Source organism: Mycobacterium sp. PSTR-4-N (genome assembly GCF_022348085.1).
In the GTDB taxonomy this organism is placed as follows: Bacteria; Actinomycetota; Actinomycetes; order Mycobacteriales; family Mycobacteriaceae; genus Mycobacterium.
Genome location: NZ_JAKRFN010000036.1, coordinates 1 through 40446, shown reverse-complemented (window position 1 = coordinate 40446; position 40446 = coordinate 1). Strand labels below are relative to the sequence as shown.

Sequence of the window (40446 nt, the reverse complement as noted above, 5' to 3'; positions counted from 1 at the left end):
CCCCCGCCGCGGAGCCCCCCTCGATGCGGCGGGCCGCCGCGACGGTGCGCGGCGCGACGTCACCGAGCAGGGCCGGCAGTCGTGGCGCGGGCACCGCCAGCACCACCGCATCGGCCGGCCAGCGCGTCCCCTCGTCGTCGAGCACCTCCCAGCCCGGGGTCGCCGGCCGGACACCGCGGACCGCCACCTGCGCCCAGGTGATGCGCGACCGGCGCACCAGTTCGTCGATCAACACGCCGTAGCCGCCGTCGATCGCACCGAACACCGATCCCGGCTGCGGTGGCGGCAGCGCGGCAGTGACGGCCTCGGTCAGGCTGCGTGCACCGCGGTCCAGGGCCGTCGCCACCGTCGGGGCGGCCGTGCGCAACCCGATCGTCGCGGCCGAGCCGGAATAGACCCCGCCGAGCAGCGGGTCGACCGACCGCACCACCACCTGCTCCCCGAAACGGTCGCCGACCAGGTCAGCGACGGTCGGGTCGGCGCCGGGGGTCCAGGACAGCGGACGGCGGGGCTCGTCGAGCATCCACCGGATCGTGGCATCGTCGACCAGCCCGGTCAGCGAGGCCGGTCGTGTCGGGATGCCGTTGACGGTGTGCTGCGGCAGGGGGTGCAGTCGGCCTTCGCTGTAGATCAGCGGACGGACCCCGGTGGTGGTCAGCTGCCTGCCCGACAGGCCCAGCTCCCCCAGCAGTGCGGGGACCTCGGGGCGGCGGGTCACGAAAGCTTCCGCCCCGACGTCGATCAGCTGACCGCCGATGCGTTCGGTGCGCAGCACGCCGCCGAGCCGGTCCGCCGGGTCCAGCACCGTGATCGACGCATCCGGGCCGGCCGCCACACGCAGCCGATAGGCCGCGACCAAGCCCGAAATGCCGCCCCCGACAACGCAATACGCTGTCACAGCTGGTGCACCAGCGCCACGGCCTCGGTGATGACGTCGGGGTCGGTGGCAGGCAACACCCCGTGTCCGAGGTTGAAGACGTGCCCGGCGGCGCCGGCGTCGACCGCGCGACGTCCGTCGTCGATCACCGCACGCACCGCACGCTCCACCACCGGCCTGCCGGCCAGCAGCACCACCGGATCGAGGTTGCCCTGCAGTGCGACACCCCGCTGCACCCGAGCAGCGGCATCGGCGAGCGATGTTCGCCAGTCCACCCCCATGACTGCGGGCACGCCGTGACCGACCACGGCTTCGGACATGGCGCCGAGCAGTTCGGCCGTGCCGACGCCGAAGTGCGTCATCGGCACCCCGTAGCCGGCCAGCGCCGCGAAGACCCGGGCGCTGTGGGGCAGCACGTAACTGCGGTAGTCGACCAGCGACAGGGTGCCCGCCCAGGAGTCGAAGACCTGGATCGCATCCACTCCGGCCTCGATCTGGGTGCGCAGGAACGCGATGGTGACCTCGGTCAGGGACTCCATCAACGCATGCCAGGTATCGGTCTCGCCGAGCATCATCGCCTTGGTGTGCTCGTGATTGCGGCTCGGACCGCCTTCGACCAGATAGGACGCCAGGGTGAACGGGGCTCCGGCGAACCCGATCAGCGGCACCTCGCCCAGTTCGCCGGTCAGCCGACTCACCGCGGACGCCACCGGCGCCACCTGATCGGCGTCGAGAGCGGTGATGGTCCCGACGTCGGCCCGGGTGCGGATCGGGCGCTCGATCACCGGGCCCACGTCGGGCACGATGTCGAGTCCGATACCTGCCGCGCGCAGCGGGACGACGATGTCGGAGAACAGGATTGCCGCGTCGACGTCGTGACGGCGCACCGGCTGCAGGGTGATCTCGGTGATCAGGTCGGCGTCGAAGCAGGCATCCATCATGGTGTTCTTGGCCCGCAGAGCCCGGTATTCGGGCAGCGATCGACCGGCCTGCCGCATCATCCACACCGGCGTGCGGTGAGGTTTGCGGCCGGCGACGGCAGCCAGGTAGGGCGATTCGGGCAGCTCGCGGCGCGTGTTCATCGATGCCCATGCTGCCATGCCCGGTGCGCCCCGAATCGGCGCGCCATGACCACAGACCTGTGAAAATGGACTAGCGTCGATCGGCGTGACCTCCGCCGAACCGGCTCAATTCCGTGAAGCGGTGGCGGCGATGAACGCCACCACCGTGCGGCAGGAGATCGAGCTGGGCCCGATCCGGCCTCCGCAGCGCCTCGCCCCCTTCAGCTACGCCCTGGGCGCCGAGGTCAAGCACGCCGACGCGGCGGTCATCCCGGAGCGCTCCGACGGCGACGCCTTCGGCCGGCTCATCCTGCTGCACGATCCCGAGGGCGCCGACGCATGGGACGGCACGATGCGGCTGGTCGCCTACATCCAGGCCGACCTGGATTCCACCGAGGCCGTCGACCCGCTGCTGCCCGAGGTGGCGTGGAGCTGGCTGGTGGAGGCACTCGCCGAGCGAGCTGATGAGTACACCGCTCTCGGCGGCACCGTCACCGCGACGACATCGGTGCGGTACGGCGACATCTCCGGGCCACCGCGGGCCCACCAATTGGAGCTGCGCGCCTCGTGGACCGCCACCAACCTGGAGCTGGGGCCGCACGTCGAGGCGTTCTGCGAGGTGCTCGAACACGCCGCAGGCCTGCCGCCGGCCGGGGTGACCGACCTGGGTTCGCGCACTCGCGCCTGATTCGATGGCCGAACCCGACACCGGCGACCTCCCGCCGGACACCGAAGCGTCTGCCACACCGCTGCTGAGCCCCCGCGAAGGAGTCCCGGACGTCTCCGCCAGCCGCAGCGAAATCGCCCGCGCCGCAGACCTTCTCGCGTCCGGCTCCGGCGCGTTCGCCGTCGACGCCGAGCGTGCGTCGGGCTTCCGGTACTCCAACCGCGCGTATCTGGTGCAGATCCGACGCGCGGGGGCGGGCACGGTGCTGATCGATCCCGTCAGCCACGGCGGGGACTCGGTCGACGTGCTCGCCCCAGTGGCAGAGGTGCTCTCCGAGGACCAGTGGATCCTGCATGCCGCCGATCAGGATCTGCCCTGCCTGGCCGAGATCGGATTGCAGCCCCCGTCGCTGTACGACACAGAACTCGCCGGGCGGCTGGCCAACCTCGAGCGGGTGAACCTCGCCTCCATGGTGCAGCAACTGCTCGGCCTGGCCCTGACCAAGGGGCACGGCGCCGCGGACTGGTCGAAGCGGCCACTGCCCGACGACTGGTTGAACTACGCCGCCCTCGACGTCGAGGTGTTGATCGAGTTGCGCGATGCGATCGACGAGCAGCTCACCGCGCAGGGCAAAGACGACTGGGCCAGGCAGGAGTTCGAGTATCTGCGGACAGCCGAGAGCGCACCGACCCGACGCGACCGCTGGCGGCGCACGTCCGGAATCCACAAGGTCCGCGATCCGCGGGCGCTGGCCGCGGTGCGCGAACTGTGGCTGACCCGCGACCAGATCGCCCGCCGCCGTGACATCGCCCCGGGCCGCATCTTGCCCGACAGCGCGATCGTCAATGCGGCCACCGCCGACCCCGACACGGTCGAGAAGCTCACTGCGCTCCCGATCTTCGGCGGGGCCCGGCAGCGGCGCAACGCCGGCGTGTGGCTCGATGCGTTGGCACGGGCCCGCAGCGCCGATCCGCCATCGTCGCAGGAGCCCTCCAACGGCCCGCCACCCGCGTCACGATGGGCCCGCCGCAAACCCGAGGCCGCGGCCCGTCTCGAGGCGGCGCGCGCCGCCATGACCGAACTGGCTCAACGGGTTTCCGTGCCACCGGAGAACCTGCTCTCCCCTGACATCGTGCGACGGCTCTGCTGGGACTGGGTCGCCATGGGAGACGCGGACGAGACGGCGGCCGCGGTGGAAACGTTCCTCGAGTCGACGGCCGCCCGACCCTGGCAGCGCGAGCTGACGGTGCCGGTGCTGACCGCGGCGTTGACGAACGCGCCTACCGACTCGCCATGACGCCCTCGACGTGGTCGAGGAAATGCCGCAGCACCGCCTCGGGTGCCTCGATCTGCGGCCAGTGTCCGATGTCGTCGGCGAGCATCACCACGTCGGCGTCGGGGACGACCTCGGCGTAGCGACGGGCCATGTGCGCGCCGGAGTTCGGATCGACGGGTCCGTCGATCAATCGCATCGGCACCGAGGTCTCTCGCATCGCGCGCACCCAGCGGTTGCGGTGTGTGCGGCGGTCGTCGAGGAACCCGCCGACCTTGTGCAGCACCCGCTTGCCGTCGTTGTACTCCAGGATCTGATGGAAGGTCTGCATCATCTCGCGCGTCGGTGTGGTGTTCGGTCCGAACATCTCGTTGATGGTCGGCTCCAGGATGCGGCGCGAGAGCGCACTGCCCTGGAGCGGACTCATCAAGTCGCCGAGCGGCGTTCCCGACATCAGCTTCTGCATCACGCGGGGTGTGTAGGCCTCGGCGAACAGTCCGCCGTTCAGCCAGGTGATCGACTCGATGGTCCAGGCGCCGTCGGCCTGCTCGTCGAACACGTTGCGCGCCAACAACTCCTGGGCCACCGAGTCGCCCAGGTCATGGGCCAAGACGTGAGCCGACCGCACGCCGAGATCGGCCAGCAGCGCCTCGTGCATGTCGGCGTGGTCGTGCACCGAGTAGCGATAGGCCGACGGCTTGGCGGAGAAACCCATGCCCATCATGTCCGGCGCGACGACGCGGAACCGCGCCGTCAGCGCGGGCCAGAGTGCCGCCCAGTCATAGCTGTTGAACGGGTAGCCGTGTACCAGCAGCAGCGTGGGTCCCTGTCCCTCGCAGCGGTAGAACACATCGAAGCCGAGGTAGTCGAAGAACTTTCCTCGTGCTCGCCACTGCGCAAGGTCTGCGTTCACCCGTCCAGCGTAACGAGGCCGCTAGCGGGGACTTTCGGCGACACGAAGCGCCGCTGCCTCGATCGTGTCCTCGTCGAGGAGCACATGCAGCGCGGCATCACCGAGTGGAATGAAGCTGTCGTGACTGGCGACCCGGGCCAGCGCCCCGGTGTAGCCGTGGTCGACGAGCGCGGTGACGACGCCCTCGCTCACGCCGCCACTGCGGCGTGTCTCGTCCACCACGAGCACCCGGCCGGTCGCCTCCGCCGCCGCGAGCATGTCGGCCAACGGAAGTGGCGCCAACCACCGCAGATCGACCACGCGCACCGCGATGTCGCGCGCAGCCAACCGGCGGGCCACCCGCAGGCTCATCGGGACCCCGTTGCCGAACGTCAGGATGGTCAGGTCGTCCCCGTCACCGTAGGTGCGGGCCTCGCCGATCGGTGCGACGGCACCGTGGTCGGGCGCCAGCCAGAGGTCGTCGCCGTCCTCGTGCAGATCACGGGTGTGATAGAGGGCGATCGGCTCGAGGAACAGACACACCACGCCTGCGGCCCGCGCGGCGGTGACGCAGGACCGCAGCATCGCTGCCGCGTCGTCGGGCCGCGCCGGAGAGGCGATCACCACGCCGGGCAGGTCCCGGATCGCGGTGATCGAGTCGTCGTTGTGGAAGTGCCCGCCGAAGCCCTTCTGATAGCCGTAGCCGGCGATCCGCACCACCATCGGGTTGCGGTACTGCCGGTCGGAGAAGAACTGCAGCGTCGCGCCCTCGCCCCGGATCTGGTCCGCGGCGTTGTGCAGATACGCCAGGTATTGGATCTCGGGAATGGGCAGCAGGCCCGAAACCCCGGCGCCCAGCGCCAATCCGAGGATCGACTGCTCGTCGAGCAGTGTGTCGAACACCCGCGCCCGACCGGCGGCGGCCTGCAGGCCTCGGGTCACGCCGTAGACACCGCCCTTGCGCCCGACGTCCTCACCGAAAACCACCGCCTCCGGATGATCGACGAGCACGCCCTTGAGCGCGCGGTTGATCGCCTGCGCCACCGTCAGCGGCGTCCCGCCCGGCTCGTGACTCTTCTCCCCGTCGGCCCGCGTCGCCGTCACCGCGTCGTCGAGAGCGGTGCGCAACGGTGCCATCACCGCGGCGGCGCTGTCCAGCTGAGGAAGCTCGGCGACCTCGGCGGCCAGGGAGAGCACCTTCGTGCGCTTGGCCTCATAGGTGTCCAGAACCTGCTGCGGGGTGAGGATTCCCGCATCGATCAACGCGCGGGCCGCACACAGCACGGGGTCGCGCGCATAGTCCGCGGAGATCTCGTCGGGTCGGCGGTAGCCGGGCTCGTAGTCCGACCCCGCATGCCCCATCAAGCGCACCGTGCGCAGATGGAGAAACGCCGGACGCCGTTGTGTCCGCACGTAGTCCGCCGCCTGCGCGGCGACGGTCAGCACCTCCGCCAGATCGGCCCCGTCAGCGCTGAAGTAGCGCAGGTCGGGGCGGTCACGGTAGGTCCGGGCGATCCAACCCTGTGGCGTCTTGACGCTGATACCGATCCCGTTGTCCTCGCACACCAACAGCAGCGGCAGCGGGACGCCCTGATAGGCGGTGTGCATCGCGGCATTGATCGCGCCGACCGCCGTGGAGTGGTTGGCCGAGGCATCCCCGAAGCTGCACACCGCCACGGCGTCGGCGGGCCATCGACTCTCGACCCCCAGCTTCCGGGCGCGGGCCACCGAGAACGCCACACCCAGTGCGCGCGGCAGATGGGAGGCGATGGTGGAGGTCTGCGGGATGACATGGAGGTCGTAGCGGCCGAACACCTTGTGCCGCCCGCCGGAGATCGGCTCCTCGGTCGCGGCGACCAGGCCGAGCAGCACGTCGCGCAGTGGATCGCTGCCGTCGACCTGGCCGGCGCGGGACAGGAAGAAGCCGCCCGACCGGTAGTGCAGCAGCGCAGGATCGCTCGGACGCAACGCCGCGGCGACGCCGGCATTGCTCTCGTGCCCCGCCGACCCGATCGTGTAGAAGCCTCTGCCCTGGGATCGCAACCAGCGGGCAGCGAGGTCGAGGTGCCTGCTGCCGAGCTGCGCGTCGAACACGGCCAGGCATTGTTGCGGTGCAACACCCTGCAGCACACCGGGGTTCGCCGTCTCCGGCGCCGTCAGGGCCGAGACGGCGGTGGTGAAGTGTTCGTCGATGGGTTCAGCCACTGCGACTCCCGGCCCCTCAGCGGAACGCGGCGGTACCCGTGAGGGCCTGCCCGATCATCAGAGTATGCATCTCGCTGGTGCCTTCGTAGGTCAGCACGGACTCCAGATTGTTGGCGTGGCGCATCACCGGGTACTCGCCGGTGATGCCGCTGGCGCCCAGCACGGTACGTGCGGTGCGGGCGATCGCGATGGCTTCCCGCACGTTGTTCAGCTTGCCCAGGCTGACTTCCTCGGGACGCAGCCCGGTGGCGTCCTTGGCGCGTCCGAGATGCAGCGCGAGGAGGAACCCCTTGCCGTATTCGAGTGTCATGTCGGCGAGTTTCTGCTGAGTCAACTGGAATCCGCCGATGGGGCGGTCGAACTGCATCCTGGACTGGGCGTAGGTCAGCGCCGCCTCGAGACAATCCCTGGCCGCGCCGATCGCCCCGAACACGATCCCGAAGCGAGCCTCGTTCAGGCAACTCAGCGGGGCCCGCAGGCTGGTGGCCTCCGGCAGCCGCGCACTGTCGGGCAGTCGCACCCCGTCGAGCACCAGCTCGCTGGTCACCGACGCCCGCAATGACATCTTGGACTTGATGGTGTGCGCGGTGAAACCAGGCGTGTCGGTGGGCACGGCGAATCCCCGCACTCCGTCCTCGGTGCGCGCCCACACGATCGCGACATCGGCCACCGAGCCGTTGGTGATCCACATCTTGGTGCCGTCGAGCACCCAGTCCCCACCCGATCGGACCGCGCGGGTGCGCATTCCGGCGGGGTTGGAGCCGAAGTCGGGTTCGGTCAACCCGAAACAGCCGATGGCACGTCCGGCCGCCATGTCGGGCAACCACTGCTGCTTCTGCTCCTCGCTACCGAACGCGTGCAGCGCGAACATCGCCAGCGAGCCCTGGACGCTGACCAGGGAGCGAATGCCTGAGTCGCCGGCTTCGAGTTCGAGGCACGCGAGTCCGTAGGCCACCGCGGAGGTGCCCGCGCAGCCGTAGCCCTGCAGGTGCATGCCGAGCAGGCCGAGGTCTCCGAGCTCCGCGGCGAGTTCGCGGACCGGAAGCTCTCCCTCCTCGTACCAGGTCGCGATGTCGGGGGCTATCCGGCTCTTCACCAGGGCGCGCACGCTATCGCGGATCTGGCGTTCCTCGTCGCCGAGCAGGCCGTCGATGCGGAGCAGGACGTCGGGTGTCGTGGGACCGGCGTCGGCGGTGGGCGGTCGGGTCATGATGTCTCCTCGGGGTTCGTCTGGGGTGATGTCAGCAGCAGCCGGACGCGTGCGCCCCGACGGGGGCCGGCCTGAGAGGCGCGCGCGGCGCCGCCGCACCGTGCCATGTCACCGAGCGACTTGGCGGCGGTGTCTGCTCACTGCGGGTCGAGATCAGCGGGATGCCGTCGACGAGGACGGTGGCGATGCCGGGCAGGTCGCCGAGCGCGAACGACTCGAGCGCATCGGTGGCCGTCGAACCGGTGATCGGTCCCAGCACGACGAGGTCGGCAGGCATTCCCTCGGCGATGACGCCGGTGTCCAATCCGTGTGCGCGCGCGGTCTGGCCGGTGGCGGCTGCGACGGCCGAGAGCGGGTCGACACCACACACCGAGGCGAGATAGCCGATGTTGCGCAGCATGCCGCGCGGGATCACACCCGTCCCACCCGGCGTGTCGGTGCCGAGTGTGAGACGGTCCAGCCGGCCGAGCCGGGTGAGCTCACCGGTGACCACCGTGGTGGCGCGATAGTTGTTGGAACTGCACACTTCCACGTGCGTGTCGGGAAGGCCGCCGATGATCGCGGTGATGTCGGCGTCCGGAGGTGGGATCGGCCCGCCCGAGATGTGGCCGACCACGTCGGGTCCGACCGCCATCACCACGTCGGCCCCTGCCACCCGGCTCGAACCCGACCGGGAGACGCCGCCCGAGTGCAGTTTGACGGTCATCCCCCGCTCGTGCGCCCATTGCACGTACCGCTGAGCTTCGCCGTCGCCCAGACGATTCCAGTCGTAGAAGATGAACTTCAGTTGGTCGATGCCTTCGCGGGCAGCTCGGTCGAAATGTTCCTCCGTCATGCCGGGCACGAGCAGCACCGTGCCTGCGTTGACCTTGACGCCCGATGGACGCATGCGGCCCGTGGTGTGCTTGGAGGTGATCGCGATGCTCAGCACGAGTTCCGGGGTCAGCGCGTCGAACGCGAGCCCTGGGATGTGGAGCTCACCCGCGGACACCATCGATGTCGTGCCGCCGTGCAGATAGTTGTGGATCCAGCCGACGGCGTCCTGCGCGGGGGTCCACTCCCCGAACGTCGGGTGAACGTGTCCGTCGACCAGGCCGGGCATCACCGTCAGACCGCCGGCACTGAGCACCTGATCGGGCGCAACCGCACTGACCCCGATACCCGCGATGATGCCGTCCTCGATGAGCAGGGTGGTGTCACGTATCGGCGTGACGGTGCGCTCACCATGAACCAAGAGGCCGATGTCCTCCACGAGCAATGTCGTCACCGCATCCTCCTCGATCGCCTTTCGTATACAGTATCCGACTTCGGAGGTCCGGGAAAATCCGGAGCTGTCATCCGAGAACCGTTGCGTCGCAACGCAGGAAGACCGAAGACCACGATGATCACGATCAATGCCCCGACGACGTTCATCGCCAGCCGGACGCCACCCTCGTACCACGGGAACAGCCGCGGATATTCGCTGACCATCAGCAGCACCGGCGGACCGGTCACCGCCCACCACGTGTAGTTGACCGGCCGCAACGCCATGGCCAGAGTGAAGAGCACCACCGCGACCACTGCGATCACCGACAGCGACGGGTGCGACCCCAGCACGACAGCCGCGATGAGAGCGCCCGCGGTGTTCCCCGAGAGCCGTTGCGCCAACCGCATTCCGGTGTCGGCAGCAGCCGGCTGAACCGTGAGAAGGACACTGGTGACCAGCCAGTGTCCACCCACCAGCTCGTCAGGTAGCAGGCCGGCGAGCGACACGGCGATCAGCACGGCGACGGCGACCCGGACCGCATGGGGCAACCGCTCCCGCCACGTCACCCGCGCCGCACCTGTTGGAAGCATCCGATCGCGCCCGCGAACGATCCTCACGAGTTCGGTGCACACGAACCATGCCGCCCAGGCCGCGGCCACGACCGCCGCCCCCGTCAGATACGGCAGCACAGCGTCGACGGTGACGCCCCCGGCGTGGGGTCTGTCCGCGGCGATGAGCACGACCGCCAGCCCTGCGGTCGGGCCGACCCGCGCCAGGAGCGCACCGCCGGTCGCGCACATCACGACGGCGAGTCCGTAAGCGGCCGAGTGGCCCACGGTGGCGACCGCGAACACCGCCCCGACGGTCATCGCGGAAGCGCGGATCACCAATATTTGCAATGCTTCTCGCCAGCTCACCGGCAGAAAGGGAACGGCGGTCAACACCACGCCGAGCGCGACGGCCGAACCGCGTTCCGGGTGTCCTGTCGCGGCGGTCACTGCGAGGACCGCGCCGAGCGCGGCGGCCAGACACACAGCCATCCCCCATCGGCTGGACCCGACCGGCTGGAACATCTCGGCGACGTAGGACCGGCGGGCCCGCGCCGGCGTGGGAGCGTCGTTGTCAGTCTGCACGGTCAGGACAATCCGCCGACTCGGCGGCATCCAGCACGGCCGACACGATGCCCTGGTATCCGGTGCATCGACAGATGTTGCCCGACAACGCCTCACGGACCGCATCGGCTGTCAGCGGCTTCTCCGCATCGGGATCCCGCAGCAGTTCCACCGCGCTCACCAGGAAGCCGGGGGTGCAGAACCCGCACTGCAGACCGCCGCGGGCGCAGAACGCCTCACGTAGCCGCGCGGCTTCCTCGAACTGGTCGAGCCCTTCGACCGTGTCGACCCGTTGGCCGTCCACCTGCACCGCCAACGTCAGGCAGGCGCGGGCCGAGCGACCGTCGATGAACACCGAGCACGCACCGCAGACACCGTGCTCACAACCCAGATGTGTTCCTGTCAAGGACAATTCGTCACGCAGGAAGTCTGCCAAGGTGAGCCGCGAGGGCACCGCACGCCGCACCAGCCTGCCGTTGACCGTCAGCGAGATCGTGACCGGCGACGTCGCGTCATTCTCCGCCATGAGCCTGCACCTTCTCCGCCGCCCGTCGCCCTGCCGTGCCCATCGCCTCGGTGAGCGCAGCCGTGCACAGCCGGCGCGCATAGTCGGCGTCGTCGGAGACGAATTCCGTGTCGGCCGCCCACTGCTGCGCCAGCTGGTGGTACACCGCGTCGGTCGGCCGGTGGCCGACGGCCTCGGGTGCGGTGAACAGCACCGGCCGGTCGGCGACACTGAGCACGCCCGCCCGAAGCGAGTCGATGCGGCCGTCCGCTCCCAGACTCATCACGCATCCGGCGCCGGCCAGACCGTAGTCGCCGTGCTGACGCGCGTATTCGACGAATCCCCAACCCTGAGTGGGCCGATCGGCCGGGATCGAGACCCAGGTGATCATCTCGTCGGGTTCCAACGCGCTCGTGTAGAACGACACGAACATGTTCTCGGCGGGCACCCGGCGGCGTCCCCGCACGGAGTCCACGTGGAAGGTGGCGCCGAGAACCACGGTGGCCAAGGGCATCTCGGCGGCGGGATCGGCGTGGGCCACCGAACCCCCCACGGTGCCACGATTGCGGATGCCGATGTGCCCGATGTAGCGCGCGGCATCGGCCAGCAGCGGAGTTCGCGCCTTGATCAACGGGTCCGTCTCCACGGTTCGGTGGGTGACCAACGCACCCAGGACGAGGTCGTCGGTGTCGTCGAACACCCGACTCAGCTCCGTGAGCCGGCCGATGTCGATCACGGCCGACGGACGAGCCAAGCGCAGGTTCATCAACGTCAGCAGTGACTGGCCCCCCGCGAGCAGCTTCGCCTCGGGATCGGCGGCCATCAACTCCAACGCCTCGGACACCGAATCGGGCCGGTGATAGACGAATTCGGCCGGCTTCACGACGCCGCTCCCGCAAGCGCGCGGCACAGGTCGGCGCTGCTGATCGGCGTCGTCGTGACCCGGTGCTCGCCGCCCACCGCGGCATCGACGGCCGCGGCGACCGCCGCGTACACCGCGATCGTGCCGCTCTCCCCCGCCCCGCGGACGCCGAGAGGGTTGCTCGGTGTCTCCACGTGCAGGTGCCTGACCTGAACCGGAGGTACATCCGTCGTCAACGGCAGATGGTAGGCGGCGAACGTGGTCGACGTCGGCTCACCCGACGGTGCGTACCGCCAGGACTCGAACAGCGTCCCGCCGATGCCCTGCGCGACTCCCCCCAGGATCTGACCCTCGACGATCCGGGGGTTGATCTCGCGGCCGCCTTCGTGGGACACGGCGTAGCGCAACACCTTCACGATTCCGGTACGCCGGTGGACACCGACGATCACCGCATGCACACCCATGGTCCACGTGACCGTGGGCACCCGGTACACCGTGGTGACGTCGAGCGGAACGGCCCCCTCGGCAGCGCCCCCGATCGCTGCCGCGCCGGCGAGTTCATCCCAACCCACCACGTCGGTGCCGGCGACGAATCGGCCTCGCGCGTACTCCGCACGCGGCACACCGAGGACGTCGGCCGCGCGTCGCTGCGACGTCTCAATCAGCTCGCGGCAGGCCTGGTGTACCGCCGATCCGGCCAGGACGGCCGACCGGCTGGCGAAGGTGCCCACACCGTCGTGGAGGCGTTCGGTGTCGCAGCCCACGTATCTCACCTGCGACAGCGGCACCTCCAGAGCGTCCGCGGCCACCTGAGCGAACACCGTCTCGTGGCCTTGGCCGGCCGATGCCGCGCCCGCGGTCACTTCGAAGTCGCCGCTGGGCAGCAACCGGACTCGAGCCGTCTCGTGCGGGCCCCGCCCGGTGGCCTCCAGATAGCAGGACAACCCGAACCCGATGCGGTGGTCGGGATGAGCCGCGGCGCACACGCTCATCTCGGCCTGCGGCAGCGCGTCGAGCACCGATTCCAGGCAGGCCGCGTAATCCCCGCCGTCGTAGGCGATCGGTACGCCGTCGCGGTACGGGATCGGCCGGGGGTAGGGCATGTCGGCGGCGGTCAGCAGGTTGCGCCGGCGGATCTCGGCGATGGAGAGGCCCAGGGCGGCGGCGGCCGCGTCGAGACTGCGCTCGAGGGAGAAGGTCGCCTCGGGCCGCCCCGCGCCGCGGTACTGCGCGACGAGCGTCTTGTTCGTCAGCGCCGCCATCCCGCTGATGTGGGCCGCTGGGATTCGGTAGGGCCCCAGCAGGTGGACGGCCGTATTGGCGACGATGCCGGCCACCCAGAGACTTCCGGCACCGATGTCGACGACGAAGTCGGCCTCCCACGCGAGGATTCGGCCCTCGGCGTCCACGGCCAGGCGCGTCCGGTGAACCTGGTCGCGGGCCTGGGCACTGGCGACCAGGTGCTCCGCGCGGTCCTCGACCCAGATCACCCGCCGACCGGTCCGCTCGGCGAGGACGGCCATCACGATCTCCTCGCCGTACACGTTGGCCTTGGTGCCGAAGCCGCCGCCGACATCGGGCACCGACACGACCACCTGCGTGCGATCCCAACCGGTGACCGCGCAGATCGCGTTGCGCACCATGTGCGGCACCTGCGTGGAGGTGGCCACCTCGACACGGCGCCGCTGTGGGTCGACATACGCCAGCACGCCCCGGCACTCGAGCGGCACCGCCCCGTGCCGCTCCATCCGGTACTCGCCCTCGACGACGCGATGCGCGGTCGCGAACGCGTGCTCCGGATCGCCGAACGAGTACTCCAGGCGAGCCGCCTCGTTACCGCAGAGGTGCTCGAACAGCACAGGACTCGTTGCCTGCAATGCGCTTTCGGCATCGACGACAACGGGCAGCGGGTCGTAGCCCACCTCGACACACTCGGCGGCATCCTCGGCCTGGTAACGGTCGTCGGCGACGACGACCGCGATGGGCTGACCGACATAGTGAACCCGCTGGTCGGCCAGGATCGCCAGGCGCTGTTCGGCGAGTCGCAGCGATGTCGCCGCGGTGAAGTCGGGGTCGGGTGTGGTCAGTGCCGGGATCGCGGCGCCCGCCAGACCGAGATCGGCAGCGAGGAACACGCCGTGCACACCGGGCATCGCGGCCGCGGCGGCGACATCGACGCCGGTGATCCTCGCATGGGCCTGGTTCGATCGGACGAAGACCACGTGCTGGGCACCCGCGGCACGATCGGCGAGGAAACGTCCCTTACCGCCGAGCATGCGGTCGTCTTCGCGACGGCGCACCGAGTCGCCGATGTACCCCGGCTCAGACCGTGCAGAACTCAATGGATTCGCTTCTCCCACTGCCACAGCGCAATCGAGATCACGAACGAGATGGTGATCAGCAGCATGATGGTGGCGACCATCGACGGATAGTCGCCATGGCTGTACGCCTGGAGCACCACCCGACCCAGTCCCCGCTTCGTCGCGAAGAACTCCGAGAGCACGACGCCGACGACAGCAAGACTGACCGCGAGCCGGATACCGGTCAGCAGGGGGCGGCGGATCGCCGGAAAGATGATGTGCACCAGCATCTGCCAGGGATTGGCCTGCACCGAGCGCGCCAGCTTCCAGTACACCCGGGGGATCTCCTGCACCCCGGTGGACACGTTGATGAGCACCGGGAACAGCGCGAACAACACCCCCATCACGACCTTGGAACCCGACAGGCTGAAGATCGGCAACAGCACCGGATACAGCACGATCTTGGGAATGCCGTTGAGCATGATCAACAGCGGTTCGAACGCGGTCCGCAACCGCGCCGACAGCCCCAGCAGCAGGCCCGTTCCGCCGCCGATCGCCGTGCCGATCACGAAGGCCAGCGCCACCGACTGCGCGGTGACCTGCAGATCGAACAGGTACGCCGGATCGGAGAGGTTCGCGGCAGCGACGCGCAGCGTGTGCAGCGGGGACGGGATCACGAACGTCAACCCCGACATGACCTGCCACGCGACCGCGATGAACACCGCGACCAGGCTGGCCCCGACGAACTGATTGGTCAGCAGCGCGCGAAGCGAGAACCCTGGGGTGGCGGGCACTTCCGCGTCAGCTTCGCGAGCGGGCAGGGTGGCCGTCATGCGTTCCTCCCGCGCAGCAGCAGCCGCTCGGCAGCGGCGAGCAGGATCGTCAGGAGACACGACAGCAGCAGGACCATCACGATGTAGGCGTACATCCCGGTGTTGTCGAAGATCTCGTACAGGTAGCGGATCCGGTAACCCAGCCCGGCCTGCGCGGTGGTGAACTCCATCGCGATGGTGCCGATCAACGCGTACACCACGGCCAGCCGGAGCCCGGCGACGATGTAGGGGCCGGCGGCGGGCACGGCGATGGCGAACAGCGTCTGGCGCGGCGACGCCTTGAGCGAGCGAGCCAGCTTCAGATACACCGCCGGCATCTGGTTCAGGCCGACGGCGGTGTTGAGTGCCATGGGGATGGCGGCCATGATCGTGGCCAGGATGACGACAGACATCGCATTGATGCCGACCAGCACGATCATCACCGGGTAGAAGAGCACCAGCGGCACCGCGTAGAACGACACCAGATAGGGCTCGAAGACCCGGCCGAGCAGCGGCACCTTCCAGAACAGGAGTCCGGCGCCGAAACCCAGCAGACACCCGAACACGATCGACACCGCGACCTCGAACCCGGTGCGCTGAGCGTCGACCCAGAATTGCTGTTCGGTCAGCAGCTCGGCCAGCGCGCCGAAAATCACTGACGGGGCGGGCAACACGTGATCGTTCCACCAGCCCGCGCGTGAACCGACCTCAGTTCCGACGACGAACACGAGGACGAGACCGAGCGTCGACAGTGAGCTGAGGGCCCATCGCGGTAAACGTCGGCGACCCGAGGTCGAGGTGGCCGGCGTGCCGTGGGTGGGCATGCTGTCGGTCGGCAGGTCGTCGGTCGCGGTGAACGATGCCGTCACGTGGCCGCCGCCTCTTGTTGCTTGAACCCGCGCATCGACTCGGCCTGCAGGGAGGTCCAGATCCGGTTCTGCAGTTCGTTGAATCGGGGGGTCGACACCATGCCCGCATCCCGCTCTGCGGGCAGGTCGATGTCGACGACGTCGAGAATCGTGCCGGGGCGGTAGGACATCACCCAGACCTGTTGGGAGAGCAGGATCGCCTCGGCGATGTCGTGCGTGACGAACATGATCGTCTGTTTGGTTCGCGCCCAGATCTGACGTACTTCAGCGCCGAGGAACAGCCGGGTCTGCTGGTCCAGCGCGGCGAACGGCTCGTCCATCAGCACGACCTCGGGCTGCACCGCGAGCGTGCGGGCCAGCGCCACCCGCTGCCGCATACCCCCGGACAATGTTGCAGGATAGGACTTCTCGAACCCGCTGAGCCCGACCAGGGCAATCGCCTCGGCCGCTCGCTTGCGCCGAGCGTCCTTGGGCGTGCCGATCATCTCCATCGCGAACCTGACGTTCTCCTCGACGGTGCGCCACGGCAGTGTGGAGTCCTCCTGGAACACCACGCCGATCTTGGGGTCGGGACCGGTGACCTGCCGTCCGCCAACGCTGACCGTTCCTGTGGTCGCCTTCTGCAGGCCGGCCACCACCGCGAGCAACGTGGACTTACCGCATCCGCTCGGTCCGACGATGGAGACGAAGCTCGAGTGGGGCACGCTCTGGTTGATGTCGGTGACGGCGGTGACCCGGCGCGCAGGCGTGTCGAACACCACCGACACACCGTTCATCTCGATGCCTGAAGAATTCATGGCGCTACCTCTGCGATCGGTCGAGGGACGGTCAGAGTTCGGCTCGAGCATCCTCCGGCAGGTACTGCTGGTCGAGCACGGAGGCCCAGTCGACGGGTGCCGTGATCTGCCCGGCCGCGACCATCAGCTCCGAGAGGTTCGTCAGGCCCTCGGGGTCGACCTTCAGCGAGTAGCCCTTCGCGAGGTCGGGGCTGTTCTTGAACGCCGACTTCATGATCTCGGGCGAGACACCCACCAGTGGCGCCAGCTCTCCTGCTGCCTCGTCGGGATTGGCGACCACCCATTCGTTGAGGCGGTTGGCGACCTTGAAGAAGGTCTTGACGTTCTCCGGATTGGCTTGCGCGTACTGCGAGTTCACCGCGACCAGATCGGCGGGTAGGTCACCGAGGACCTCGCGGGAGTTGACCAGGATCTCGGCGTTGTCGGAGGCCTGCTTGTCCGCGATGAACGGCTGCATCGCCCATCCGGCGGTGATCTGATTGGCCTTCGCGGCGGTCCAGTTGTCCCCCATCGCGCCGACGGCCTGCGCCTTCACACCCTGTCCCAGTTTCCGCTCCAAGCCTTTGACCAGCAGCTCGGTCGACGATCCGGCGGAGCTGAAGCCCAGCGTGGCACCTTGGATGCTGCGTCCGGGCGGGCTGATCCACGAGAAATCGTTGACCTGGAACCAGGGCGCGATCACGGTGAGGTTCGAGTTGGGCTGCTGCGCAGCGAGAATCACCGAGGTGTTGCCGGCGATCGCCATGTCCGCGTCGCCGCTGGTGACCACGCGCAGCGTGTTTCCGCCTCCGCCACCGGAATACAGATCGACCTTGAGACCCTCCTCCTCGAACCACTTCTTGTCGATGCCCGCCTGCAGGATGGCCATGAAGGGAAGGCTGTCGACACCGGTCGCAGAGATACTGAGAGTGTCGGTCGCGCTGCCGCCTCCCGAGGGACCCTCGGATTCGTTCGCACATGCGGTGGCGCCGACGAGCAAGGCGGACACGGCGAGGATCGCACCGGTGAGCTTCGAAATCCGTGGCATCAGAAGGGCCTCCGAGAGTCGATGAATATTGGATACACTATACGAAGGCCTGTGCGACCCGACAACACTTAGCGGGATCTTTTTCTCGTCATCGCGCCCGCGAGTTCCAACCCGGCGGCAATGCCGAACATGGCGGCCGCCACGGTCCATCGCGAGGCGTCGGATCGCGAGTCGTTCCACGACTGCTGGTGCGGCACAGTACTTCTGGTCGGTGATTCGGAGCGCACAAGCGTGGCGAGCACCCCGTCGGCAGGGGTGAGCGCACGCTTCAAAGCCGGCGGAGCTCCGGGCACCGGGCTGCCGGGAGCGGGATCGGAACCGGGACGAGTCACGTCAGGCTCGCGGGGTGCCGACGATCTCGGCGAAGGCTCGGATCGTGCCCTCGCGACTCTCGCCGGACGGGACGAACGGGACGATCGACACCTGGTCCACCCCAAGGGTTTCGATCTCCTTGAGCCGCTGCGCGCATTCATCGGGTGTGCCGGCGAGAGCGAACAGGTCGACCAGTTCATCCGGCACCAGATCGGCGTGCGCGGCGTCGGGATTCATGTGCTCGTAGTAGTTGTAGTTCTCCCGTATCCGCTCGATGGCCTTCTCGAGCGCAGGGTCCACCGCCGCGGGCAATGGACGGATCGCCACCCGGGAGACGTGGGCGCGCACCAAGTCTCGCGCTTGCACGCTGTCGGCGCCGATCGCCGTCGGCGTCCAGAGCACGATGTGCAGATCGTCGAGCGACCGCCCGCTCTGTGCGGCTCCCCGCTCGATGGTGCGCAGGGCCGCCTCGATGAAATGGGGCGCGGTACCCACCAATACGATGACACCGTCGGCGATGCGGCCGGACATCTCCAGGATCTTCGGAGCGGACGCCGCGATGTAGATCGGGACGTCGATCGGGCCGGGCAGGTAGTTCAAGTGGTACTCCGCGCCGCTGGAGGGTTCGGCGACGTTCTCACCACGGAACAGAGCGCGCAGATCGACTATCGAGCGCTCCAACTCGGCGAGCTTGAGAGGTTTGAGACCCATCGTGCGCAGCGACGAGTCACCGGTGCCGATACCGAGAGCCACACGTCCCCCGGTGAACTCGGCCAGGGTCGCCCACGTCGACGCGAGCAGGGAGGGATGCCGGGTCACGGCATTGGTCACCCCCGTGCCGAACACGATGCGTTCTGTGCCGACCGCCGCAGCGCCCATCACCGTCGACGATTCTCGCCAGATGTTCTGGGAGTCCCCGAACCACACGTTGTCGTAGCCGAGATCCTCACAGAGGCGGACGTAGGAACACATGACTCCCGTCGGTTCGGTCGGGAACAGTCCCACGCCCTTGCTCAACATCTGGGGGCCTCCTCGGCTCGCTTGTTGGATATCGTATCCAATCGTAGGGTGATGTCCGCCGGTTCGACAACCGCTGGCCGCCGAGAAGGGACACGAGATGCAACTCGTTCATGAATTCGAGGTTCAGGCACCGTTGCAGACCGCTTGGTCGGTGCTGACCGACATTCCCACAGTCATCGGCTGCGTTCCGGGCGCCGGCCTCGACCGTGCCGACGGCGACGACTATCACGCCCACGTCGCCGTGAAGGTGGGACCGGTCGGCGTGACGTTGGCGGGTACGGCACGTCTGATGAGTCGCGATGACATCGGCAAAGAGATGCTCGTCGTCGGGAGCGCGCGAGACCGCAAAGGCAACGGTTCCACCGAGGCCGCCGTACGCATCACCGCACGCGAGGAGGCCGACCGCTGCGTGGTCACGGTGACCACCGATGTCGAACTGAGCGGGCGTATCGCCCAATTCGGCACAGGGGTCATCGAGCAGGTGAGCAATCGGATCATCGGGCAGTTCGTCGGCCGTCTCGACGCCGTCATCGCCGGCGACGGGGCCCCGACGGACACCGCACGCGAGACCGCAGAATCCGTGCGGGTCCGTGAGAGTGCCACTGAGTGGGCCGTCGTGGCGCTGACCGCAGCGGCGGGCGTCGCACTCGGCCTGGCAGTGGGGCGATGGGCCGATCGTGTCAGCCTGTCGCCGCGACGCTGACGACGAGTTCCAGTTCGACGCACGCTCCGCCGGGGAGCGATGCGACACCGATGGCGGTGCGCGCGTGTGCGCCCCAGTGCTCGCCGAACGCGTCGAGAAGTACGCGCGACGCACCGTCGATGACCGCCGGGTGGGCCTCGAATTCGCTTACGGCTCTGACATACCCGCGCAGATGGACCACTGCGGCCACCGCGTCGAGCCCGACCGCGGCATCGACCGCGCCGAGAAGATTCATCGCGGCCGTTGCGGCCTGGTCGCGGGCCTGTTCGACGGTGACATCAGCGCCGACGATGCCGCGCAGAGCCGGGGCTGCGCCACGGCGGGCGGTCGCACCCGAGATCCACAGCTGGTCGCCCCAGCGGCGACTCGGCGAATACGAACCCTTGGGCGGCGGCGCCGGCGGGACGGACAGGCCCAACTCGCGAAGGCGTTCGGCGACGGTCATGCCGATTCTTCGGACTCCACGGCGAACATCCGGTGGATCGGTTCGATGGCATGCGCTCGGTGTTGGTGATTGAGCGCCACCATGCGATCCACATCGCGATCGGCCATGGCCTCGATCATCGCGAGGTGTTCATGGCACACCGTCGGCATGTCCAGCAGCGGCGAGTACAACGGCCGGTAGGCGTCGGCCGTGTTCCACAGCTGAGTGACGATGCGCTTGGTGCGTCCCATCCGGCTCTGATGGAACGTCAAGAAGTGGAACTGCCGGTTGTACATCCCGACGGCGATCAGATCGCCCGCGGTCGCAGCGTCATCCATCGCGGCGTTGCACCTGCGCATCTCGTCGACGATCTCGTCGGTGATGCTGGGCACGGCGTCACGAATGAGCGCCTCCTCCAAGATGGCCCGCAACGTGAAGACCTCGAGCAGATCGTCGAGCCCCAGCTTCGCCACGCGGTATCCGCTGTGCGGAACGTAGGTGATGTACTCCTCCGCCTCGAGTGTCTTCAGCGCCTCTCGAATCGGAATGCGCGACATACCGAACTGCTCAGCCAGAGCCTCTTGGACGATCCAGCTGCCGGGGGCGAGCTTGCCGGTGGTGATGTCGTGGCGCAGCGCCTCGGCGACTGCCTGCTGGGCGGTCTTGGGCCGGACGAAGTCGGGACGCTGACGGTCGGCAGCGTCTTTCGGGTCGCCCTTGGGGGCACCCCGTCCCACACCCTTGGAGCGGGTGGGATTGGCAGCAGCGCGCGGCGGCATCGGCATCTCGCTTTCGACGATATTGGATACACTATGCGATCCCCTGCGTCGAGCGTCAACCATGCTGGTGCGCATCGCGTTCTACGGGCAATCCCTCAACGCAACCGCAGCACCGGGGTGCGTCAGTCGAGGTGCTGGCTGACTTCCTTCTCGGCCACGCCGGCGCCGAGAGCGGCGACCCAGCCGGTGATCTGCCGCGCGAGGTTGCGTTCGGTCAGTCCGACCTGGGCGAGCACCTCGCCGCGGGAGGCGTGCGCGAAGAACTCCTGCGGCAGCGCGGCATCGCGGCACGGCACGTCGATCTCCGCGCGGCGCAACGCCGTCGAGACCGCCGACCCCACGCCGCCGTGCACCCCGTTGTCCTCGAGCGTGACCACGAGCTTGTGCTGCGCGGCAAGCGCGGCGAGCACCTCAGGCACCGGCAGCACCCACCGGGGATCGACGACGGTGACGCCGATGCCCTGATTGCGCAGCCGCTCGGCCACCGCCAACGCCATCGTCGCGAACGGTCCGACGGCGATCACCAGGACGTCATCGGAAAGGCCGTCGGCGGGAACCGCCAGGATGTCCACCCCGTCGCGCCGTTCGAGTGCCGTGATGTCTTGTCCCACATCGCCTTTCGGGAACCGAATGGCGGTGGGGCCGTCGTTGACGTCGAGGGCCTCGGCCAGCTCTTCCCGCAGCCGGGCGCCGTCGCGGGGCGCCGCCACCCGCATGCCGGGGACGACGCCGAGGATCGACAGGTCCCACATGCCGTTGTGGCTGGCCCCGTCGGGACCGGTGACTCCGGCGCGGTCCAACACGATGGTCACCGGCAGCTTGTGCAGCGCGACGTCCATCATCACCTGGTCGAATGCCCGGTTCAGGAACGTGGAGTACACCGCGACAACAGGATGCATGCCGCCCATCGCCAACCCCGCAGCCGAGGTGATCGCGTGCTGCTCGGCGATGCCGACGTCGAAGAACCGGTCGGGATAGCGCAGCCGGAACGCGCTGAGCCCGGTCGGGCCCGGCATCGCGGCGGTGATCGCGACGACGTCGCGCCGCTTGGCGGCCAGCGAGATCAGCGACTCGGAGAACGCCGACGTCCACCCGGGGCCGGGGATCGTGGTCGCCAAGCCGGTCTCGGGGTCGATCACGCCGCATGCGTGCATCTGGTCGTCTTCGTCGTTCTCCGCGGGCGCATACCCCATGCCCTTGCGGGTGACGACGTGCACGACCACCGGCGCGTTGAACGCACGGGCATGCCGCAGCGCGCTTTCCACGGCGTGTTCGTCGTGACCGTCGATGGGGCCGACGTACTTGAGTCCCAAGTCGGTGAACATGACCTGCGGGGACAGCGCGTCCTTGATGCCGGCCTTGATGCTGTGCATGCACTGGTAGCAGAACTCGCCGATCATCGGCACGCCCCGCACGGCCTTGCGGCCCTCTTCGAGCACGCGCTCGTACCCGGGCTGCAGGCGCAGACGTGCCAGATGCTCGGCGAAGCCACCGATGGTCGGGGCGTAACTGCGGCCGTTGTCGTTGACGACGATCACGACCGGGCGCTTGGAGGCCGCGATGTTGTTCATCGCCTCCCAGCACATGCCGCCGGTCAGGGCGCCGTCACCGACGACGGCGACGACGTGGCGGTTGCGGTGCCCGCTGAGCTCGAAGGCCTTGGCCAGGCCGTCGGCGTAGGACAGCGCCGAGCTGGCGTGGCTGGACTCGACCCAGTCGTGCACGCTCTCCTCGCGCGACGGATAGCCCGACAGGCCGTCCTTCTTGCGCAGCGTCTCGAAGTCCTGGCTGCGGCCCGTGAGCATCTTGTGCACGTAGGCCTGATGCCCGGTGTCGAACAGGATCGGGTCGTGCGGCGAGTCGAAGACGCGATGCAGCGCCAATGTCAGCTCGACGACACCGAGGTTGGGTCCCAGGTGACCGCCGGTTGCCGCGACCTTGTGGATCAGGAAGTGGCGGATTTCCCCGGCCAACGCATCCACCTGTGCCTGCGACAGGTGCTGCAGATCAGCGGGACCGCGGATCTGTTCAAGCATTCGGCCAGTCTACGCACCGGTAACCGGATCAGTCGTCTCGAGAGGGCTGCGTCTCGTAGATGTCGGGAACGCCGTCGGCGTCGCGGTCGACCGTCTCCGCGAGATGAATCCGCCGGTAGGCGGCGTTGCGGCTGAGCAGGACCACTGCGGCGAACACGCCGGCGACGACCGAGCCGCACAGCACCCCGATCTTCACGTCGGCACTGGTCATCGATCCGTAATCGAACGCCAGCTCACCGATGAGCAGCGAGACGGTGAAGCCGATACCGGCCAGCAGTGACACACCGAGCACGTCGCGCCACTCGAGGTCGTCGTCCAGACTCGCGTGGGTGAACCTGGCCAGCAAATAGGCCGTCAGCCACACGCCGAGGGGCTTGCCGATCACCAGACCGGCCATCACGCCGAGAGTCACCGGATGCAGCAGTGAATCGCCCAGTCCCGACCAGCCGCCGACGGTGACTCCTGCGGCGAAGAACGCGAAAACCGGCACGGCCACACCGGCCGAGACCGGGCGCAGGACGTGTTCGAAGTGGTCGGCCGACGCGTGCCGGCCCAGCACGGGTACGGCGAACCCGAGCACGACCCCGGCGACCGTGGCGTGCACGCCGCTGGCGTGCACCAGCGCCCACGTGAGCATCGCAAGCGGCACCAAGAGCCACCAGTGCCGCCATCCGCGCTGCACTGCCAGCACGAATAGACCTGCCGGGAGCACCGCCAGACCAAGGGGCCCCAGGGCGAGATGGTCGGTGTAGAACACCGCGATCACGGTGATGGCCAGAAGATCGTCGACGACGGCGAGAGTCAGGAGGAACGTACGCAGCGCCGTCGGCAAGTGGGTCGACAGAACTGCGAGCACGGCGAGGGCGAAGGCGATGTCGGTCGCGATCGGAACCGCCCAGCCGCCGAGATTCTCGGGGCGACCGGCTGCGAGATTGACCGCGACGAAGATGCCCGCCGGTACGAGCATCCCCCCGATGGCCGCGGCGATGGGCAGAGCAGCGCGGGCCGGGTCACGGAGGTCACCGGCGACGAACTCACGCTTGAGCTCGACCCCGACCACGAAGAAGAAGATCGCGAGCAATCCATCGGCGGCCCAGCTGGCCACACTGAGCTGAAGATGCAGTGACTCCGGGCCGATCAGGTGTTCCGACAGCGCGTGATACGACGCGGACCACGGTGAATTCGCCCAGCCGAGCGCCAGTCCTGCGGCGAACAGCAGCAAGACACCACCGACGGTCTCCCGACGCAGGATCTCGGCGAATCGTTGCGCCTCGACCCATGACCCTCGACTGAGCAGCCTCCGCTTGGCGGGCGCCGTGGCGCCGGGTTCGGTCACGACGCGGCCCCCGGCCCGAAACGGCGCGCAACACCGTTGCGCGACAACGGTTTCGACAGAGGAATAAACAGAATCGGCAGAAATGCGATGGCAGACAAGGGGAAAACCTTTCACGGGTCGTCGAACACACCTGCCGACCCGTCTTCCCGGCGCACCTGCGCCCAATCTATACCGGACCGCACCGGCACACCAGCCGAGACGGGACTGCCCCCTCGTCGTATCGTTTCCGACATGCACGCCGAGGACATCGCCGAGGAATTCCCGGTCGTGAGCATGGACTCCAATGCCCTCGACGCGGCCCGCATGCTCGCCGAGCACCGATTGCCCGGCATCGTCGTCACCGATCGTCCGGGGAAGCGCTTCGCCGTGCTGCCCGCCTCCCAGGTGGTGCGGTTCATCATCCCGCGGTACGTGCAGGACGATCCGTCGCTGGCCGGGGTACTGGACGAGACGATGGCCGACAGCGCCGCCGACAAGCTCGCCAGCAAGACGGTGCGGGAGGTGCTGCCGGACCACCTGCTCGACGTCCCGGCGGCACGCGCCGATGACACCATCATCGAGGTGGCCGCCAAGATGGCGCGGTGCAGGAGCCCGCTGGTGGCGGTGATGAAGGACGGCGAGCTCACCGGTGTCATCACCGCGTCACGCCTGTTGGAAGCGGCCCTGAAACATTGACCTCCCGACACAAGGCGTCACGATGACCGTCGTGGCGATCGCGGTCTTCGTCGTCGCCTACGCACTGATCGCCAGCGACCGCATCAACAAGACGCTGGCCGCACTCGGGGGCGCGGCGATCGTCCTCGCCGTCGGCCTGCTCGGCTCCGAGGACGCGTTCTTCTCGCGGGAGACCGGGATCGACTGGGATGTCATCTTCCTGCTGTTCGGGATGATGATCATCGTCAGCGTGCTGCGGCAGACCGGCGTCTTCGAGTATGTCGCGATCTGGGCCGTCAAACGCGCAGGCGGGTCTCCCCTGCGCATCATGATCCTGCTCGTCCTGGTCACCGCCGCGGCGTCGGCGCTGCTCGACAACGTCACCACCGTTCTCCTGATCGCCCCGGTGACGCTGCTGGTGTGTGACCGGCTCGCCATCAACCCGGTGCCTTTCCTGATGGCCGAGGTCTTCGCCTCCAACATCGGCGGCGCCGCCACGCTGGTCGGCGATCCGCCCAACATCATCATCGCGAGCCGCTCGGGGCTCACGTTCAACGACTTCCTCGTGGGCATGCTGCCCATCGTCGTGGTGATCCTCGGGCTGTTCATCGCCATGCTCCCCTGGTTGTTCCGCGGCTCCTTCGAGGTGCGATCCGAGCGGGTCGCCGATGTGATGTCGCTTCAGGAACGCGAGGCGATCCAGGATCCGCGGCTGCTGGTCAAGGCCGGGGTGGTGCTCGTCCTCGTCTTCACGGCGTTCATCGCGCACCCCGTGTTGCACATCGAGCCGTCGATCGTCGCGCTGTTGGGTGCCGGCATTCTGATCGTCATCTCGCGGTTGGACAGGTCCGACTATCTGCACAGCGTGGAGTGGGAGACCCTGCTGTTCTTCGCGGGCCTCTTCGTGATGGTGGGGGCGCTGGTCAAGACCGGTGTCGTCGCCGAGCTCGCCGAGTCTGCCGTCGAGGCGACAGGCGGTGACCCGCTGACAGCGGTCATGCTTGTGCTCGGGGTGTCAGCACCGGTGTCGGGCATCATCGACAACATTCCGTACGTGGCGACCATGACGCCGATCGTCAGCGAGCTGGCCGCCGAACTGTCCGACCCCACCCACTCCGAGGCGCTGTGGTGGGCGCTGGCACTCGGCGCCGACCTCGGCGGCAACATGACGGCGGTCGGAGCGAGCGCCAACGTGGTGATGCTGGGCATCGCGCGGCGCGCCGACCGCCCGATCTCGTTCTGGGAGTTCACCCGCAAAGGCATCGCGGTGACGGTGATGTCGGTCGCCGTGTCCGCCGTCTACCTCTGGGTGCGCTACTTCGTCATCGGGTGAGCACCGCCACGCATTCCACGTGGTGGGTCAACGGGAACGAGTCGAACACCCGAAGATCCTCGACTTGATACCCGTTCTCGCGGTACAAGCCGATGTCGCGCGCGAAAGACGCTGCCTCGCAACCGATGTGCACGACCCGTGGCACCTCGGCGGCCGACAGGGCGGCGATCACGTCGCGGCCCGCCCCGGTGCGCGGCGGGTCGAGCACAGCGACGTCGGCGCGGGTCGTCTGCGCGGCCAGCGCGCGGCGCACCGAATCGGTGACGACGTCGACTGAGCTGAGGTCTTTCAGAGCAGCCCGGGCAGCGCGGGCGGCCCCGCGCGAGGTGTCGACGGTGAGCACCCGTCCGGTGTCTCCCATGGCGGCCGCCAACGCCGCGGCGAACACACCCGCTCCCCCGTAGAGATCCCACGCGGTCATACCCGGCGAGAGCTGCGCCCACTGCGACACCAGGGAGCTGTAGAGCGCGGGGGCGTCCCGATGCGCCTGCCAGAACGCCGTCACCGGCACCCGCCACGTGCGCCCGGAGACCCGCTGCACGCCCTCGTAGTCACCTTCACGCACCTCGGTCTTCCGGCCCCTGGCCGACACCACGACGTGGCGGCGCCCGTCGTCGTCGACGGCCACGTGAACCGCGGCGTCCGGCGGCCACCGCTGCTCCGCCACGCCGGACAGCAGACCCTCGGGCACCTGGGCACAGTCGAGTCGGTGCACCAGATCGGCGCTGTGGTAGCGGTGGAAGCCGGCGCGTCCGTCGGTCGACACGTCGAGACGCACCCGCGTGCGCCAACCGGTGTGGCCGGCCTCACCGACCGCTTCCGCCGTTGCCTCGTCCTCGGCCCGCCAATGGTGATTGCCCAGCCGCGCAAGCTGATTGGCGACCACGGCACCCTTGAGCCGACGCGCCGCCGCGGGCTCGGCGAACGCCAGATCACAGCATCCCGATCCGCCCACACCGGCGATCGGGCACCAGGACTCCACGCGATCCGGCGACGGCTCGATCACTTCGACCGCTTCGGCGTTCCAGTACTTCTCCCGCGTCGAACCGGCACCGACGACGCGGGCCCGTACGGTCTCCCCGGGCAGGGCGTAGCGCACGAACACCACGCGGCCGTCGTGCCGGGCGACGACGCTGCCGCCGTTGGCCGGGCGGCCCGTGGTCAGGACCAGTTCCTCCGGCACCGCACCGGTCAATCGAGGAACCCCTTGCGCGCGTCGCCCGGCGCCGACTGCGGCGCCAATTTCTTCAGCCGCTCCGAGGACGACAGCTGCCACGGCACCGACGTCACCATGACATTGGGCTCGAACAGCAGTCTGCCCTTGAGCCGCAAAGCACTCTGGTTGTGCAGCACCTGCTCCCACCAGTGCCCGACCACGTACTCGGGGATGAACACCGTCACCACCGTGCGGGGCGATTCGCGGCTGACCCGCTTGACGTACTCGAGCACGGGGCGGGTGATCTCGCGATACGGCGAGGCGATGACCTTGAGCGGCACGCTGATGTCGCTGGACTCCCACTTGTGCACCAGCTCGCGGGTCTCCGCGTCGTCGACGCTGACCGTGATCGCCTCCAGAACGTCGGGGCGGGTGGCGCGGGCATAGGCCAGCGCGCGCAGGGTGGGCAGATGCACGTTGGACACCAGCACGACGGCGTGGTTGCGGCTGGGCAACACGATGTCTTCCATCTCGGCCGCGCGAGCCTCGAGTTCGCGGCTCACCGACGCGTAGTGGCGGTGGATGAGCTTCATGATGAAGAACAGCGCACCCATCGCGAGGATCGCGATCCACGCACCCACCAGGAACTTGGTGAGCACGACGATGATCAGCACCGTTCCGGTGCACAGGAAACCGATGGTGTTGATGACCCGCGACCGCATCATCCGCGCCCGCGCCGCATTGTCGGTCTCGGTACGCAGCAGCCGGGTCCAGTGCCGCACCATGCCGATCTGGCTCAGGGTGAACGACACGAACACCCCGACGATGTAGAGCTGGATCAGCGCGGTCACCTGTGCCTGGAACGCGACGATGAACGCGATGGCGCCGAAGGCCAGGAACAGGATGCCGTTGGAGAACGCCAGCCGGTCACCGCGGGTGTGCAGCTGCCGGGGCAGGAAGCGGTCCTGCGCCAAGATGGAGCCCAGCACCGGGAAGCCGTTGAACGCGGTGTTCGCGGCGAGCACCAGGATGAGCGCGGTCACCCCCGCGATGAGGTAGAGCCCGACCGGGAAATCGTGGAACACCGCCGCGGCCAGTTGGGCGATCAGCGTCTTCTGCTGGTAGTCCGGCGGAGCTCCGCCCAGTTGCTCCAGCGGTCTCTCGGCGATCTGCGCGCCCGTGGCGCGCGCCAGCATGATCATGCCCATGAACAGCGTGATGGCGATGCCGCCGAGCAGCAGAAGCGTCGTCGCCGCATTGCGGGACTTCGGTTTCCGGAAGGCCGGCACGCCGTTGCTGATCGCCTCGACACCGGTCAGCGCCGCGCTGCCGGACGAGAACGCACGGGCGATCAGGAACACCAGCGCGAAGCCCAGGACGTCGCCGTGCTCGGAATGCATCTCGAAACCCGCCGACTCGGCGCGCAACTCGTGACCCAGCACGTAGATCTGGAAGAAGCCCCAGCCCAGCATCACGAACATGCCGACCATGAACGCGTAGGTGGGTATCGCGAACGCGGTGCCCGACTCGCGGATGCCGCGCAGGTTCAGAGACGCCAGCACCAGGATCGCGGCGACCGCGAACCACACCTTGTGGTGATCGACGAACGGTATCGCCGACCCGATGTTCGACATCGCCGACGACATCGACACGGCCACGGTCAGCACGTAGTCGACCAGCAGCGCACTGGCGACGGTCAGCCCCGCCGTCGGGCCGAGGTTGGTGGTCACCACCTCGTAGTCGCCGCCGCCGGACGGGTAGGCGTGCACGTTCTGGCGATAACTCGCGATCACGATCAGCATGACCGCGGCGACCACCAGCCCGATCCAGGGTGCCATCGAATACGCCGACAGCCCGGCGACCGACAGCACGAGGAAGATCTCTTCCGGGGCGTAGGCCACCGAGGACAGCGCGTCAGAGGCGAAGACCGGGAGCGCGATCCGTTTCGGCAGCAAGGTATGCGCGAGCTTGTCGCTGCGGAACGGCCGGCCCAGTACCAGCCGTCGGGCGGCCGTCGAAAGCTTGGACACGAGTCCCAAGACTAAAGCCCGTCGGTCGTGGGGCGTCCCAAAGCGGTAGCGTTCCTCAGTGCCCGGGTGGTGACAGCTCTGCCAGACGCCACGTTCGGCCCCGCCGGAAAGGACTCGCAGTGCGTGTAGTGGTGATGGGATGCGGCCGCGTCGGCGCGTCGCTGGCCGACAGTCTGGCCAGGATCGGTCACGACGTCTCCGTCATCGACCGTGATGGCACGGCCTTTCACCGCCTGTCCCCCTCGTTCCCGGGCCAACGCGTGCTCGGCATGGGTTTCGACCGCGACGTGCTGATCCGGGCGGGCATCGAGAACGCGGCGGCGTTCGCGGCGGTGTCCTCGGGTGACAATTCCAACATCATCTCCGCGCGTGTCGCCCGCGAGACGTTCGGCGTTCAGCGGGTGGTGGCGCGCATCTACGACGCCAAGCGCGCCGCGGTCTACGAGCGCCTGGGGATTCCGACGGTCGCGACGGTGCCGTGGACCACCGACCGCCTGCTCAACGTGCTGACCCGCGAGACCGAGACCACGAAATGGCGCGATCCCAGCGGCAACGTCGGCGTCACCGAACTGGCGCTGCACGAGGGCTGGGCGGGGCGTCGTCTCACGGACCTGGAAGCAGCGACGTCGGGCCGAGCCGCGTTCATCATCCGCTTCGGCGCGGGCCTGCTGCCCGATCCCAAGACCGTGATCCAGGCGGGCGACCAGGTGTACCTCGCCGCGATCTCCGGTCACGTCGCCGAAGCGTTGGCGATCGCGGCGCTGCCGCCGAGCGAGGAGGCAGACCAATGAAGACCGCCGGCGACGATCATGAGGAGCGGCGCAGATGAAGACCGCCGGCGACGATTCTGAGGAGCGGCGCAGATGAAAGTAGCGATTGCCGGGGCGGGTGCGGTCGGGCGGTCGATCGCCCGGGAGTTGGTGGAAGCTCACGACGTCACGCTGCTCGAGCGCGATTCCGACCACATCGACGTGGAGGCCATTCCGGCGGCGCACTGGCGCCTCGGCGACGCGTGCGAGCTGAGCCTGCTGGAGTCGGTGAAGCTCGAGGAGTTCGACGTCGTGATCGCGGCGACGGGCGACGACAAGGCCAACGTGGTGTTGAGCCTGTTGTCGAAGACCGAGTTCGCGGTGCCCCGGGTGGTCGCCCGGGTCAACGATCCGCGCAACGAGTGGCTGTTCGACGAGTCCTGGGGTGTCGACGTGGCGGTGTCGACGCCGCGCATGCTGGCCTCGCTGGTGGAGGAGGCCGTCTCGGTCGGTGATCTGGTGCGGCTGATGGAGTTCCGCAAGGGCCAGGCCAATCTGGTGGAGATCACGCTGCCCGACGACACGCCGTGGGGCGGCAAGCCGGTCAAGCGCCTCGAGTTGCCGCGCGACGCCACGCTGGTGACGATCCTGCGCGGGCCGCGGGTGATCGTGCCCGAACGCGACGAGCCCCTCGAAGGCGGCGACGAGCTGCTGTTCGTGGCTGTGGCCGAGGTCGAGGACCAACTGCGCGAGCTGCTGCTGCGCCCTGCGCAGCGCTGAGCGCGATCAGCGCGGCTCGGCCACCGTGTCGTCGCTGTCGTCGCTGTCGGCACCGGCCTGCGCCCGCACTTCCCGTCGGGCTGCGCGGATGGCGCCGTAGGTGATCAGCGCGGCCACCGCGGTCAGCGGCCAGCCCATCGCGATGCGGGCCACGCCCAGCCATCCGGTCTGGTCCTCTTCGTAGAGGTGCTGCTGCACCAGGAACCGCGAGGCGAACACCGCGACCCAGACGAGCGTGGCGATGTCGAAGGCGTACACGGCGCGCCGCACGTCACGCCAGCCGCGATCCTGGGCCTGCACCCAGCCCCAGATGTACCCGACGACGGGCCGGCGGATCAGCACGGACACCGCGAACACCACCGCCCAGAGCAGCGATGTCCAGATGCCCAGCAGGAAATAGCCTTTGGAGGCGCCGACGATGTAGGCGATCAGCGCGCTGATGCCGACGCCGAAGAAGCCGGAGATCGCGGGCTGTACGGATTCGCGGCGGAGCAACCGCCAGATGAGTATCAGTGTCGCGACGCCGAGCGCCGCCCCGATCGCGGGCAGCAGACCGAACGCGGTGGACACCGGAACGAAGACCAGGACCGGCAGCGAGGAGTAGATCAGGCCGCTGATGCCGCCCATCTGTTCCAGCACGGCAGCGCCGCGTGCCGGTGTGGTCGCTGGTGTGGCCTCGCTGCCCGGTTCGTCGCCGGGTGCGCTCACTTCTGGATCTCGTAGAGGGGGTTGTAGATCGCCTTGGCGCCGTTGTCGAGCTTGCCGACGCGCCCGTGCACCTTCAGGGTGCGGCCCTGCTCGATACCGGGGATGCGGCGCTGGCCCAGCCAGACGAGCACCACCGAATCGGTTCCGTCGAACAGTTCGGCCTTCACCCCGCCCGCGCATGCCTTGCCGTTGCACTCGACGCTGCGCAGCGTCCCGATCATGGTCACCTCTTGACCGCGCTGGCAGTCGATCGCCTTCTGCGCTCCGGTGCTCTCCACGTCGTCGCTGAGTTCCTCGACGTCGAGCTGCTCGGGGTCTTCGGTCAACCGACGGGTGAGCCGTCGCAGGTAACCCTCGGCCGTGGCCATGGCTTCTCCTGACCTCATAACACGTCTTGCTGTGCGTACTCCAACCGAACGCCACGGTAGACCTGTTGGTTCCCAGATGCGAACGACGCGGCGGGTCGTGCGGAAAGCTGGTTCCACGACCAGGCACGATCGAAACATGACGGTCGATCTGCGCGGTGTCACGACCGTGCTGCTACCCGGCACCGGCTCCGACGACGACTTCGTCGACCGGGCGTTTTCCCCGGCATTACACCAGGTCGGGGCGGTGGTGGTGACCCCGGCCCCGCAGCCGCACCGGCTCATCGACGGATATCTTCGCGCCCTCGATGACGCCGCCCGCGCGGCGGGTGGGCCGATCGCGGTGGGCGGGGTGTCGATCGGCGCCGCCGTCGCAGCGGCGTGGGCACTGTCACATCCGCAGAGCGTGGTCGCAGTGCTGGCCGCACTGCCGGCGTGGACGGGTGAGCCGGACACGGCGCCCGCCGCCCAGGCCGCCCGGGCGTCGGCCGCACTGCTGCGGCGCGACGGCCTCGCGGCGACGACCATGACGATGCAGCAGTCGAGCCCGGCGTGGCTGGCGCAGGAGCTGACCCGGTCGTGGGCCGGCCAGTGGCCGGCCCTGCCGGACGCGATGGACATCGCCTCCCGCTACGTCGCGCCAACCGTCGGCGAGTTCGAGGGGCTCGCCGCGCCTATGGGGGTGGTGTCGGCCACCGACGACGCGGTCCATCCGCTCGAGGTCGGACTCGAATGGGTCGCGGCCGCGCCACGGGCAGCACTGCGCACGGTGACGTTGGCCGACATCGGCCCCGACCCGTCGGTGCTGGGTACGGCGTGTGTGGCTGCGCTGGCGGCGGCGCAGCGCTAGTCAACCGCCGGTGATGGTGCGCAGCTGTTGCATCGCCGATCCCTGGGCGGCACGCCGCGCCGCCGGGTCGGCGGGCGGCTGCGGCGGTTCGGGCTGCTGCTCCTGAGGTGGCGCCGGCGCTTGTTGCTGCTGCGCGGCGGCTGCCTGCTCGGTGGCGGCGCGCAATTGCTCGGCCATCTGCTCGGGCAGAGCCACCGGCAGCGGCGTCCGCACCGGCAACGGCGTGTCACCGCGGCGGACCACCGTGTCGGCGAGTGCCTCGCGCGCCTGTTCGGCCAACGCGCGGATGCTCTCCTCCGGGCCGTTGACCACGCAGCGGATCATCCAGCGGTAGCCGTCGACGCCGATGAAGCGGACGACGGCGGGACCGCCCGAGCCGACCACTTCGCGGCCCCACGGGCCGTCCTCGATGCTCACCTTGGGCACGTCCTTGCGCAGCGACTCGGCCAGCTCGGAGGCCACTTCGCGCCACAGGCCGGTCGATTTCGGCGCGGCGTAGGCGGCGATGGTGAAGCGGCCGTGCGGCGTCACCACCCAGACCGCGCTGGGCACCCCGGCCTCGTTGATCTCGACCTGCACCTGACCCGCCTCGGGCATCGGGACCAGCACCGAGCCAAGGTCCAGCCGTGCGATGGTCGCCTGTTCCGGGTCGTCGAAATCGTCGATGTCGAACGGGCCTTCGAGTTCCTCGTCGGCTTCCACTGCTACCACCTCAGGGTCTGTCGGTTCGTCTCTGGAGGCCATCGTCACAGACTGGCATGCCCGCCGGAAGATCCGTGCCCACCCGAGCCGCGGGTCGTGTCGGCCAGCCCCGCTTCGTCGAAGGAGGTGACTTCCACCAGCTCCGGCAACTCCACCCGCTGGACCAGCAGCTGGGCGATGCGATCACCCCGGTGCACGACGATAGGCGTCTGCGGGTCCAGGTTGATCAACGACACCTTGATCTCACCGCGATACCCGGCGTCGATCGTTCCCGGGCTGTTGACGATCGAAAGGCCAACGCGCGCAGCCAGTCCCGATCGCGGGTGGATCAAGCCGACCATGCCGTGCGGAATCGCGACGGCGATGCCGGTGCCGACCAGCGCTCGCTGACCGGGCCCCAGTTCGACGTCGGCCGCACTGAACAGGTCCACCCCAGCGTCTCCGTCATGGGCCCGTGCGGGCATCGGGAGTTCCGGATCGAGGCGAACGACCGGCAGGGAGGTGGGCACGGCGTCAGAGATTACTCTTGGCCGCGTGTCCGACACGCACACCACCGCCCGCAGCGTTCGCTACCGCGAACGGCTCTGGGTGCCGTGGTGGTGGTGGCTGCCGGGACTGGGATTGGCCGCACTGATCGGCCTCGAGATCAACCAGGGCGTTCCGGCGCTGCCGGTGTGGTTGCCGTATGCGCTGCTGCTCCCTGTCGCCGCCGTTGCCCTGCTGTGGCTGGGCCGGGTGGAGGTGTCGGTGGTCGACCCGGGCACGGGAACCGCCGAGCTGTGGGTGGGACGCGCCCACCTTCCCGCCACGGTGATCACCCGCTCGGCGACCGTGCCCAAATCAGCGAAGTCGGCGGCGCTCGGCCGACAGCTGGACCCGGCCGCCTACGTCGTCCACCGCGCATGGGTGGGACCGCTGGTGCTGCTCGTGCTGGAGGACCCGGAAGACCCGACGCCGTACTGGCTGATCAGTGCCCGGCGTCCCGATCGGGTGCTCGCCGCGCTGAACTCCTGAGGCTCTAGGCCGCGCAGTCCGAGCAGATCATCATGCCGTTCTTCTCACTGGCCAGGCGGCTGCGGTGATGCACCAGGAAGCAGCTCGAACACGTGAATTCGTCGGCTTGTTTCGGTATCACCCGTACCGAGAGTTCCTCGCCGGACAGATCCGCGCCGGGCAGTTCGAACGATTCGGCGGTCTCGGATTCGTCGACGTCGACGACAGCAGACTGAGCTTCGTTGCGGCGTGCCTTCAGTTCCTCGAGGGAATCCTCGGAAACGTCATCGGTCTCTGTGCGCCGTGGGGCGTCGTAATCGGTAGCCATGGCCTGTCCCCTCCGTGAAGCTCGTTGCAGCGTTGGTTTTGTACCAGCGTCGAACGCTTCCACCAAATGATTCGTGCCCGGAATGAGCCCTGATCTAATGTGATTTGCGTCACATCAGGGAGGGTTGTGCTGTCAGTGCCGGTCGGAGGCTCGCTCGAAAGGGCTCTAGAGTCTGTGCCGTGGTCGCGCAAATCACCGAGGGCACCGCGTTCGACAAGCACGGGCGCCCGTTCCGGCGGCGGAACTTCCTGCCGGGAGCCCTGATGTTCGCCGCCCTGGCGGTGGCCGCGATGCTGGTCTGGGTGATCGCGCTGTCCCAACCGCCGGACGTGCAGGAGGTCGCGACGTGCAACCCTCCCCCGGCCCCGGCCGATCCCAACGCGCCGACCCCCACGCTCGGGGAGCAGGTGTCGCGCTCGGCGATGACCGATGTCACCCCCGCCAAGCTCGCCGACACGCGGATCAGGGTGCTCAATGCCAGCGGGCAGGGCGGCCAGGCGGCCGAAGTGGCCGGTGCGCTACGTGACCTGGGGTTCAACGAGCCCGAAGCCGCCAACGATCCCGTCTATGCCAACGGCCGTCTGCAATGCCAGGGACAGATCCGCTTCGGCCCCGCCGGCCGTGCCGCCGCGGCATCGCTCTGGTTGGTGGCGCCGTGCACCGAGTTGTTCCAGGACCAGCGCCAGGACGACACCGTCGACCTCGCGATCGGCACCGATTTCACCGAGCTGGCGCACAGTGACGACATCGACGCGGTGTTGGCCAGCCTGCTGCCCGACGCCACCGCACCGGCCGACTCGTCACTGCTGACCAAGATCCACACGCAGACCTGTTGAGCTCAGCGGTCCGCGTCGAGGTCCACCCCGCAGCGCCGTAGCGCGTCGTCGAGGTCGGCGGCCACCCCAGGTGCGGCCGCCACCATCAGGCCCGCCCCCGCGGCCTCGGGTGCCCGTACCACCGCACCCGCCTCCGCCGCGATCAACCCACCGGCTGCCCAATCCCACACGTGCACGCCGTCTTCGAAGTACGCGTCGAGCCGGCCCGCGGCCACCATGCACAGATCCAGGGCGCAGGACCCGATCCGCCGCAGATCGCGAATCTCGGGCAGCAATCGGGCCACCACAGCGCCCTGGCGCCGGCGGTCGTCGGGCTGATAGGAGAAGCCGGTGCCGACGAGCGCCATCGACAACGACGACGCCGTACTGCACTGCAGCCGGGTCGTCTGCCCGTCGCGAACCACCCAGGCCCCGTGCCCGATCGCGGCGGCGTAGACGGCTCCGTGCGCGACGTCGGCGACCGCGCCGGCGATCGACACGCCGCTGCGTTGCACACCGATCGACACCGCGAACGCCTCGATGCCGTAGACGAAGTTCACCGTGCCGTCGATCGGGTCGAGCACCCACGTGAGCCGCTCGTCCTGCCCGCTGTCGGGTCCGCCTTCTTCCTCGCCGAGGATCGGCTCCCCCGGGCGCAGTTGCGCCAGCCGCTCGCGCAGCAGGCGCTCGGTCTCGGTGTCGACGACGGTGACCGGGTCTGTCGGCGTGCTCTTGGACCGGATCGCGGCATCGGCGTCGGCCTGACTCGCTCGGTCGAACACCTCGGCGCGGCGTCGCCTGACGAAGGCGGCCGCCTCGGCGGCCAACTGCTGGGCGACTGCTGCGACGGCCAGTGGCTCGGTGTCGATCTCGCTCACATCGACCATCGCAGCACACCGACGCCCGCTGGGGCGGCCCGGGATGGCGGACTGCCGCCCCGCGCGAACGGCCAGCCGATAGGGTGGGCACGACCGGGGCCGCCCACCTGCGCAGAGGAGCCTGCATGACTGCCACCGACTCACCTGCCACCGCTTCCCAGAATGGGTCTGCGCGCCGCGGTTTCGGCATCGACGTCGGCGGTAGCGGCGTCAAGGGCGGCATCGTCGACCTCGAGACCGGCACGCTGATCGGCGACCGCTACAAGCTGCTCACCCCTCAGCCGGCCACCCCGGACGCCGTCGCCGCCACGATCGCGGACGTGGTGAAGCACTTCGGCTGGGACGGCCCGCTGGGCGTCACATACCCCGGCGTCGTGTCCGAGGGGATCGTGCGGACGGCGGCCAACGTCGACAAGTCGTGGATCGGTGCCAACGCACGCGAGGTCATCAGCGGGGCGCTGGGCGGCCAGCAGGTGACCGTGCTCAACGACGCCGACGCCGCCGGTCTCGCCGAGGAGAAATTCGGGGCCGGCCGCGGGCACAGCGGCGTCATCGTGCTGCTGACGTTCGGCACCGGTATCGGTTCGGCGGTGATTCACAACGGTGCGCTGCTGCCGAACACCGAGTTCGGGCACATCGAGGTCGAGGGCAAGGAGGCCGAGCACCGCGCCGCCAGCTCGGTCAAGGAGCGCAAGGACTGGAGCTACGAGCGCTGGACCAAGGAGGTCACCAAGGTGCTGGTGGCCATCGAGAACGCGATCTGGCCGGACTTGTTCATCGCAGGCGGCGGCATCAGCCGCAAGGCCGACAAATGGATTCCGCTGCTGGAGAACCGCACCCCGGTCGTCGCAGCAGCGTTGCAGAACAGTGCGGGCATCGTGGGCGCCGCGATGGCCTCCGAGCTCGACGTCACGGCTACTCACAAGTAACCGACGCGCCGCGGCCGTCAAATTTGCCGCTCGGGACGGTGCGCACCCACACTGTCGTTACAATGGTCGACGGCGGCCGCCTACACCGAGAGCGGCGGAGCATCCTCACTAGAGATCGTCGCCGACATTCGAGATAGCCGACACTTTTCGGCGGCGCATGCGTGCGCGCCGAAACCCGCACGATTGGAAGGGTGTACGTGGCAGCGACAAAGGCAAGCCCGGCAACCGATGAGCCGGTGAAGCACACCGCAGCCAAGACTCCCGCGAAGAAGGCGCCCGCGAAGCGAGCGGCCAAGAGCGCTCCCGCGAAGGCCGCCAAGCGCACGGCCAAGTCCGCCGACGCCCCCGCGGGACGCGGCCGCGCCAAGAAGGCGGCCGCGCCGGGAGCCGTCGACACCGAGCTGACCGGTGACGAGCTGGACACCAACGACGAGCTCGAGGCAGAGCCCGGCGAGGACATCGACGTCGAGGACGGTGATCTCGAACTCGACGACATCGAGGTCGACAGCGACGACGACAGCGACAGCGACGGCGACGACGACAGCGACGACGAGGCCGACGAGCCCGCCGCCGACGATGCGACCGAGACCCCGGCAGCGTCGGGCAAGGCCGCCGCAGCCGGCAAGAACGGCGCCGACGACGACATCGCCGAGCCCTCGGAAAAGGACAAGGCCTCGGGCGACTTCGTCTGGGACGAAGAGGAATCCGAGGCGCTGCGCCAGGCCCGCAAGGACGCCGAACTCACCGCCTCGGCCGACTCGGTCCGTGCCTATCTCAAGCAGATCGGCAAGGTCGCGCTGCTCAACGCCGAGGAAGAGGTCGAGCTGGCCAAGCGCATCGAGGCCGGCCTGTACGCCACGCAGCTCATGGCAGAATTCGCCGAGAAGGGCGAGAAGCTGCCTGCCGCCCAGCGCCGCGACATGATGTGGATCTGCCGCGACGGCGACCGCGCGAAGAACCACCTGCTCGAGGCCAACCTGCGTCTGGTGGTGTCACTGGCCAAGCGCTACACCGGTCGCGGCATGGCGTTCCTCGATCTGATCCAGGAGGGAAACCTGGGTCTGATCCGCGCGGTCGAGAAGTTCGACTACACCAAGGGTTACAAGTTCTCCACCTACGCCACCTGGTGGATCCGGCAGGCGATCACCCGTGCGATGGCCGACCAGGCGCGCACCATCCGCATCCCCGTGCACATGGTCGAGGTCATCAACAAGCTCGGCCGCATCCAGCGCGAGCTGCTGCAGGACCTGGGTCGCGAGCCCACGCCCGAGGAACTCGCCAAGGAAATGGACATCACGCCGGAGAAGGTGCTGGAGATCCAGCAGTACGCGCGAGAGCCCATTTCCCTTGATCAGACCATCGGCGACGAGGGCGACAGCCAGCTCGGCGACTTCATCGAGGACAGCGAGGCCGTCGTGGCCGTGGACGCGGTGTCGTTCACGCTGCTGCAGGACCAGCTGCAGTCCGTGCTGGAGACGCTCTCCGAGCGTGAAGCCGGGGTGGTGCGGTTGCGCTTCGGACTCACCGACGGTCAGCCGCGCACGCTGGACGAGATCGGCCAGGTGTACGGGGTCACCCGTGAGCGCATCAGGCAGATCGAGAGCAAGACCATGAGCAAGTTGCGCCACCCCAGCCGCTCGCAGGTTCTGCGCGACTACCTCGACTAGGTCGACCACCAAGCGTCGTCCAAGAATTGTTCAAGGCGGTTCGCCTAGCGTGACCGCCGTGAGACGAACTGTTCCGCCGGTGGCGGTGATCCGGGCAGTCGATCGGATGCGTGCGGCACTGGCGCAGTGGCACCGCGGCACCGCCCCCGGCAACGTGGCCCTGCTCGAGCTGGCCACCGGAGCCTGGACGACCCAGGTGCTCTACGTCGCAGCCAAGCTCGGCATCGCCGACGAGTTGGCCGGCGGTCCACGGCATTCCGCAGACGTGGCAGCCGCAGTGGGAGCCCACGCCGGTGCAGTGCATCGCCTGATGCGAGCCATGACCAGTCGCGGCGCGTTGCGTGAGCGGCGCGACGGTCGCTTTGCGCTGACCTCGGTGGGGCAGGCGCTGCGCGCGGACGTCCCGGGCTCGATGCGCGACATGGTGCTGTTCATCGGACATCCAGCCCGATGGGCGGACTGGGGCAGCTTGGATTATTCGGTGCAGACGGGTGAGCCGGCCGCGGACATGTTGCGCGGGATGCCGTTCTTCGACTACCTCGACACCGACCCGGAGTTCGCGCGGGTGTTCAACAACGCCATGACCGCCGCCAGTGGGCTGTCGAATGACGTTGCGCTGCAAGCCTATGACTTCACCGGGTGTCGACTCGCCGTCGACGTCGGCGGTGGGCACGGCGCGGTGCTGGCCACCATCTTGCAGAAGGTGCCGCAGGCGCGCGGGGTGCTGTTCGACCTGCCTGCGGTCGTCGACGGAGCCGGGCGGGTCTTCGAGGACGCCGGCGTCGCGGCCCGCGCACGCGTCGAGAGCGGTTCGTTTCTCGACGCGGTACCTGCCGGCGCCGACCTGTACGTGATGAAGAACATCATCCACGACTGGGACGACGAGCACGCAGCCACGATCCTACGCAACATCCGCACCGGCATCGACGACGGCGGCAGGCTCGTGCTGCTGGAGATGGTGCTTCCCGAACGCGCCACGTCCTTCATCGGCCACATGCTCGACCTCGAGATGCTGCTGATGGTGCACGGCCGGGAACGCACCCGGGCGGAATACTCGGAGTTGTTGCGTCGAACCGGTTTTCGGCTGACGAAGGTGGTCCCGACGGTCAGCCCGCTGTCGGTGATCGAGGCGGTGCCCGTCTAGTCCGCGCGGTTGCCCGCTCCGCCGGCGCCGCCGTCCCCGC

Annotated in this window: 40 protein-coding genes; 13 read left to right on the top strand and 27 right to left on the bottom strand. The window is 68.6% G+C overall.

What is annotated here, in order from left to right; genetic code table 11:
- Together MHN84_RS28745 and hemE are read right to left on the bottom strand one after the other, a co-directional pair.
- A partial coding sequence (locus MHN84_RS28745; protein ID WP_241207875.1) for an FAD-dependent oxidoreductase occupies positions 1-898 on the bottom strand: 898 nt, incomplete at its 3' end.
- Positions 895-1959: a uroporphyrinogen decarboxylase gene (gene hemE / locus MHN84_RS28740; protein ID WP_241207874.1), complete on the bottom strand. Its 1065-nt coding sequence runs from the start codon at positions 1957-1959 to the stop codon at positions 895-897. The genes hemE and MHN84_RS28745, both read right to left, overlap by 4 nt.
- 85 nt (positions 1960-2044) lie before the next feature.
- Here hemE and MHN84_RS28735 point away from each other — a divergent pair, with 85 nt between their 5' ends.
- Both MHN84_RS28735 and MHN84_RS28730 read left to right on the top strand, forming a co-directional pair.
- Positions 2045-2626: a DUF3000 domain-containing protein gene (locus MHN84_RS28735; RefSeq protein ID WP_308192999.1), complete on the top strand. Its 582-nt coding sequence runs from the start codon at positions 2045-2047 to the stop codon at positions 2624-2626.
- A 4-nt stretch (positions 2627-2630) separates the two neighbouring features.
- Positions 2631-3902, top strand: a complete 1272-nt coding sequence (locus tag MHN84_RS28730; protein WP_241207873.1) for a ribonuclease D — start codon at positions 2631-2633, stop codon at positions 3900-3902.
- Here the strand turns inward: MHN84_RS28730 and MHN84_RS28725 are convergent.
- From MHN84_RS28725 to MHN84_RS28665, 13 genes are all read right to left on the bottom strand, one after another.
- Positions 3886-4791, bottom strand: a complete 906-nt coding sequence (locus MHN84_RS28725) for an alpha/beta fold hydrolase (protein ID WP_241207872.1) — start codon at positions 4789-4791, stop codon at positions 3886-3888. The genes MHN84_RS28730 and MHN84_RS28725 overlap by 17 nt on opposite strands.
- A gap of 21 nt (positions 4792-4812) precedes the next feature.
- The gene (locus MHN84_RS28720; RefSeq protein ID WP_241207871.1) at positions 4813-6975 is read right to left on the bottom strand and encodes a thiamine pyrophosphate-dependent enzyme; all 2163 of its coding nucleotides are present in this window, start codon (positions 6973-6975) and stop codon (positions 4813-4815) included.
- Between the two features lie 16 nt (positions 6976-6991).
- A complete protein-coding gene (locus MHN84_RS28715; RefSeq protein WP_241207870.1) occupies positions 6992-8185 on the bottom strand; it encodes an acyl-CoA dehydrogenase family protein in 1194 nt (397 codons plus the stop codon).
- Positions 8186-8216: 31 nt separating this feature from the next.
- On the bottom strand, positions 8217-9452 hold the full coding sequence (locus MHN84_RS28710) for an amidohydrolase family protein (RefSeq protein WP_241207869.1): 1236 nt from the start codon (positions 9450-9452) through the stop codon (positions 8217-8219).
- Positions 9449-10564: an FUSC family protein gene (locus tag MHN84_RS29935; RefSeq protein WP_241207868.1), complete on the bottom strand. Its 1116-nt coding sequence runs from the start codon at positions 10562-10564 to the stop codon at positions 9449-9451. The genes MHN84_RS28710 and MHN84_RS29935 overlap by 4 nt, the downstream gene beginning before the upstream one ends.
- Positions 10554-11069 (bottom strand): (2Fe-2S)-binding protein, encoded by a 516-nt coding sequence (locus MHN84_RS28700; protein ID WP_241207867.1) that lies wholly within the window; start codon positions 11067-11069, stop codon positions 10554-10556. The genes MHN84_RS29935 and MHN84_RS28700 overlap by 11 nt, the downstream gene beginning before the upstream one ends.
- Positions 11056-11931 (bottom strand): xanthine dehydrogenase family protein subunit M, encoded by an 876-nt coding sequence (locus MHN84_RS28695; protein ID WP_241207866.1) that lies wholly within the window; start codon positions 11929-11931, stop codon positions 11056-11058. The genes MHN84_RS28700 and MHN84_RS28695 overlap by 14 nt, the downstream gene beginning before the upstream one ends.
- Positions 11928-14252 carry a xanthine dehydrogenase family protein molybdopterin-binding subunit gene (locus MHN84_RS28690; RefSeq protein WP_241207865.1) on the bottom strand — a complete coding sequence of 775 codons (2325 nt, stop codon included), beginning with the start codon at positions 14250-14252 and terminating at the stop codon, positions 11928-11930. The genes MHN84_RS28695 and MHN84_RS28690 overlap by 4 nt, the downstream gene beginning before the upstream one ends.
- Positions 14249-15043 (bottom strand): ABC transporter permease, encoded by a 795-nt coding sequence (locus MHN84_RS28685; protein ID WP_241207864.1) that lies wholly within the window; start codon positions 15041-15043, stop codon positions 14249-14251. Before MHN84_RS28685 ends, MHN84_RS28690 begins: the two co-directional genes overlap by 4 nt.
- The gene (locus MHN84_RS28680; protein ID WP_241207863.1) at positions 15040-15891 is read right to left on the bottom strand and encodes an ABC transporter permease; all 852 of its coding nucleotides are present in this window, start codon (positions 15889-15891) and stop codon (positions 15040-15042) included. The genes MHN84_RS28685 and MHN84_RS28680 overlap by 4 nt, the downstream gene beginning before the upstream one ends.
- A complete protein-coding gene (locus MHN84_RS28675) occupies positions 15888-16688 on the bottom strand; it encodes an ABC transporter ATP-binding protein (RefSeq protein WP_241207862.1) in 801 nt (266 codons plus the stop codon). Before MHN84_RS28675 ends, MHN84_RS28680 begins: the two co-directional genes overlap by 4 nt.
- A 31-nt stretch (positions 16689-16719) precedes the next feature.
- Positions 16720-17715, bottom strand: coding sequence for an ABC transporter substrate-binding protein (locus MHN84_RS28670; protein ID WP_241207861.1), 996 nt, complete (start codon positions 17713-17715; stop codon positions 16720-16722).
- A 333-nt stretch (positions 17716-18048) separates the two neighbouring features.
- A complete protein-coding gene (locus tag MHN84_RS28665) occupies positions 18049-19047 on the bottom strand; it encodes an LLM class flavin-dependent oxidoreductase (protein WP_241207860.1) in 999 nt (332 codons plus the stop codon).
- Positions 19048-19144: 97 nt separating this feature from the next.
- Between MHN84_RS28665 and MHN84_RS28660 the strand changes: the two genes are divergently transcribed.
- A complete protein-coding gene (locus tag MHN84_RS28660; protein ID WP_241207859.1) occupies positions 19145-19750 on the top strand; it encodes an SRPBCC family protein in 606 nt (201 codons plus the stop codon).
- Here the strand turns inward: MHN84_RS28660 and MHN84_RS28655 are convergent.
- From MHN84_RS28655 to nhaA, 4 genes are all read right to left on the bottom strand, one after another.
- Positions 19728-20195 carry a RidA family protein gene (locus tag MHN84_RS28655; RefSeq protein ID WP_241207858.1) on the bottom strand — a complete coding sequence of 156 codons (468 nt, stop codon included), beginning with the start codon at positions 20193-20195 and terminating at the stop codon, positions 19728-19730. The genes MHN84_RS28660 and MHN84_RS28655 overlap by 23 nt on opposite strands.
- Positions 20192-20959: a GntR family transcriptional regulator gene (locus MHN84_RS28650; RefSeq protein ID WP_241207857.1), complete on the bottom strand. Its 768-nt coding sequence runs from the start codon at positions 20957-20959 to the stop codon at positions 20192-20194. The genes MHN84_RS28655 and MHN84_RS28650 overlap by 4 nt, the downstream gene beginning before the upstream one ends.
- A 116-nt stretch (positions 20960-21075) precedes the next feature.
- Complete coding sequence (gene dxs / locus MHN84_RS28645) at positions 21076-22989, bottom strand: 1-deoxy-D-xylulose-5-phosphate synthase (protein ID WP_241207856.1); 1914 nt, start codon at positions 22987-22989, stop codon at positions 21076-21078.
- A 28-nt stretch (positions 22990-23017) separates the two neighbouring features.
- A complete protein-coding gene (gene nhaA, locus MHN84_RS28640) occupies positions 23018-24325 on the bottom strand; it encodes a Na+/H+ antiporter NhaA (RefSeq protein ID WP_241207855.1) in 1308 nt (435 codons plus the stop codon).
- Positions 24326-24556: 231 nt separating this feature from the next.
- Between nhaA and MHN84_RS28635 the strand changes: the two genes are divergently transcribed.
- Together MHN84_RS28635 and MHN84_RS28630 are read left to right on the top strand one after the other, a co-directional pair.
- Positions 24557-25000 carry a CBS domain-containing protein gene (locus MHN84_RS28635; RefSeq protein ID WP_241207854.1) on the top strand — a complete coding sequence of 148 codons (444 nt, stop codon included), beginning with the start codon at positions 24557-24559 and terminating at the stop codon, positions 24998-25000.
- A gap of 22 nt (positions 25001-25022) precedes the next feature.
- Complete coding sequence (locus tag MHN84_RS28630; RefSeq protein WP_241207853.1) at positions 25023-26312, top strand: ArsB/NhaD family transporter; 1290 nt, start codon at positions 25023-25025, stop codon at positions 26310-26312.
- Here the strand turns inward: MHN84_RS28630 and MHN84_RS28625 are convergent.
- Together MHN84_RS28625 and MHN84_RS28620 are read right to left on the bottom strand one after the other, a co-directional pair.
- Positions 26302-27507 carry a TRAM domain-containing protein gene (locus MHN84_RS28625; protein WP_241207852.1) on the bottom strand — a complete coding sequence of 402 codons (1206 nt, stop codon included), beginning with the start codon at positions 27505-27507 and terminating at the stop codon, positions 26302-26304. The two genes, MHN84_RS28630 and MHN84_RS28625, sit on opposite strands and share 11 nt — an antisense overlap.
- A complete protein-coding gene (locus MHN84_RS28620) occupies positions 27504-29498 on the bottom strand; it encodes an APC family permease (protein ID WP_241207851.1) in 1995 nt (664 codons plus the stop codon). The genes MHN84_RS28625 and MHN84_RS28620 overlap by 4 nt, the downstream gene beginning before the upstream one ends.
- A 119-nt stretch (positions 29499-29617) precedes the next feature.
- Between MHN84_RS28620 and MHN84_RS28615 the strand changes: the two genes are divergently transcribed.
- Both MHN84_RS28615 and MHN84_RS28610 read left to right on the top strand, forming a co-directional pair.
- Positions 29618-30289, top strand: coding sequence for an NAD-binding protein (locus MHN84_RS28615; RefSeq protein ID WP_241207850.1), 672 nt, complete (start codon positions 29618-29620; stop codon positions 30287-30289).
- A gap of 72 nt (positions 30290-30361) precedes the next feature.
- Entirely contained in the window at positions 30362-31027 is a 666-nt protein-coding gene (locus MHN84_RS28610; RefSeq protein WP_241207849.1) for a TrkA family potassium uptake protein, read from the top strand.
- Between the two features lie 6 nt (positions 31028-31033).
- On the opposite strand, the gene MHN84_RS28605 is transcribed toward MHN84_RS28610, so the two are convergent.
- Together MHN84_RS28605 and MHN84_RS28600 are read right to left on the bottom strand one after the other, a co-directional pair.
- Entirely contained in the window at positions 31034-31735 is a 702-nt protein-coding gene (locus MHN84_RS28605; protein ID WP_241207848.1) for a DUF3159 domain-containing protein, read from the bottom strand.
- Positions 31732-32103, bottom strand: coding sequence for an OB-fold nucleic acid binding domain-containing protein (locus tag MHN84_RS28600; protein WP_241207847.1), 372 nt, complete (start codon positions 32101-32103; stop codon positions 31732-31734). Before MHN84_RS28600 ends, MHN84_RS28605 begins: the two co-directional genes overlap by 4 nt.
- A 136-nt stretch (positions 32104-32239) precedes the next feature.
- Here MHN84_RS28600 and MHN84_RS28595 point away from each other — a divergent pair, with 136 nt between their 5' ends.
- Positions 32240-32950 (top strand): alpha/beta hydrolase, encoded by a 711-nt coding sequence (locus MHN84_RS28595; RefSeq protein ID WP_241207846.1) that lies wholly within the window; start codon positions 32240-32242, stop codon positions 32948-32950.
- Here the strand turns inward: MHN84_RS28595 and MHN84_RS28590 are convergent, their stop codons facing one another.
- Complete coding sequence (locus MHN84_RS28590; protein ID WP_241207845.1) at positions 32951-33694, bottom strand: DUF3710 domain-containing protein; 744 nt, start codon at positions 33692-33694, stop codon at positions 32951-32953.
- A 2-nt stretch (positions 33695-33696) separates the two neighbouring features.
- The gene (gene dut, locus MHN84_RS28585; RefSeq protein ID WP_241207844.1) at positions 33697-34161 is read right to left on the bottom strand and encodes a dUTP diphosphatase; all 465 of its coding nucleotides are present in this window, start codon (positions 34159-34161) and stop codon (positions 33697-33699) included.
- A 25-nt stretch (positions 34162-34186) separates the two neighbouring features.
- Between dut and MHN84_RS28580 the strand changes: the two genes are divergently transcribed.
- Positions 34187-34666 (top strand): DUF3093 domain-containing protein, encoded by a 480-nt coding sequence (locus tag MHN84_RS28580; protein ID WP_241207843.1) that lies wholly within the window; start codon positions 34187-34189, stop codon positions 34664-34666.
- A gap of 4 nt (positions 34667-34670) precedes the next feature.
- On the opposite strand, the gene MHN84_RS28575 is transcribed toward MHN84_RS28580, so the two are convergent.
- A complete protein-coding gene (locus MHN84_RS28575; RefSeq protein ID WP_043408120.1) occupies positions 34671-34973 on the bottom strand; it encodes a DUF4193 domain-containing protein in 303 nt (100 codons plus the stop codon).
- A gap of 179 nt (positions 34974-35152) precedes the next feature.
- Between MHN84_RS28575 and cei the strand changes: the two genes are divergently transcribed.
- The gene (gene cei / locus MHN84_RS28570) at positions 35153-35809 is read left to right on the top strand and encodes an envelope integrity protein Cei (RefSeq protein WP_241207842.1); all 657 of its coding nucleotides are present in this window, start codon (positions 35153-35155) and stop codon (positions 35807-35809) included.
- Positions 35810-35811: 2 nt separating this feature from the next.
- Here the strand turns inward: cei and MHN84_RS28565 are convergent, their stop codons facing one another.
- Complete coding sequence (locus MHN84_RS28565) at positions 35812-36675, bottom strand: inositol monophosphatase family protein (protein WP_255731089.1); 864 nt, start codon at positions 36673-36675, stop codon at positions 35812-35814.
- Positions 36676-36791: 116 nt separating this feature from the next.
- Here MHN84_RS28565 and ppgK point away from each other — a divergent pair, with 116 nt between their 5' ends.
- From ppgK to MHN84_RS28550, 3 genes are all read left to right on the top strand, one after another.
- Positions 36792-37595 (top strand): polyphosphate--glucose phosphotransferase, encoded by an 804-nt coding sequence (gene ppgK, locus MHN84_RS28560; RefSeq protein WP_241207840.1) that lies wholly within the window; start codon positions 36792-36794, stop codon positions 37593-37595.
- 197 nt (positions 37596-37792) lie between these two features.
- Positions 37793-39262, top strand: coding sequence for an RNA polymerase sigma factor (locus MHN84_RS28555; RefSeq protein ID WP_241207839.1), 1470 nt, complete (start codon positions 37793-37795; stop codon positions 39260-39262).
- Between the two features lie 106 nt (positions 39263-39368).
- Complete coding sequence (locus tag MHN84_RS28550) at positions 39369-40406, top strand: acetylserotonin O-methyltransferase (protein WP_255731091.1); 1038 nt, start codon at positions 39369-39371, stop codon at positions 40404-40406.
- Positions 40407-40446: the final 40 nt, after the last annotated feature.

Bases quoted from the DNA above. Each gene is read 5' to 3' on its own strand.
- hemE (WP_241207874.1), bottom strand. From the start codon at position 1,959: ATGAACACGCGCCGCGAGCTGCCCGAATCGCCCTACCTGGCTGCCGTC.
- MHN84_RS28730 (WP_241207873.1), top strand. From the start codon at position 2,631: ATGGCCGAACCCGACACCGGCGACCTCCCGCCGGACACCGAAGCGTCT.
- MHN84_RS28715 (WP_241207870.1), bottom strand. From the start codon at position 8,185: ATGACCCGACCGCCCACCGCCGACGCCGGTCCCACGACACCCGACGTC.
- MHN84_RS28700 (WP_241207867.1), bottom strand. From the start codon at position 11,069: ATGGCGGAGAATGACGCGACGTCGCCGGTCACGATCTCGCTGACGGTC.
- MHN84_RS28685 (WP_241207864.1), bottom strand. From the start codon at position 15,043: ATGACGGCCACCCTGCCCGCTCGCGAAGCTGACGCGGAAGTGCCCGCC.
- MHN84_RS28675 (WP_241207862.1), bottom strand. From the start codon at position 16,688: ATGAATTCTTCAGGCATCGAGATGAACGGTGTGTCGGTGGTGTTCGAC.
- MHN84_RS28670 (WP_241207861.1), bottom strand. From the start codon at position 17,715: ATGCCACGGATTTCGAAGCTCACCGGTGCGATCCTCGCCGTGTCCGCC.
- MHN84_RS28665 (WP_241207860.1), bottom strand. From the start codon at position 19,047: ATGTTGAGCAAGGGCGTGGGACTGTTCCCGACCGAACCGACGGGAGTC.
- MHN84_RS28660 (WP_241207859.1), top strand. From the start codon at position 19,145: ATGCAACTCGTTCATGAATTCGAGGTTCAGGCACCGTTGCAGACCGCT.
- MHN84_RS28655 (WP_241207858.1), bottom strand. From the start codon at position 20,195: ATGACCGTCGCCGAACGCCTTCGCGAGTTGGGCCTGTCCGTCCCGCCG.
- MHN84_RS28650 (WP_241207857.1), bottom strand. From the start codon at position 20,959: ATGCCGATGCCGCCGCGCGCTGCTGCCAATCCCACCCGCTCCAAGGGT.
- dxs (WP_241207856.1), bottom strand. From the start codon at position 22,989: ATGCTTGAACAGATCCGCGGTCCCGCTGATCTGCAGCACCTGTCGCAG.
- MHN84_RS28635 (WP_241207854.1), top strand. From the start codon at position 24,557: ATGCACGCCGAGGACATCGCCGAGGAATTCCCGGTCGTGAGCATGGAC.
- MHN84_RS28630 (WP_241207853.1), top strand. From the start codon at position 25,023: ATGACCGTCGTGGCGATCGCGGTCTTCGTCGTCGCCTACGCACTGATC.
- MHN84_RS28610 (WP_241207849.1), top strand. From the start codon at position 30,362: ATGAAAGTAGCGATTGCCGGGGCGGGTGCGGTCGGGCGGTCGATCGCC.
- MHN84_RS28600 (WP_241207847.1), bottom strand. From the start codon at position 32,103: ATGGCCACGGCCGAGGGTTACCTGCGACGGCTCACCCGTCGGTTGACC.
- MHN84_RS28595 (WP_241207846.1), top strand. From the start codon at position 32,240: ATGACGGTCGATCTGCGCGGTGTCACGACCGTGCTGCTACCCGGCACC.
- MHN84_RS28590 (WP_241207845.1), bottom strand. From the start codon at position 33,694: ATGGCCTCCAGAGACGAACCGACAGACCCTGAGGTGGTAGCAGTGGAA.
- MHN84_RS28575 (WP_043408120.1), bottom strand. From the start codon at position 34,973: ATGGCTACCGATTACGACGCCCCACGGCGCACAGAGACCGATGACGTT.
- MHN84_RS28565 (WP_255731089.1), bottom strand. From the start codon at position 36,675: ATGGTCGATGTGAGCGAGATCGACACCGAGCCACTGGCCGTCGCAGCA.
- ppgK (WP_241207840.1), top strand. From the start codon at position 36,792: ATGACTGCCACCGACTCACCTGCCACCGCTTCCCAGAATGGGTCTGCG.
- MHN84_RS28550 (WP_255731091.1), top strand. From the start codon at position 39,369: ATGCGTGCGGCACTGGCGCAGTGGCACCGCGGCACCGCCCCCGGCAAC.